The 57,671-nt window shown below is 52.4% G+C and carries 52 protein-coding genes and 1 riboswitch (1 of these 53 running past the window's edge); of the genes, 8 read left to right on the top strand and 44 right to left on the bottom strand.

From position 1 onward, the window contains the following. The 16 genes from thiE to mltG form a co-directional block, all read right to left on the bottom strand. Positions 1 to 276, bottom strand: the beginning of a protein-coding gene (gene thiE, locus BLX24_RS06920) for a thiamine phosphate synthase (RefSeq protein WP_071502393.1). The gene continues 366 nt to the left of window position 1, outside the view; only the first 276 of its 642 coding nucleotides appear in the window; it begins with the start codon at positions 274 to 276; the stop codon falls past the left edge of the window. Continuing rightward, complete coding sequence (gene thiM, locus BLX24_RS06915; RefSeq protein ID WP_071502392.1) at positions 269 to 1,069, bottom strand: hydroxyethylthiazole kinase; 801 nt, start codon at positions 1,067 to 1,069, stop codon at positions 269 to 271. The genes thiE and thiM overlap by 8 nt, the downstream gene beginning before the upstream one ends. A gap of 79 nt (positions 1,070 to 1,148) precedes the next feature. Beyond that, positions 1,149 to 1,241: riboswitch (TPP riboswitch) on the bottom strand. A 158-nt stretch (positions 1,242 to 1,399) separates the two neighbouring features. Next, a complete protein-coding gene (locus BLX24_RS06910) occupies positions 1,400 to 1,744 on the bottom strand; it encodes a single-stranded DNA-binding protein (RefSeq protein ID WP_071502391.1) in 345 nt (114 codons plus the stop codon). 109 nt (positions 1,745 to 1,853) lie between these two features. Then, the gene (cobA, locus tag BLX24_RS06905) at positions 1,854 to 2,612 is read right to left on the bottom strand and encodes a uroporphyrinogen-III C-methyltransferase (protein WP_071502390.1); all 759 of its coding nucleotides are present in this window, start codon (positions 2,610 to 2,612) and stop codon (positions 1,854 to 1,856) included. An 80-nt stretch (positions 2,613 to 2,692) separates the two neighbouring features. Next, the gene (locus BLX24_RS06900; RefSeq protein ID WP_071502389.1) at positions 2,693 to 4,834 is read right to left on the bottom strand and encodes a ferredoxin-like domain-containing protein; all 2,142 of its coding nucleotides are present in this window, start codon (positions 4,832 to 4,834) and stop codon (positions 2,693 to 2,695) included. 359 nt (positions 4,835 to 5,193) lie between these two features. Continuing rightward, complete coding sequence (gene cysN / locus BLX24_RS06895) at positions 5,194 to 6,435, bottom strand: sulfate adenylyltransferase subunit CysN (RefSeq protein WP_071502388.1); 1,242 nt, start codon at positions 6,433 to 6,435, stop codon at positions 5,194 to 5,196. 81 nt (positions 6,436 to 6,516) lie between these two features. Then, positions 6,517 to 7,419: a sulfate adenylyltransferase subunit CysD gene (gene cysD / locus BLX24_RS06890; protein ID WP_071502387.1), complete on the bottom strand. Its 903-nt coding sequence runs from the start codon at positions 7,417 to 7,419 to the stop codon at positions 6,517 to 6,519. Positions 7,420 to 7,492: 73 nt separating this feature from the next. After that, entirely contained in the window at positions 7,493 to 8,206 is a 714-nt protein-coding gene (locus BLX24_RS06885; protein WP_071502386.1) for a phosphoadenylyl-sulfate reductase, read from the bottom strand. A gap of 34 nt (positions 8,207 to 8,240) precedes the next feature. Then, complete coding sequence (locus BLX24_RS06880; protein WP_071502385.1) at positions 8,241 to 9,434, bottom strand: trans-sulfuration enzyme family protein; 1,194 nt, start codon at positions 9,432 to 9,434, stop codon at positions 8,241 to 8,243. A 48-nt stretch (positions 9,435 to 9,482) separates the two neighbouring features. Then, complete coding sequence (locus BLX24_RS06875) at positions 9,483 to 10,571, bottom strand: sulfite exporter TauE/SafE family protein (protein WP_071502384.1); 1,089 nt, start codon at positions 10,569 to 10,571, stop codon at positions 9,483 to 9,485. A gap of 152 nt (positions 10,572 to 10,723) precedes the next feature. Then, positions 10,724 to 11,755, bottom strand: coding sequence for a hypothetical protein (locus tag BLX24_RS06870; protein ID WP_143092595.1), 1,032 nt, complete (start codon positions 11,753 to 11,755; stop codon positions 10,724 to 10,726). Between the two features lie 30 nt (positions 11,756 to 11,785). Then, entirely contained in the window at positions 11,786 to 12,403 is a 618-nt protein-coding gene (locus BLX24_RS06865; RefSeq protein ID WP_071502383.1) for an L-threonylcarbamoyladenylate synthase, read from the bottom strand. Between the two features lie 61 nt (positions 12,404 to 12,464). Further along, on the bottom strand, positions 12,465 to 13,472 hold the full coding sequence (locus BLX24_RS06860; RefSeq protein WP_071502382.1) for a glycosyltransferase family 2 protein: 1,008 nt from the start codon (positions 13,470 to 13,472) through the stop codon (positions 12,465 to 12,467). A 293-nt stretch (positions 13,473 to 13,765) separates the two neighbouring features. After that, positions 13,766 to 14,722, bottom strand: coding sequence for a YihY/virulence factor BrkB family protein (locus BLX24_RS06855; RefSeq protein WP_071502381.1), 957 nt, complete (start codon positions 14,720 to 14,722; stop codon positions 13,766 to 13,768). Positions 14,723 to 14,816: 94 nt separating this feature from the next. Next, positions 14,817 to 15,236: an acyl-CoA thioesterase gene (locus BLX24_RS06850; RefSeq protein WP_071502380.1), complete on the bottom strand. Its 420-nt coding sequence runs from the start codon at positions 15,234 to 15,236 to the stop codon at positions 14,817 to 14,819. A 74-nt stretch (positions 15,237 to 15,310) separates the two neighbouring features. Beyond that, positions 15,311 to 16,363 (bottom strand): endolytic transglycosylase MltG, encoded by a 1,053-nt coding sequence (gene mltG / locus BLX24_RS06845; RefSeq protein ID WP_071502379.1) that lies wholly within the window; start codon positions 16,361 to 16,363, stop codon positions 15,311 to 15,313. A gap of 163 nt (positions 16,364 to 16,526) precedes the next feature. Between mltG and BLX24_RS06840 the strand changes: the two genes are divergently transcribed. From BLX24_RS06840 to BLX24_RS06825, 4 genes are all read left to right on the top strand, one after another. Further along, positions 16,527 to 17,699 carry an MFS transporter gene (locus BLX24_RS06840; protein WP_229201724.1) on the top strand — a complete coding sequence of 391 codons (1,173 nt, stop codon included), beginning with the start codon at positions 16,527 to 16,529 and terminating at the stop codon, positions 17,697 to 17,699. Positions 17,700 to 18,017: 318 nt separating this feature from the next. Beyond that, positions 18,018 to 21,347 (top strand): SusC/RagA family TonB-linked outer membrane protein, encoded by a 3,330-nt coding sequence (locus BLX24_RS06835; RefSeq protein ID WP_071502377.1) that lies wholly within the window; start codon positions 18,018 to 18,020, stop codon positions 21,345 to 21,347. A gap of 26 nt (positions 21,348 to 21,373) precedes the next feature. Beyond that, positions 21,374 to 22,924, top strand: a complete 1,551-nt coding sequence (locus BLX24_RS06830; RefSeq protein ID WP_071502376.1) for a SusD/RagB family nutrient-binding outer membrane lipoprotein — start codon at positions 21,374 to 21,376, stop codon at positions 22,922 to 22,924. 183 nt (positions 22,925 to 23,107) lie between these two features. Next, positions 23,108 to 23,506 (top strand): hypothetical protein, encoded by a 399-nt coding sequence (locus BLX24_RS06825; protein ID WP_071502375.1) that lies wholly within the window; start codon positions 23,108 to 23,110, stop codon positions 23,504 to 23,506. On the opposite strand, the gene BLX24_RS06820 is transcribed toward BLX24_RS06825, so the two are convergent. The 16 genes from BLX24_RS06820 to BLX24_RS06745 all read right to left on the bottom strand — a co-directional run bounded on the left by BLX24_RS06820 (position 23,495) and on the right by BLX24_RS06745 (position 40,423). After that, complete coding sequence (locus BLX24_RS06820) at positions 23,495 to 23,950, bottom strand: GNAT family N-acetyltransferase (RefSeq protein ID WP_071502374.1); 456 nt, start codon at positions 23,948 to 23,950, stop codon at positions 23,495 to 23,497. The genes BLX24_RS06825 and BLX24_RS06820 overlap by 12 nt on opposite strands. A gap of 77 nt (positions 23,951 to 24,027) precedes the next feature. Then, the gene (locus BLX24_RS06815) at positions 24,028 to 26,184 is read right to left on the bottom strand and encodes a M28 family peptidase (protein WP_071502373.1); all 2,157 of its coding nucleotides are present in this window, start codon (positions 26,182 to 26,184) and stop codon (positions 24,028 to 24,030) included. A 44-nt stretch (positions 26,185 to 26,228) separates the two neighbouring features. Beyond that, on the bottom strand, positions 26,229 to 28,841 hold the full coding sequence (gene rph, locus BLX24_RS06810) for a rifamycin-inactivating phosphotransferase (RefSeq protein WP_071502372.1): 2,613 nt from the start codon (positions 28,839 to 28,841) through the stop codon (positions 26,229 to 26,231). Positions 28,842 to 28,850: 9 nt separating this feature from the next. Then, positions 28,851 to 29,309 (bottom strand): MarR family winged helix-turn-helix transcriptional regulator, encoded by a 459-nt coding sequence (locus tag BLX24_RS06805; RefSeq protein WP_071502371.1) that lies wholly within the window; start codon positions 29,307 to 29,309, stop codon positions 28,851 to 28,853. 669 nt (positions 29,310 to 29,978) lie between these two features. Continuing rightward, positions 29,979 to 30,866, bottom strand: coding sequence for a cyclase family protein (locus BLX24_RS06800; protein WP_071502370.1), 888 nt, complete (start codon positions 30,864 to 30,866; stop codon positions 29,979 to 29,981). Positions 30,867 to 30,893: 27 nt separating this feature from the next. Then, on the bottom strand, positions 30,894 to 31,631 hold the full coding sequence (locus tag BLX24_RS06795) for an SDR family oxidoreductase (protein WP_071502369.1): 738 nt from the start codon (positions 31,629 to 31,631) through the stop codon (positions 30,894 to 30,896). After that, on the bottom strand, positions 31,628 to 31,981 hold the full coding sequence (locus BLX24_RS06790; protein WP_071502368.1) for a darcynin family protein: 354 nt from the start codon (positions 31,979 to 31,981) through the stop codon (positions 31,628 to 31,630). Before BLX24_RS06790 ends, BLX24_RS06795 begins: the two co-directional genes overlap by 4 nt. Before the next feature lie 72 nt (positions 31,982 to 32,053). Further along, positions 32,054 to 32,629: a Crp/Fnr family transcriptional regulator gene (locus tag BLX24_RS06785; RefSeq protein ID WP_071502367.1), complete on the bottom strand. Its 576-nt coding sequence runs from the start codon at positions 32,627 to 32,629 to the stop codon at positions 32,054 to 32,056. Positions 32,630 to 32,662: 33 nt separating this feature from the next. Then, on the bottom strand, positions 32,663 to 33,139 hold the full coding sequence (locus BLX24_RS06780) for a GNAT family N-acetyltransferase (protein WP_071502366.1): 477 nt from the start codon (positions 33,137 to 33,139) through the stop codon (positions 32,663 to 32,665). Positions 33,140 to 33,167: 28 nt separating this feature from the next. Then, positions 33,168 to 33,593 carry a DUF1801 domain-containing protein gene (locus BLX24_RS06775; RefSeq protein WP_071502365.1) on the bottom strand — a complete coding sequence of 142 codons (426 nt, stop codon included), beginning with the start codon at positions 33,591 to 33,593 and terminating at the stop codon, positions 33,168 to 33,170. A gap of 501 nt (positions 33,594 to 34,094) precedes the next feature. Then, positions 34,095 to 35,171, bottom strand: coding sequence for a serine hydrolase domain-containing protein (locus BLX24_RS06770; RefSeq protein ID WP_071502364.1), 1,077 nt, complete (start codon positions 35,169 to 35,171; stop codon positions 34,095 to 34,097). Positions 35,172 to 35,277: 106 nt separating this feature from the next. Beyond that, the gene (locus BLX24_RS34020) at positions 35,278 to 35,598 is read right to left on the bottom strand and encodes a DUF6958 family protein (RefSeq protein WP_374754997.1); all 321 of its coding nucleotides are present in this window, start codon (positions 35,596 to 35,598) and stop codon (positions 35,278 to 35,280) included. A gap of 12 nt (positions 35,599 to 35,610) precedes the next feature. After that, positions 35,611 to 36,966: a M60 family metallopeptidase gene (locus BLX24_RS06760; RefSeq protein WP_071502362.1), complete on the bottom strand. Its 1,356-nt coding sequence runs from the start codon at positions 36,964 to 36,966 to the stop codon at positions 35,611 to 35,613. 398 nt (positions 36,967 to 37,364) lie between these two features. Continuing rightward, positions 37,365 to 38,753 (bottom strand): ATP-dependent protease ATPase subunit HslU, encoded by a 1,389-nt coding sequence (hslU, locus tag BLX24_RS06755; RefSeq protein ID WP_071502361.1) that lies wholly within the window; start codon positions 38,751 to 38,753, stop codon positions 37,365 to 37,367. Between the two features lie 96 nt (positions 38,754 to 38,849). After that, positions 38,850 to 39,902 (bottom strand): type IX secretion system protein PorQ, encoded by a 1,053-nt coding sequence (porQ, locus tag BLX24_RS06750; RefSeq protein WP_143092594.1) that lies wholly within the window; start codon positions 39,900 to 39,902, stop codon positions 38,850 to 38,852. Positions 39,903 to 39,946: 44 nt separating this feature from the next. Continuing rightward, positions 39,947 to 40,423 (bottom strand): Lrp/AsnC ligand binding domain-containing protein, encoded by a 477-nt coding sequence (locus BLX24_RS06745; RefSeq protein WP_071502360.1) that lies wholly within the window; start codon positions 40,421 to 40,423, stop codon positions 39,947 to 39,949. 537 nt (positions 40,424 to 40,960) lie between these two features. Between BLX24_RS06745 and BLX24_RS06740 the strand changes: the two genes are divergently transcribed. Then, positions 40,961 to 41,728: a hypothetical protein gene (locus BLX24_RS06740; RefSeq protein WP_071502359.1), complete on the top strand. Its 768-nt coding sequence runs from the start codon at positions 40,961 to 40,963 to the stop codon at positions 41,726 to 41,728. 56 nt (positions 41,729 to 41,784) lie between these two features. Here the strand turns inward: BLX24_RS06740 and BLX24_RS06735 are convergent, their stop codons facing one another. From BLX24_RS06735 to BLX24_RS06725, 3 genes are all read right to left on the bottom strand, one after another. Then, positions 41,785 to 42,747 carry an alpha-E domain-containing protein gene (locus BLX24_RS06735; protein WP_071502358.1) on the bottom strand — a complete coding sequence of 321 codons (963 nt, stop codon included), beginning with the start codon at positions 42,745 to 42,747 and terminating at the stop codon, positions 41,785 to 41,787. 126 nt (positions 42,748 to 42,873) lie between these two features. Then, on the bottom strand, positions 42,874 to 43,908 hold the full coding sequence (locus BLX24_RS06730) for an SPASM domain-containing protein (protein ID WP_071502357.1): 1,035 nt from the start codon (positions 43,906 to 43,908) through the stop codon (positions 42,874 to 42,876). 274 nt (positions 43,909 to 44,182) lie between these two features. After that, on the bottom strand, positions 44,183 to 46,147 hold the full coding sequence (locus BLX24_RS06725; RefSeq protein WP_071502356.1) for a hypothetical protein: 1,965 nt from the start codon (positions 46,145 to 46,147) through the stop codon (positions 44,183 to 44,185). A 14-nt stretch (positions 46,148 to 46,161) separates the two neighbouring features. On the opposite strand from BLX24_RS06725, the gene BLX24_RS06720 reads away from it, so the two are divergent. After that, positions 46,162 to 47,331 (top strand): NAD(P)/FAD-dependent oxidoreductase, encoded by a 1,170-nt coding sequence (locus BLX24_RS06720; RefSeq protein ID WP_229201723.1) that lies wholly within the window; start codon positions 46,162 to 46,164, stop codon positions 47,329 to 47,331. A 1-nt stretch (position 47,332) separates the two neighbouring features. Here BLX24_RS06720 and BLX24_RS06715 read toward each other — a convergent pair whose 3' ends face one another. The 4 genes from BLX24_RS06715 to BLX24_RS06700 form a co-directional block, all read right to left on the bottom strand. Further along, positions 47,333 to 47,776, bottom strand: coding sequence for a hypothetical protein (locus BLX24_RS06715; RefSeq protein WP_071502355.1), 444 nt, complete (start codon positions 47,774 to 47,776; stop codon positions 47,333 to 47,335). A gap of 90 nt (positions 47,777 to 47,866) precedes the next feature. Beyond that, positions 47,867 to 48,397: a GNAT family N-acetyltransferase gene (locus BLX24_RS06710; RefSeq protein ID WP_218160683.1), complete on the bottom strand. Its 531-nt coding sequence runs from the start codon at positions 48,395 to 48,397 to the stop codon at positions 47,867 to 47,869. 69 nt (positions 48,398 to 48,466) lie between these two features. Further along, entirely contained in the window at positions 48,467 to 50,254 is a 1,788-nt protein-coding gene (gene lepA / locus BLX24_RS06705) for a translation elongation factor 4 (protein ID WP_071502354.1), read from the bottom strand. Positions 50,255 to 50,305: 51 nt separating this feature from the next. Next, on the bottom strand, positions 50,306 to 51,538 hold the full coding sequence (locus BLX24_RS06700) for a DUF819 family protein (RefSeq protein WP_071502353.1): 1,233 nt from the start codon (positions 51,536 to 51,538) through the stop codon (positions 50,306 to 50,308). A 209-nt stretch (positions 51,539 to 51,747) separates the two neighbouring features. On the opposite strand from BLX24_RS06700, the gene BLX24_RS06695 reads away from it, so the two are divergent. Beyond that, positions 51,748 to 52,914 (top strand): S8 family serine peptidase, encoded by a 1,167-nt coding sequence (locus BLX24_RS06695; protein ID WP_071502352.1) that lies wholly within the window; start codon positions 51,748 to 51,750, stop codon positions 52,912 to 52,914. Between the two features lie 3 nt (positions 52,915 to 52,917). Here the strand turns inward: BLX24_RS06695 and BLX24_RS06690 are convergent, their stop codons facing one another. From BLX24_RS06690 to BLX24_RS06675, 4 genes are all read right to left on the bottom strand, one after another. Then, positions 52,918 to 53,625 carry a hypothetical protein gene (locus BLX24_RS06690; RefSeq protein ID WP_071502351.1) on the bottom strand — a complete coding sequence of 236 codons (708 nt, stop codon included), beginning with the start codon at positions 53,623 to 53,625 and terminating at the stop codon, positions 52,918 to 52,920. Continuing rightward, a complete protein-coding gene (locus BLX24_RS06685; RefSeq protein WP_071502771.1) occupies positions 53,622 to 54,377 on the bottom strand; it encodes an LVIVD repeat-containing protein in 756 nt (251 codons plus the stop codon). Before BLX24_RS06685 ends, BLX24_RS06690 begins: the two co-directional genes overlap by 4 nt. A gap of 5 nt (positions 54,378 to 54,382) precedes the next feature. Further along, positions 54,383 to 54,922 carry an LVIVD repeat-containing protein gene (locus tag BLX24_RS06680; protein ID WP_071502350.1) on the bottom strand — a complete coding sequence of 180 codons (540 nt, stop codon included), beginning with the start codon at positions 54,920 to 54,922 and terminating at the stop codon, positions 54,383 to 54,385. 85 nt (positions 54,923 to 55,007) lie between these two features. Further along, positions 55,008 to 55,790 carry a hypothetical protein gene (locus BLX24_RS06675; protein ID WP_071502349.1) on the bottom strand — a complete coding sequence of 261 codons (783 nt, stop codon included), beginning with the start codon at positions 55,788 to 55,790 and terminating at the stop codon, positions 55,008 to 55,010. Positions 55,791 to 55,972: 182 nt separating this feature from the next. Here BLX24_RS06675 and BLX24_RS06670 point away from each other — a divergent pair, with 182 nt between their 5' ends. Then, positions 55,973 to 57,544, top strand: a complete 1,572-nt coding sequence (locus tag BLX24_RS06670; protein WP_071502348.1) for an acyl-CoA carboxylase subunit beta — start codon at positions 55,973 to 55,975, stop codon at positions 57,542 to 57,544. A gap of 73 nt (positions 57,545 to 57,617) precedes the next feature. Here the strand turns inward: BLX24_RS06670 and BLX24_RS34230 are convergent. Next, positions 57,618 to 57,671 (bottom strand): CVP-CTERM putative protein-anchoring domain-containing protein (locus tag BLX24_RS34230; RefSeq protein ID WP_510185430.1); only part of this gene is annotated, 54 nt, incomplete at its 5' end.

Raw genomic sequence — 57,671 nt, 5'->3', positions numbered from 1 at the left:
GTTGTTGCCGACATGAATACCGAAGGCTCCCACGGCTTTGGCAACCGCCAGATTGTCGTTGATAATCAGCGGGACACGATAGCGGTCGGTGATTTCTTTCAACAGGAGTGCCTGACGCAGAAAAGCGGCATCGTCCAGCGTTTTTTCACGCAGCTGAATGATGTCAACACCGCCTGAGATAGCTTCTTCAGCGACCGAAAGCAGCGATCGTCCGCGACAGTTTTGCTCCGAAATGACCAGATAGAGCAAATACGGAAATGCGGCATGGCTAGGCATGCAGGCTAATGTTTATCTGCTGTTTAAAGTCTGTTTCGGTCAGGGCATACAGCTCATCAAGTAACTGCATCTGCAGGCTGCTTGGGCCCGCTGCGGTTTGCGCCGCCCGCTCCCCTGCCAGACTGAACAAGGCCATGGCAGCGGTAACGGCCTCTGTTTTGTCGGGTATGACGGCAATAAACGCCCCGATCACGGCGGTAGACGAGCAGCCCAGGCCTGTGACCTTTGTCATGAGCGGATGCCCGTTTTTAAGAAAAATAGTTTGTTCCGGCCCGACTACGATGTCCGTCGCTCCCGAAATGCAGACTACTGCCCCGTAAATCGCCTGTAGAAAACGGGCGGCCTCAATTGCTTCGTTACTTTGGGCCGTGCTGTCGACCCCTTTTGTGATTGTTTGGTTGGCTTTGGCAAGCGCCATAATTTCGGAAGCATTGCCACGGATGACGGTAGGGTGGAGGGCCAGTAATTCCGAAAGAACTTCGTCGCGGAAAGGGGTGGCTCCGGCTCCGACAGGGTCCAGTACCCAGGGTTTGCCGAGGGCATTGGCTTGTCCGGCTGCCATTTTCATTGATTTAACAAAATACTCGTCCAGCGTTCCGATGTTGATAACCAGCGCCTGACAGATCGAGACCATGTCTTTAACTTCCGGATGGGCATGGGCCATGATGGGTGAGGCACCGGCAGCCAGTAAGGCGTTGGCGGTGTTGTTCATCACAACAAAATTGGTGATATTATGAACGAGCGGCGCGTTGTCGCGGACGGATTGGATGTGATTCCAGAGCTTGTTTACCATAACAATGACGTTAAAAACATGAAATGGCTATAGAAGCTCTTCGTAAAAGAAGATAAAGGCGGAATACGGCACCTGACGGTGTGGCGTACTTGCTTTTCCCTACGCCGGTATCAACCGGATCAGGTTCGAAGGGACTCTCTCAATTCTTTACAGAATACCCCTAAAGCCGGTACGAAGGTACAAAAAAATGTCAGCCGGCAAAGCAAGAACGCCTCTGACGGATTAATCCGACAGACGTACAGAATGAACAGAATGGCTGTACATGGCTCATCCCTCTAATCTGACGGGCTATTATCGAAAGCCTGTTCATCCTGTAATCCTGTCCGGAATCTACTCCTGATCCCCTTTTTTGTCGAGCATAATCAGCTGATCAGCAACAATTTCGGTGATGTATCGGGTGTTGCCATCCTTATCATCGTACTGACGGGACTTGATTTTACCTTCGAGGTAAACCAGACTTCCCTTTTGCAGGTATTTGCCGGACAACTCCGCCAGGTTCCGCCAGACGACAATGGAATGCCACGTGGTTTCGGCATGCGTCTGTCCGTTTTTGTCTTTGTAGCTTTCGGTAGTAGCCAGCGAAAATTTAGCGATAGCCGTGTTGTTGTCAATGTATTGCAGGACCGGGTCTTTGCCGAGATTACCGATCAGCGAAACTTTGTTTAAACCTCTCATGGGGATTGATGTATGATGCTTGTTTCAACTGAGACGGTAGTGCATAAAAAAAGTCTCGCCGGTTAAAGCGAGACCTCACAAACAAAGTAATCTATTTAGTAAGAGAGGCTTACAGGCCGGTTGCAAAGGTAGCTTGTTGTACTGCGGAAAGAATTGTCGGGTTGCCCAGGCGGGCTACTTCACCGATAACAATAATGGCCGGATTGCCTACACCGGTTTCTGCAACCACATCAACCATCGTATCTACCTGACCAATGACGACCTGTTGCTCCGGCAGGGTCCCGTTCTGCACGATGGCGACCGGCGTATCGTTTTTGCCAAGGGCTGCAAACACATCCATAATCTCCGGCAGCTTATGCATACCCATCAGAATGACTACGGTAGCCGTTGACTGAGCCGCCAGCCGGAGGTCCTGCGAAAATTTACCGTCTTTGGTTGTGCCGGTAACGACCCAGAAGCTTTCGGACAGGCCGCGGGTAGTCAGCGGAATACCGGCGCTGGCCGGCACCGCATAACTGCTCGATAACCCCGGTACAACATCAACGTCAATACCATGCCGGCGGGCAAAATCAAGCTCCTCGTAGCCACGACCGAACACAAACGAGTCGCCTCCTTTCAGACGGACAACATGACCGTATTGTTGGGCGTAATGGACAATCAGCGGATTAATCTCTTCCTGCACACAGGAATAGGCACCCCGCCGTTTACCGACATACACCTTCAGAGCATCCGGGCGGCAATAATCCAGTAAATCAGGATGTACGAGGGCGTCATACATCACCACATCGGCTTGTTTAAGCGCCTTGATGCCTTTTAACGTGATCAGCTCCGGATCGCCCGGACCCGCACCAACGAGGGTTAGCTTCATAGAAATGTGTTAGTGATTGAGCGGATGAGTGATTGAGTGATTTTTCGCTCAATCACTCAATTACCAATTCACTCAATGAATTAGCTGTCTTGTGCCTGGACCAGTTCCTGGAGGGCAGGGGAGCCTTCGAGCATAATCTGGTGATCGCGGTAAGCGTTGACAGCGGTTAAAAATTGACCGGCCTGCTGAATCAGTTGCCGGGCAAAGGCTTCAGACGGTTCGTTTTTATTGATGCTGAAGGCCAGTGCTTTAAATTCGCCTTCGGCTGTATGGAAGCCGCTAACACCGGTAAAGTGCTTATCGAAATCGCTGACAATGCCATGTTGCGTGTTCGTGGCCACGTCTTTGGTCATGAGCGCGGCTTTGGCACCGGTAATCAGCGTATTATAGGCATGGTAAACCGCATCTGAGAAGCGGCTCTCCTCCAGTGCTTCGTTGGCCCACTGTAATTTTTCAGTGGCTTCGATCAGGGTTGTGGCAACGAGGTCAATCATCACACCGGCGCACTCACCGATGCCTACTTCCGTCACAAACGGCTCGGTATGATCCCAGTCGATATAATCCTGTTCCGTAACGGTTTTAAGATCGGCCAGCGGTTTCAGCAGCTGGTAAAAATAGTTTTTGCCCTGGCGTGCGTAGTAATCACTGTAGTATTCGCCGTCGAACGCGTTGGCGTCAAAGTCCTGGAACAGGGCCCGCAACACAGCCGGACCGCGTTTTGCCGGTACTTTAATGACTTTATCGCCGATCAGTCCTTCGTTTTTGCTGTTGAAACCACCGCCCAGCAAGACCTGTAACGCTGGCAGGACGTACGCCCCGTTTTTCAGGGACGAGCCGTGGAAACCGATGTTGGCAGCTGAGTGCTGACCGCAACCGTTCATACAGCCGCTGATCTTGATTTTAATATCGTTGTTATAAATCAGGTCTTTAAACTCAACCTTCATCATATCTTCCAGGGCACGGGTGATGCCATAACTGCTCGAAATCGCAAGGTTGCAGGTATCCGTGCCCGGGCAGGTGGTGATGTCGGCTGCAGAGTCAAAGCCTGGTTCGGCAAGGCCCAGTGCATGCAGCTCATCGTAGATGGCCTGTAAGTTTTCGGGGCTTACATAGCGCAGGAGGTAGCCCTGATTGACGGTTACACGGATGTCATCAGCGGCGTATTTTTTTACGATACCGGCCAGGGCACGGGCCGTGTTCGACGACATATCGCCGAGTAACACCCGCAGCTGAACGGCGTACCAGCCTTTTTGCTTTTGCTCAAATACGTTGGTGTTGAACCACTCCAGAAATTGTACATCCGTAGACTCAGGCTGATAGCCTGAGACTTCCGGACGTTCTGCAAACAGTGGTAAATCAAAAGCGGTTGTATCCACCGGAAATACCTTTGCGTTCAACGCCGGCCGCTCTTCTTCTACCTTCGCAAGGAATCCTTCCAGACCTAAATCGTTCAGTAAATACTTCATACGGGCTTTGTGCCGCTTGGTGCGCTCGCCGTACCGGTCGAACACGCGGATGACGGCCTCCGTAAACGGAATCACCTGATCGGCTTCCAGAAACTCATAGGCGGTCTGTGCCATGAAAGGCTGAGCGCCCAGACCACCCCCAACCACAACCTTGAAGCCACGTTTGCCATCCTGCACGCGCGGAATCAAACCTATATCGTGGATGTAGGCATAGGCTGAATCTTTCTCTGACGACGAAACGGCAATCTTAAACTTACGACCCATATCCTGACAAATGGCATTGCGCAGGAAATACTCAAAAATAGCCTGAGCGTAAGGCGTAATATCAAATGGCTCCAGCGGATCTACACCGCCACGGGCTGAACCCGTAACGTTCCGGACTGTATTGCCGCACGCTTCTTTCAACGTGATATTAGCATCTTCCAGATCGGCCCATAACTGTGGTGAATCAGCCAGTTTAACGAAATGGAGCTGAATATCCTGACGGGTTGTGGCGTGCAGATTACCGGTCGCATACTTGTCGGATGCTTCGGCAATCCGGATCAGCTGATCGGCTGTAATGCGCCCGTGCGGCAATTTAATCCGGATCATCTGTACGCCCGGCTGACGCTGGCCATACACCCCGCGTGCCAGACGGAACTTACGGAATTGCTCATCAGTAAGTTCACCATTGGTAAAGACACTGATCTTCTTCTGAAGGTCCAGAATGTCGCGTTGAGCTTTAGCGCTTACGTTATCGGAAAATCGTACAGACATAAGGTATGTAGTCTATAGAGTTTATATTGTAATTTCTAAAAACAAAGGCCGGAATAGCTCCGGCGCTTTTGGGTAACATTGTCGTGGCAAAGATAGTGCCTCAGGGGGAAGTCAGAAAGAAACAGACCGGCACTTTTCGTTATAGGTTATAACTACAGGTTATAACCTATAACGGGCAATCACGTGATCGGGTTTATCTGGGGCAACCCCACGTGGTCACCCAAATCTCAATATGGGCGATTGCGTGATTCGGGCGGCCACGTGATTCGGACGACCACGGCGATTGCGTGATTCGGGCGGCCACGTGATTCGGACGACCACGGCGATTGCGTGATTCGGGCGACCACGTGGGGTCGCCCCTACATTAGCATTAACGCGCCGACGGTAACATTTGATGTTTCGTCGATCAGGATGGCGCCGCCGTTTACACGGTTTCTGGAATATGGATCGAAGCTGATCGGCTGCGCCGTTTTCAGCACGACGCGTGCGATATCGTTTAATTTCAGGCTTTCTACGCCTTCTGTTTCTTCGTAGGTATTGACATTCAGCTGGTAGGCAATATCGCGTACGACACAGCGCGAACGGAACGTGCCATGTTGCAGCGTATACTTGCTGCCGACTTTCAGTTCTTTGGTATCCATCCAGCAGAGCAATGCCTCAATGTTCTGGCTAACAACCGGCTGGCTGTCTGACTTCACAATCAGGTTACCACGGCTGATGTCAATATCATCGGCCAGGTGCAGGATCACCGACATCGGAGCAAAGGCTTCGTCTTTAACCTCTTCGAAAAACTCGATGGCTTCAACCGTTGATGTTTCGCCGGAAGGCAACACGGTTACTGAATCCCCTTTGCGGAAAATACCGCTGGTAATTTTGCCGGCATAGCCGCGATAATCGTGCAGGTCAGGTGTCTGCGGACGGATCACATACTGTACCGGGAACCGCGCGTCGGTCAGGTTTACATCGTGGTCCAACTCAACGGTTTCGAGGTAATTCAGCAGCGTCGGGCCTTCGTACCACGACATGTTTTGCGACGGATCAACCACGTTGTCGCCGTTGAGGGCGCTCATCGGGATAAACGTAACCTGCTTCGCATTCAGCTTTTTGGCCAGCTCGGCATACTGAATGCAGATATTCGAGAACACGTCTTCCGAATAGTCGACAAGGTCCATTTTGTTGACCGCAACCACAATGTGCGGAATGCCCAGCATCGACGCAATCAGCGAGTGGCGGCGTGTCTGTTCAACGACACCGTTGCGGGCGTCGACCAGTACAATGGCGAGCTGACAGTTCGAGGCACCGGTCACCATGTTGCGGGTATACTGAATATGGCCGGGCGCATCGACGATGATGAATTTGCGGGCCGGTGTCTGGAAATACCGGTAAGCCACGTCGATGGTAATGCCCTGCTCACGCTCCGAACGCAGGCCGTCGGTCAGCAGTGCCAGGTCAATTTCGCCGTCGTTTTTATGTTTGCTGGCCCGCTCCACGGCTTCGAGCTGATCGGCCAGTATTGATTTTGAGTCGTATAACAAACGGCCGATGAGGGTACTTTTCCCGTCATCCACAGAGCCGCAGGTGATAAATCGTAGTAAGTCCATGCGAGTTTAAAGATTGAGTAAATTAGCGGTTGAGTGATTGTGTGAAGATTTCGCTGACTCACGCAATCACTCAATCACTAATTAAAAATAGCCCCCCTTTTTGCGGTCTTCCATGGCGGCTTCAGATACCTGATCGTCGATGCGGGTTTCGCCGCGCTCAGAGATGCGGGTTGCCTGGATTTCGGCAATGACAGACTCCAGCGTGTCGGCCGTTGACTCAACGGCAGCGGTGCAGGAGATATCACCAACCGTCCGGAACCGTACCCGGCGCGTTACCAGTTCGTCGGCTTCTTCGCGCTGGATCACGCCACCGGCCGTAGCCAGCAGTTTGCCGTCGCGGAGCAGGCACTCACGGTCATGGGCAAAGTAAATCGATGGCAGGGCGATGTTCTCGCGTTTGATATAATTCCAGACGTCGAGCTCGGTCCAGTTGGAAATCGGGAACACGCGTACGTTTTCGCCCTTGTGGATTTTACCATTGTAGGTATCCCACAGTTCCGGACGCTGGCGTTTGGGGTCCCACGAGCCGAATTCGTCACGAACGGAGAACACGCGTTCTTTGGCGCGGGCCTTCTCTTCGTCACGGCGGGCGCCGCCGATGCAGGCATCAAACTCAAATTCTTCGATGGTATCCAGCAAGGTAAACGTCTGAAGGGCGTTGCGGCTGGCATTGCGGCCGGTCGGCTCTTTCAGCTTTTTCTCACGGATGGTATCTTCTACGTACCGGACAATGAGCTTTTCGCCCAGGCTTTCGGCGAGCCAGTCGCGGAAATCGAGGGCTTCCTGAAAGTTGTGGCCGGTATCGATATGCACTAACGGAAACGGAAATTTGCCGGGACGAAACGCCTTCCGTGCCAGATGCACCAGCGTGATGGAGTCTTTCCCCCCCGAGAACAGTAAGGCAGGCCGTTCAAACTGACCAGCCACCTCACGCATAATATGAATCGCTTCGGATTCGAGTTGATCGAGATAGTCGAGTTTCATGTTTATTGAGTGAATCAGCGATTGAGTGATTGAGTGAAGCATTCGCTAACTCACCCAATCACTCAATCACTAATTATTTAGCGTGAAGTCCACATTCTTTTTTGGAGTTGTCTTCCCACCACCAGCGGCCGGCGCGGAAGTCTTCGCCTTCGCGGATAGCGCGGGTGCAGGGTTGGCAACCGATACTGACAAACCCTTTGTCGTGCAGCGGGTTATAAGAAACATTGTTTTCCCGGATATAGGCCTTAACGTCATCGAATGACCAGTTCATCAGCGGATGAAACTTGAACAACTGATGCGCATCGTCCTGCTCCACCTGCGTCATGGTCTGCCGGTTCGGCGATTGCTCGGCGCGGATGCCGGTGATCCAGATTTTGTTACCGCTCAGCGCCCGGTTCAGGGGCTCTACCTTCCGGATAAAACAGCACTCCTTCCGGTTCTCCACCGAGTCGTAGAAGCTGAAGGGGCCTTTTTCCGTAACCAGCTTTTCGGTGGCTTCCTGGTTCGGGAAGTAGGTTTCGATCTGAATACCGTAACGGTCATTGGTTTTTTTCCAGACCGAATACGTTTCCGGAAATAACCGGCCCGTATCCAGCGTAAAAATGCGGATCGGGATGTTGTGCTTACAGATCATGTCGGTAATGACCTGATCTTCATAGCCCAGGCTGGTCGAAAAAACGACTTTGCCGGGATATAGGTCTGCCAGCGCACGCAGCGCGTCCACTTCGGTTTTACCGTCGAGGTAGCTGCTCAGGCTTTCCATTGTATAGGATGGTTCTGCAATCATGGTATTGCACCTGTGTTTATTCAGTGGTAAATAATCAGGCTTCAGCCGATTTCAGCACTTGTGCCGAGACGGTAGCCGCCTGTGAGAAGTCTTCGATAAGGTCCTCAACCGCTTCCAGACCCACCGAGATCCGGATCAGGCCCGGCGTAATGCCCAGGGCAGCTTTTTCGTCCGGTTTCAGTTTCGAATGCGTCGTTGTGTTCGGGTTAGTTACGATCGTGCGTGTGTCGCCCAGATTCGACGACAGGGACGGAATCTGAAGGGCATCATAAAACGCTTTTACGCGTTCGAAACCGCCTTCCAGTTCAATGGTAACGATAGAGCCACCGGCATGCATTTGTTTTTTAGCCAGTTCGTACTGCGGGTGCGAAGGCAGGAACGGGTATTTTACCGATTGTACCTCCGGATGTTGTTCCAAGGCTTCGGCCAGTTTCAGCGCGTTGCTGCAATGACGTTCCATCCGGAGCTCCAGCGTTTCAATACTTTTCGAGAGTGTCCAGGCATTGAACGGCGACATCGACGGACCGGTATGGCGGGCAAAGAACCGGATCTGGGCAATCAGCTCTTTGGAGCCAACCACAATACCGCCCAGCACACGCCCCTGACCATCCATGAACTTCGTGGCTGAGTGTACCGACAGGTCAGCACCGAAGTCAATCGGGTTTTGCAGAATCGGCGTGGCAAAGCAGTTGTCAACGTTGATGATAAAGCCGTATTTTTCCTTGAGGCGGGCCAGCATCGTCAGGTCAACCAGTTCGAGGCCGGGGTTCGACGGCGTTTCGAGGTAAACCATGCGGGTATTCGGCTGGATAGCGGCTTCCCACTCGGCTTCGGTCGCTGTTGCGTCAACGTAGGTATGGGTAATGCCCCACTTATTCAGAATCTGGGTAATAATCTGGTGCGCTGAGCCAAACAGGGCCCGGCAGGCCACAATGTGGTCACCTGATTTCAGCAAGGCAGCCATGCTGGCAAATACCGCCGCCATACCCGTTGCCGTAGCAATGCCTTCTTCGGCATTCTCCAGCATACAGATTTTATCCACAAACTCCGTAACGTTCGGATTCGAAAAACGGCTGTAGATGTTGCCTTCTTCGGTTTCCTCAAATAACGCTTTGCCCTGTTCAGCGGTTTCGAACGTGAAACTAGAGGTAAGGAACAGGGGCGTTGAGTGCTCCCGGTACTGTGACTTTTTGGTCTGTGTACGGATGGCTTTGGTCTGCTTTTTCATGGTACTAACAGGATACCAGCCAGCTTCTTGCGCCGACAGATATCGACTTTAAAAAAAGAACTTTAATATTTTGCGCAAACTTACAAGGATGACCACGATTCCGACTAATACCATCATGGTTTTTACCGGTAAGCGGCGCGAAAGATGGGCCGCAATCGGAGCCGCAATCATTCCGCCCAGAATCAGGCCGATAATCACGAGGCCGTAATTGTCCAGACCAGCATAGAGGGCGAAAACTACAGAACTGGCAAACGACACAAAAAATTCAGCAAGGTTCACCGAACCAATGGTATAGCGTGGATGACGGCCGGCCGCAATCAGGGTTGAGTTGACAATCGGACCCCAGCCACCACCACCAATCGCATCCACAAAACCGCCGAACCAGGCGAGCAGGCCAATCTGCTTTACAGGGCGTTTTTTGGTCCGCTTCGTCAGGGCTTTTTTCAGGATTAAGACGCCGAGAATGGCCGTGTAGATGGAAATAACCGGCGTCAGGTAGTTTGCCACGACTTCCAGTTCCGACAGCGCCGTAATAAAATAGGCCCCTAACGCCGCGCCGATGACGCCCGGAATCAGGACAACCTTAAAGAGTTTACTGTTGATGTTACCAAATTTGAGGTGCATATAGCCCGAAACACCGCTCGTAAAAATCTCGGAACTATGCACGCTGGCGGTTGCGAAAACCGGACTGATCCCAACGCTGGTCAGGAAGGTGGTGGCCGTCACGCCATAGGCCATTCCTAAAGCTCCGTCGATCATCTGGGCCACAAATCCTGCCATCACAAAATAGAAAATATCCGGTGTGATATTGATCTGTCCGGCCAGAAGCGTAATCCGTTCTACGGTAAAATAATCGAACAACAGGTGGCCGACAATCATCAGTGCGATTGCCGCAAAAAAATAAATTGCGATCTCCGTCCGGTTACGGCGACGCAGCAGATTGCTGAACGAATTGGTTTCCGGAGGAGTATCAATGGCAATCTGTGCCTCAGGAAAAACAGATTTTATCTTCTCTGCCTGGGTGGTTGCATTACTTCCCTCTAGTCTGATTATTAGTCCATTAAGATCGAATGGCAGCGGCTTTCCGGTAGTTTGTCCGTCCGCTGTTTCGGTCGATGACAACTCTTGTGGTTGCATAATGTATAAAGTATATCGACTTAATAGATTATTTTATCTTTGAAAAACGGCACAGGAGCGTGCCGTTTTTGTTGATGAGGTTTATGCTGCAAATGTACTAAGTTCCTGAAATAAACCGCTAAAAACCGGTAGAATATTCACAGATAAGCAAATTACTGATATTGGATATAAACGGGTTTCGGGGTCACTGACAGAACCTCGGCAGGGGTCATCAGCTTATGCGGCGGCCGTTTGATGTCATTGTGATAAAAGAGTTTGAAGCCCGTGTATTGTACCGGTTCCTTTTGTATGTAGGCCCGGTAGGTGTCTTTCTTCAATACCGGCGGCCCCCAGCCGTCCATATTCATCACAATCTGCACGTTCGGATTCAGCTTAATGTTTTTGTAATTAGTCACCATGCGCTGCGTAAACCGGTGAACAATCAGAATTTTGGGCGGCAGGTTGTTTTCTTTTACAACCCGGTCGAGAAACTGAACGGCAGTATTGACATCATCGGCATCGTAGGTCCCGATTTTAGAACCTGGCCTCGCTCCGGTTTTCATCGAAAATTCGGGATCAATGCCAAGATGAACGTAGGGCAGTTTCAGGAATTTTTCCATGTGTTCGAGCTCGGGTTTCAGGTCAGCAAGGCCTACCTGAATATCCAGGAAACAAATGGCATTGTGTTCGGCGGCCCAGCGGATTACTTTCAGGATGGTTTTGTCCGACATCCGCATCCGGTATTTGCCGTCTTTGCCCGGACTGCCCTGGGCCGATGTGGCGACGAGGTGCAGCGCTTTCTGAACCGGCAGTGAGTCGGCTTTTTCCCAGTTTTTGGCTTCTTCGTCTAAGCGGCGCAGCATATCGGTTTTCGGATATTCGCCGAGGATACCCATCTTTTTCGAATGCGGGTTGCCGTAATAGGCCAGAATCCGTTTAGCCGGCAGGATGTTGCCCGTAATTTTCGGCCCGATCATCGCCAGCGAATCCAGCGGCGAAAGCGGTCCGGCACTGGTCTGGGTTGTGTCGGCCGCCGCAGTGGTGGCGGCGGTAGTGTCGGCAGCGGCAGCTTCCGTTGTTTTGGCGGGTGCCGTGGCCGCCGAATCAGCAGCTGTAGCTGAATTTCCGGATTCTTTTGCTCCGCTCTGGCAGCTGGAAAATAAAAGTAATGAAACGGTTAGTGCTGATAAGCAGAGTTTTAGCATAGCGTTCGGGTGAATCCGAAACTACCGGTATCAGTCGATTTCTCCCAATCCCTGCCGGACAACTTCAAAATCATAGTCGGTTGCGTTGATGATGGTCGATGGCACATTGCCGCCGTAACCACCGTCAATCACAATATCGACCTGATGCTGAAAGCGTTCGAAAATGATTTCCGGGTCAGTCGGGTACTCGATAATTTCGTCTTCGTCTTTAATGGTTGTTGTTATGATTGGATTTCCTAGTTCCCGGACAATCCGGCGGGGTATTTCATGATCCGGCACCCGGATACCGACCGTCCGTTTATTGGTGTTCAGCAATTTTGGTACCGAATTACTGGCATTGAGAATAAACGTGAATGGTCCCGGCAGCAATCGCTTCATGAGCTTAAACGCCTGATTGTCGACCCGTGCATAATCGGCGATATGGCTAAGGTCGTAGCAAATAAACGAGAAATCGTTCTTTTGTGGCTTAATACCTTTTATACGGGCCACCCGCTCCACGGCCCGGGCATTATGAATGTCGCACCCCATCCCATAAATGGTATCGGTCGGGTAAATAATAACGGCTCCGTCGCGCAGTGCCGATACGACCTGGCTGATTTTGCGGGGCTCGGGTGTCTGAGGATGTATATGAATATATTCCGCTGGCATGATTCGGATGTTGTTTTGTTTATGGGAGCACAAACTACGAATACATGCTGAAAACGAAAAATCAAGCGGATCCGGCTGCCATTCTGATGGAGCGGTCTGCGCCCCACCAGCGCAGGTATTGGCGGTAAAGCCCGTTGACGGGCAGATGCAGGTGGCTGGCCAGCAGAATGGCCCGGGTAAGCGGATCCGGTTGTTCGATTACGCTGAGAAGATTGCCGAACTGATGGGCCAGATCATACTGCTCGGTATAGAACGATTTACGGACAAAGGTGCGGATGCGGCTGGCCAGGGCCTTAAATTCGTCGGCCGACTGGCAAAGCATATAGGCTTTGTAACAGACAGCGAGGGTAGAGGATAAGAGCTGGTTATCGGTCCGGATAATCCGGAGAGACTGGGCCGTGCTTAGCCGGCGTTTCCGGGTCAGTACGGCGTCGATGTAGGCATATTTGTAGTTGCGGGCAGAGCGCACCCAGAAGTCAAAGTCTTCGTAGGACAAGGATTCGTCGTAGCCGTTCAGTTCGTCGAGTGCACTCTTCCGGATCATCATGGTGGGGGTGCAGATGAAGTAAGAACTGAGCACATGCCGGAAAATATCGCCGGTTGGGATTGGCATGGTACTCTGCCCGAGCTCATCCACGGGATAATGGGTTTGGTGAAGCTGGCCGGATTCGTCGATATACTGCGCGTTGCTGAAAACCACCGCATGGCGCTCATCGAGTTCTTCCAGCCGCGCCACCTGCCGGGCAATGCGGTCAGGGAGCATCACATCGTCGGCCGACAGGTCGATCACATATTTACCGGTCGCGATCCGCAGCGCCTGATTAAACGCCTTGCAGAGCCCGGTATTTGTGGTGTTACGGATAAAGTGTGTGTCTGGATGCTGATTGACAAATGCCTGAATCCGGGCGGCAGTCTGGTCTGTACTGGCGTTATCGACAACGATGAGTTCGACTTTCGGGTACTGCTGCTGAACAACAGACTGTAAGGCGTCTGAGACGAAGGACTCGTGGTTATATGCCGTACAGATAACGGTTACCCACGGTTTATGCTGGTGTAAATAAGGTGCCATTGGCACTGCATTATGGTGCTGAGTGACCGAGCGCATGCTACTAATTCAAGCGTAATAGATTTTGACTAAACTTTTCAGAGGCTATAACGGCATCTGCAAGTGTCGTGTTAACACAATATTACGCTATCGCCTCAGTAGATTAACAGACTATTTAGGCAAAGGAAAAAAAAATAAGTTGGCACCTCCGGCCTTTTGGCACGATTTTTACTAATGAATAATTGATCGTTTAGTGCTTACCTAAGGCACTAAACATAAAGAGTCACATTTATGGGTTAGGGTTTGCAAACGTCACTTCACATGTCTGAGGTGGCGTTTGTTGTTTTACGCTTTATCAGCGGACGGCCCAGCAGGGTCGGATGATAGAGAGAAACGTTAATTTCAAAGCCAAGAATAACCAGCATAGCAATCAGGTTTATCCAGACCATCAGGGCAATGAGCGTGCCAATGGAACCATACAATTTATTATAAGATCCGAAATTAGCCAGGTAGTACGAGAACCCGTACGTTGTCAGCACAATCAGGACAGAGGCCGTTACAGAGCCGGGCGTAATAAGGCCCCAGCGCATGTTGCGGTCGGGACCAAACCGGTAGAGCATGGAAACAACGCCGACAAAAACGGCAAAAACCAGAAAATAACGGGTAAGATTGAGCAGAAAAACAGTCACCGGATTGTTCAGTACGGCAATGTGCAGCAGGTAATCAGTGACAATACCACCCACCAGCAGTAACAGAATGGCCAGCACAATGGCAAACGCAAACATGAAGGTGAGCCCGAGGGCAATGAGGCGTGTTTTCAGGAAGCCGCGCCGGTTGGAGGTTTCATGCGAATGGTTGAAGGCATTCATGAGGGCAAACATGCCGTTGGTCGACGCATAAATCGTCAGTAAAAAACCAAACGACAGCACCCCGCTCCGCTGCTGGTTAATGATGTCGCGGATGGTGGTTTCGACCCACTCAAATGTTCCTGTCGGAATCACACGGCGCAGCAAATCCATGATCTGCCCTTCCAGGTTATTGATCGGGATGTACGGAATAAGGGTAAATAAGAAGATAATGGCCGGAAAAACGGCCAGAAACAGGTTAAACGAAACGGCGGCCGCCCGTTCGCTGAGGTCGTTACTGCCCAGTTTATTCAGAACATCCTTTAGAAAATCGTACCAGTTTGTCTGAGACGATTTAAACGGTTTTTTTCGCTTCAGGCGTTGTTTCATACGCACCAGCGAGCTGTTGTTGCGAAGTTTTTCAAGCATAATGCCGAGCGGGTAGTGTGTCTGAATAGTAAGCGTTAACCGGTCCTAAATGTTTGAAGCAGCAGCGGATTTTAGCCGCAAATACCGGAACCGGTTAGTCTGCCGACTCAAAAAACGGCTTCAGGGCGTTGAGCATAGCGGCCGGTGCAGGGCACAGGCGACCGGTATCCATCCGCTGAAAAACCAGCGTGGTTTCGCCTTTGTTCAATAACTCATCCGCCTGATTCAGTACCTCATACTGAAAAATAATCCGGATTTTAGGTAATTCGGGAATCGTTACCCGGACGCGCAGGAGGTCATCGTAGCGGGCAGGCTTCAGGTAGCGCGATTTATTTTCGTAGACCGGCATCATCACACCGGAGGCTTCCATCTCTTTGTAGTGAAATCCGAGGCTACGAAGGGCTTCTACCCGGCCGATTTCGTAAAAACGGGCATAGTTACCGTAGTAAACATAGCCCATCTGGTCGGTATCGGCATACCGGACCCGGATATCTGTGACGTCGAATGTAAACATAGGGCGTAGGGCAGGGGGCGTAAGGCGTAGGGCAGGGGGCATAGGGCCTGACACGCTACGCCCCACGCTCTACGCTATTTCATAATGCCGCGTTCGCTGAGGGCTTTCTGATAAATACGGGCGTTTGCCATGTGTTCTTCGTGCGTTTTGGCAAACGTATGGTAACCGGAGAAATCAGCTTTAGCGACGAAATAAATGTAGTCGTGTGATTCCGGGCTCAGCACCGCGTCGATTGACGACGGTGACGGAATATTGATCGGGCCGGGCGGCAGGCCGGTGTGCCGGTACGTGTTGTAAGGTGACTCAAACGCCAGGTGGCGGTTCAGTACCCGCCGGATCGTGAAATCACGGTTAGCGAATACCACCGTCGGATCGGCTTCCAGCTTCATGCCTTTTTTCAGGCGGTTGAGGTAGGCACCGGCCACACGCGGTTTTTCGTCGTTTTTGATAGTTTCGGCCTGTACAATCGACGCCAGCACCTGCACCTGCGTTTGGGACAGGCCGAGCGCAGCAGCTTTCGCTTTACGGTCGGCATTCCAGAACTTCTTGTACTCGTCGCCCATGCGCTCCAGGAAGGTAGCCGGCCTGGTTGTCCAGAACATTTCGTAGGAGTTCGGGATAAACATGCAGACAACGGTAGTGGTGTCGAAACCGAATTTCCGGCACTCTTCCGGATCATTCAGGTACTTCGCCAGGGAGTCGGGCCCGAAGGCAAATTTGCTGCCCAAACGCTGAATCAGGTCCGACTTCAGCCGGATATTGTTGAATGTCAGTGTCATGGGGTCCTGTGCGCCACTGCGCAGCTTCACGATGGCATCGTAGTTGCCGGTACGTGGTTTGATCTCATAACGCCCTGTTTTTACATGCTCCTGGTATTTCAGGACTTTGGCCACAAAGCGGAACGACACCTCGTCGTTGATCATTTTGTGTTTTTTGAGGGAGTCAACCACGGCTTCGAATGAAGCACCTTTCGGAATCAGCAGGGCAAATGTTTTGACATTGTCATCCCCTGTTGCCTCGGCCGCATTGAGGTTGGGCGTCTTGAACATCTGCCAGAAATAAAAGGTAAACGTGGTAACAAGTATGGAAACGGTAAGGAAAATACCAATTTTCAGATTACGCGACATGACTGGGATCTTAATAAACGGCTTGTTTTGTGTTCGTTCACTAGCGGCGGCAAAGGTACGGCAAAGGGTGTTAAACTGAAATGAAAAATTTTATCTGCTCCGCTTCCGGAACTTTATCGCCTTATTTTGCCCTGATTCAGGTAGGTACAAATACATTAATCGGTTGGTTTCGTCTCAAAAAGCGGCTTCTGCGACATCGTTATACACAATTCCGTTCTGGCTGTTGTGTCTGAGTAATTTTCTGTTTTCGGCTAGTTTTCAGATGATTATCCCTGAACTGCCAGACCATCTGGCAAGTATGGGCGGGCAACAGTATGTCGGCTTAATCATTGCACTGTTTACACTGACGGCAGGCGTTTCCAGACCATTCAGCGGTAAACTGACCGATACCATCGGGCGTGTGCCGGTGATGGCGTTCGGGTCGCTGGTGTGTTTTGTCTGCGGTTTTCTCTATCCGTTTGTGCTGACCGTCTGGGGGTTTCTCATGCTCCGGCTTGTTCACGGCTTCTCGACAGGCACTAAACCAACGGCAACGGCGGCCTATGTGGCCGATGTGGTGCCGGTCGACCGCAGGGGCGAAGCCATGGGAGCACTGGGTTTGTTTACGGCAACAGGGATGTCACTTGGTCCGGCCATTGGCAGTTGGCTGGCCGATGCCTTTTCGATCAATGTGCTGTTCTGTACTTCATCGGCCTTTGCCTTATTTTCTATCGTGATTCTGCTGCGGATGCCCGAAACACTGCACACACGGGAGCCGTTCCGGTTCAGCCTGCTGAAGCTAAAGACCAACGAACTTTTCGATAAGCAAGCGATCCGGCCTTTCTGGATCCTGCTGCTGCTTTCCTTTTCGTCGGGCACAATTCTGACACTGGCACCGGCCCTGAGCAAATCGGTCGGTATCATGAATAAAGGGTTGTTTTTCACCGTATATACCATTGCGTCACTGGCCGTCCGGCTGGTTTTCTCCCGTACGTCTGACCGGCTCGGGCGCGTACCGGTACTGATTGTATCATCCCTGGTGCTGGCTATCTCGATGGCGATGCTGGTCTGGACTGATTCAACGACCTGGCTGTGGATTGCCGCCGTTTTCTTTGGTTTTTCATGGGGCATGAACTCGCCCACGATTCAGGCCTGGACCGCCGATCTGAGCGATGAAGCCACACGCGGGCGGGCAATGGCTACGATGTACATTGCCCTCGAAGCCGGTATCGGGCTGGGGGCGCTGGCATCCGGCTGGCTCTTCAATAACCTGCTATGGGGCATGGATGCCGCCTTTGCCGTGTCCGGAATCCTGGCTCTGATGGCAACCGGATGGTTGATAAAGTACAAAAGCTGAAAAAAAACTTCATTTGTATTCTTTTAGTATTCTTTCTATAGTTAGCTAATTGTTAATTAAACAATAATTGTTCATTTTTGCCCTAAAATTAGCTAACGGCCCCGCTTTGTTCTAAAAATACTATTTAAGAATTGATCTGTCCACTTATATACAGATTGTATTATTCTGTGTTTTGCTTACCACTTTGAAAGCCTGTTTCTGCTTCTCCTCCAATTTATTGCTGTAATTTTTTCCTTATGAAATTTGGTGATTAATTAAAACCTCCTTAAAATTGAATTCTTAAATTATTTTAAAAACAAACGTTATATTTTAAAATTTATGAAAAACCATTTACCCAAGTTGCTGTTGGGCTGGTTGCTGTTCTTCAGCTTTTCGGTCCTGGCTCAACGGGTTTCTGTGACAGGCAGGGTTACTGCCCCCAACGGTGAAAAACTGCCCGGTGTATCCATCATTGTACAAGGAACCACAACGGGAACCATTACGGACGCAGACGGTAAGTTTACCTTGTCTGTGCCGAACCTGAAAAGCAGCCTGACGGCGTCGTTTATCGGATACGCCACGCAGTCAGTAGCCATCAACGGTCGTTCAGTGGTTGACATTGTACTGGCCGAAGATGCCAAGGTGTTGAATGAGGTCGTGGTGACGGGGCTTGGTATCTCAAAAGAACAACGGAAACTGGGTTATGCAACGGCTCAGGTTTCCGGTGAAAACATCATCAAAACTTCTCCCACAAACTTTGCCTCAGCGCTTTACGGTCGTGCACCGGGTGTGACGATCAACAGCAACACGGGTGGTGCTACCTCTGCGGTAGGTATCCAGATCCGTGGTGTAAACTCAATCGGATACCAGCGTCAGCCACTGATCGTTGTGGATGGTGTAATCGTGCGTAACGGCGATGCCAACAACGAAGGCTACTGGGGTGGTAACCAGAAAATTAACGGTAACGGTCTCCTCGATATCAACCCTGAAAACATTCAGGACGTAAACATCCTGAAGGGTGCAGCGGCTTCGGCCCTGTACGGTTCAGATGCGAACTTTGGTGTAGTGGTTATCACGACCAAAAACGGCCAGGGCCGTGCTAACCGTGGTATCGGCGTTGACGTAAACCTGTCGGCCAACGTTGAGCAGCTGTCGACCCGTCCTGACCTGCAGACAACGTGGGGTCCGGGCTATGAGCGTTCGGTCAATAAGGCGTCTTTCGGCGCGGATGACGAAGGCTGGATCCGGACAACGGTAAACGGTCAGCAGGTGAAATATCCGAACTTCCGGTCGTACGCACAGTTCGGCCCGAAAATGGATGGCAGCCAGGTATACTGGTGGGACGGTCAGATGCGTCCTTACGTGTCACAGGAAAACAACTGGAAAGCGTTCTACCGCGATGGTAGCAGCCTGATTGCCAACGTGGCTCTGAGTAATGCAACCGACAAAGGCAACTACCGGATTTCGTATACCCGCAACGACTATAAAGGCATTCAGATCGGCGGTAAGCAGGAGAAAAACACGTTCAACCTGAACTCACAGTACAAGATCACGCCGAAACTGACGCTGGACCTGGTGATGAACTACGTCAACGAAAAGGTACTGAACCGGCCGCGCCAGATCGACCGTCTGACCAACAACTTCGGTGGTTTCTTCAGCCCGGCCGACTATATGGACGTTTATTTCGACAAATACCAGACGTCGAAAGGGTATAAGTGGGTTGATTTCAACTCAACGCTGGATGTAGAAGAGCGGTTGAAATACAACATCCGTGCGAAAGACCTGCTTGACTTCCTGTGGTTCCAGCTGGCTAACAAATACGAAGAAACATCGAACCGCTTTATGCCGGCGGCTACTCTGAAATACAACGTGGCGCCGGGGCTGAACCTGCGCGGCCGGATGGGTGTCGATTACACCAGCTTTTTCCAGGAAACGAAAGAACGCAGCACACAGCCGATTTCGGCCGGTGCAACGGGGTACTACGGTACCATTGCCAATACATCGACCTTCTCTTACGGTGACCTCTTGCTGACCTACGAGCGCAAGCTGACAGACCGTTTCAATGCAACCTTGTCACTGGGTTATCAGGGCCGCAAAGAGCGTTATACCTCAACAACGGCCGGTACACGTGATGGTCTGACCTCAGAAAACTGGTTCAGCCTGAGCGCCAGCAAAACCAACCCGCCATCAGGTGGGTCGTCAATGGGTTACCTGATTAAAGACGGTGTGTTCGGTATCCTGAACCTGGAATACAACAACTTCCTGTTCGTAGAAGGTACCCTGCGTCGTGAGCGTTCGTCGACACTGGCCCCGGGCAACAACACGTTCCTGTATCCGGGTGTCAGTACCTCACTCGAACTGAGTAACGCCCTGCAACTGCCACGTTTCATTACGTACAGCAAACTGCGCGGTGCATGGGGTATTGTCGGTAACCCGCCGGATCGCTACATCTCGAACGTTGTTTATTCGTCAGGCAGCATCGACGGTATTCCGTACCTGTACCCATCGACATCAGGCTATGGTAACCCATCGCTGAAAAACGAAATGAAGACCGAATTTGAAATCGGTCTGGAAAACAAATTCTTCGCCAACCGTTTAGGGCTGGACATCACGTATTACCGCAACCAGATCAAAGACCAGATTACCAGCCTGGGTACACCGTCGACGATCGGCGCGAGCAGCGTATTGGTAAACGTGGGTAACATGCGTAACTACGGTATCGAAATCGGTCTGACAGGTACCCCGGTTAAAGCCGCAAATGGCTTTACGTGGGAAACACGCCTGAACTACGCCGCTAACCGTGGTAAAGTAATTTCACTGGCAAACGGTCTGGAGCAGCTGACCCTGTCGAACATGGACAACGGTTCACTGTACGTATATGCGAAGCCGGGCGAAGCGGCCGGTAGTATCTGGAGCTACGATTACCAGCGCGATGCCAGTGGCAACAAGGTGGTTGGCTCAAACGGTTTCTACGTAGTTGATTACTCGAAACTGGTGAAGTTCGGTAACCTGCAGTCGAAATTCTCGGGTGGTTTCATGAACACCTTCACGTACAAAAACGTGTCGCTGAACATCCTGACTGATTTCGTTTGGGGTGGTCAGATCGTATCGCTGTCGCGTCTGTACGGAACGGGTTCCGGTTTGTTTACCAACTCCGTTTTTGGTCGTGATGCCGAGCATGGCGGCGTATCTTATTACGTAAACAGCCAGGGTCAGTTTGTGCAGGTGAGCACCGGTACAACAGCCGGTCCTAACGGACAGAAAGTATTTGATGACGGTATCATTGCGCAAGGGGTAACGGCAACCGGTGAGCCGAACAAAACAATTGTCGAAGCTGGTCAGTACTACCGCTACCACTACAACTGGGGTGGTTACCCGGGGTCAGGTTCGAACATTTCGTACCAGAATGCCGTGTTCGACAACAACTACATCAAACTGCGTGAAGTGTCGCTGGCTTACACGTTCCCGGTACGGCTGCGTTCGAAGCTGAAAATGCAGAACCTGACGGTATCCGCTTACGGCCGTAACCTGTTCTACTTCTACAAGTCGCTGCCAGGCCTTGACCCTGAAGAAGGTGTCGGAACGAGCTGGATCTCGCGCGCAACCAGCGTTGGTGGTGGTACAGCCGCATCCCGCTCAATCGGTGGTAGTGTTCGTTTCTCATTCTAATCGGTTTTTCTGAATCATTCCATAAAATGAAAAAAGTTATTGTAACCGGTTTACTTGGCTTACTGAGCGTAGGAGCTATCGTGACCGGCTGTAAACAAACAGATATTGACAGTGCATACCTGAACCCGAGCGGCGCGGTGAGTGCCGATGTCCAGCGCTTGTGGGCCGGTATGTTGTTCAACGAGCGGGTTAACCCCCGTTACTGGAACCTGTACACCTTCCTGATTCCCGAAATCGGTACGTACAGCCAGCTGAATGGTTTCACCACCACAAACGGGGTGTATGAGCAGGTAACGGCCTATAATGCCGACCGCTGGAACGTATACTACACCCAGACAATGGCCCGCTACCGGGAACTGGAAAAAGTATATAACAACCTGGGTACGGAAGACAAAGCCGGTCTGCAGTTGTTCCTGGAAACCGGCCGTATTTTCCTGTACGACCAGACGGCCCAGATGATCGACCTGTGGGGGGATATCCCGTTCTCGACCGCCGGTCAGCTGAACGCCCAGGGAACCATCTCGCTGGCTACCTACGACGAGGCGAAAACGACCTACAGCACCATCCTGACCGATCTGAAGCGTATCTCGGATTACCTCGCGACAACAACGCCGACGACGTTCTACGCCAACCAGTTTACGTCGTATGATTACGTAAACAAGGGCAATCTGCTGAAATGGCGGAAATACTGTAACTCGCTGATGCTGCGTCTGGCGATGCGGGTGTCGAATGCTGACGAAGCAGCGGCCAAAGCACTGGTTACGACGATTCTGAGCGATCCGACGAAGTATCCGCTGGTCGATGCCGCCACAGAAAGCATTACGATCCAGCCGGCTGCAACCACCAGCAACCTGGTAGCGGTAAACGACATGCGCAACGGTTTCGGGGTGAATCCGTTTGCACCGGGCTACCTGGTAAACGATGTCATGGCACCGGCCAACGATCCGCGTCTGCCGGTTTACTTTACCACAAATGCTTCGGGTAAATACGCTGGTGTGAAAAACACATGGACAGCCACCGAACTGACGGCTGCCCAGACCGCAAATGCGGTTTCCCGCTGGGATTCAACGACATTCTCGGAAAACAACCTGTTCCCGGGCATTCTGATTACGTCGGCCGAAACATGGTTCAACAAAGCGGAAGCCTATGAGCGTTGGGGACTGGGTAATGCGAAAACTGCGTACGAAAGCGGTATCCGTCAGTCGATTGCGTTCTGGTATGGCATCAACAGCGGCAGCAGCCGCAATGCCGCCAAGGACGTAGCGCCGACGGAAGCGCAGATTACAACGTTCCTCGCACAGCCATCAGTAGCTTACGGAACCGACAACCTGAAAAAGATTGCTACGCAGAAGTGGGTTGACTATACGGTGATGCAGGCGACACAGGCGTGGGCAGAATACCGCCGGACAAAACTGGTTGGTTTCACCTTCCCGACGGACAATGGCTCGAACAGTGCCAAAACGCCGCCAACCCGTTTGTTGTACCCAACCAGTGAGGCATCGCTGAACACAACGAACTATCAGGCGGTGAAAGCCAAAGACACGCAGACTACGAAGTTATTCTGGGATGTGAAATAAGAAAGTCAATACCCAGCCCATAATGGAAACAGCGCTACGGCATCATTTGTCGTAGCGTTTGTTTTTAATAGTAAACCACGGAGTGTCACAGAGTTTAAATTTGCACAGAGTTACACAGTTTTACTCTTTTAACTCCGTGTAAAAAACTCCGTGGAACTCTGTGGTTTTAATAAAAAGCTAGTTTTGGAAACAATCGAACCAAAGATCCTGCCGCTGGTCGACGCCCTGAATGCCACGGGGATCGTCCGGACATTTTCGAGTTGTGAGGGACATTATGATCCCGCCGAACAAACGATCCGCGACCGGAACCACGCGGAAGTCCGGTTTGTGCCGGCCGCCGGTTATTCGGCGCAGGATGTCGAACAATGGCTGGGCAGGGTACTGATCCGGTTCAAAAAAAAGCATGGGGTAATGCCCATGCAGGTGGTCGGCTATAAGCTGTTTACGCCCTTTGATGATGACATCGACGAAACATTTGTGCTGGAGCTAAAGCCCTTCAACCGCTTTGAGCCACCGCACACCAAACGGACCGACACCGATGAGGCGGTGCTGCGGCTGGTACAGGTGCTGTCAGCGACCTGACGGACCGGTATTTTCCATCTGATACAGGTCGTAGCCTGTTGCCCAGTAATCTTTAACTACCGCCGTCAGCACAAAGCCCAGCCGTTCGTAAAACCGGTAAGCATGCTGTGAGGTACGGACGATAATGCCTGTGCCCCCTTCCGTTTCCCTGATTTGCTGAATACGGAATTCTGTAAGCAACCGGCCGATACCCTGACCCTGCCGGGCAGGATGCACGATGTCCCACGAGAGCCGGAAAATGGTCGGGCCGTCGGGGTTATTGTAGCCGCCACAGCCAACCAGTTGCCCATCCGCTTCAACAACAAAGTAATGGGTCGCTTCGTATCTGAGGTAATTGATAAAATCTTCTTCTTCTTCCGGCGCAAAGAAATCAGGGGTGTTCAGCCGCAAAAGACTCAGCAGCGCCGGTATATCGGTGTGTGGATTAAAAGGTCTGATTTGCATATAGTTATATTGGGCGAAGGGGCAGAAAGGAATACCCTTCGTGCCCCTGCTTATCTTCCCGCCTTCGTGGTTAAACCTTATTTCTTCCCCGTTCCGATTGCCGCCGCCGGGGTGGCGCCCTGGCTAACTGCCTGTGTCAGCGTGTTAATCTGCTCCGTCAGCTTGCCGATGGCAGCCGAGTAACGCGCCTCGATAGCAGGCAGGTTGGCGGTTGATTTCAGCGAGGCTTCGTAGAGGAAGGCCGGCAACATCCAGTCGGCGTAACCGCTGTATGGGTCAGGAGCCGCATACAACGATTTATACCATTTGCCAAAGGCCATGCCGTCCGGATCGATAAAGGCTTTTTCCAGCTGGCGCAGGTCACGGTTGATGGCTTCGGCCTGCTTTTTATCGATGGTGCCAGCCGAGAGCCTTTGTTTAACGGCCGCTGCATAGGCATCCGTGCTTTGTTTCAGCGCATCGACCTGTTTCAGTACGTTGTCAATCGAATAATCGGGTTTGTAGGCTTTAATGGCCTTTTCGGCCGCTTTCAGGTGCGTGGTCAGGTCGGCCGGATAGCGGGTTACGTCGTATGGAATCAGGTCGGCATTGGCAAGGCGCGTTGTCAGCGTGCCCATCATCTGCTCCACCAGCGGCCCCATTTTATACCCTGGATTGGCAAACTTTTCGTAATAGTATAAATCATCGTAGACCGAGTGGTACAGCGTCGGGCCGTGAGTGCCGATGCTGGCCGACGGCACACCGGCGTGCATGTAGAACGCGATGTGGTCAGAGCCACCGCCCAGATTCCCGATGTTCGGCTCACTCGCGCCGGGCTTTTTGCTGCCCATCCAGTGCTGATACACCGTTTTGGCGGAGTCAGGATACTGCACCGCCTGCGAGGCTTCGACCAGCAGCGTCTTGAGCGATGGCGAGGCACTGCCACCAAACATGGCACCCGAAACCGCCGCATCGGCGTTGAAATAGGCCACGGCCTTTTTGCTCAGCTCATCGCGGAACTGCTCGACCCATTCCGTTGAGCCGATAACGCCGGCTTCTTCGGCATCCCAGTGCGCAATTTTAATGGTCCGGCGGGGGCGTTGACCATCTTTGGCCAGTTTCCCCAGCGATTCGGCCAGCGACAGCAGCATCGACGTACCGCTGTTAGGGTCGGTCGCGCCGAACGACCAGGCATCGTAATGGCAACCCATCACAACCCATTCGTCAGGAAATTCGCTGCCGGTCAGCGTGCCGACCACCTCATAAACACGGACAAAGTCCTTTTCCTGCTGCACGTTCAGCCGCACTTTCAGGGCCGGACCGCCTTCAAGCCGGTAGGCAAACGGCAGACCCCCCTGCCAGCCCGCCGGAACCCCTTTACTGCCGGTCATGCGCTTGAGGATTTCCTGCGCCGAGTTCCACGGCAAAGGCGTTACCGGAATTTTGTGCAGTGCCACGTCTTTCGGATCGCTGCGTTTAACTTTCACCGGTCCGTCGAGGGGGAGCGCCGGTTCGCCGGGTGTCAGGGCATCGCCCGTAAAGTCGACGGTCAGCAGGGAGCCGCGCTGAATGGTGCTTTCACTCGATTGCGGGCCTTCGGGGAAGGTAATGCCTTTTTTGTAGCCCGAATCTTCCGGATCGGTGTAAATGATGACCCCGGCCGCACCGGCTGCCTGCGCATGTTTGGCTTTATAGCCCCGGAAATTGCCGCCGTACCGGGCCAGTACAATCCTGCCTTTCACCGGAATACCCATTTTGGCCAGCTGCTCAAAATCTTCTTTACGGCCGTAGTTAGCATACACCACCTCGGCCGTTACGTCGCCCGAGCCCGACCACGCGTTCCAGCCCTGGGTCAGCAGCGGGTGGCCCGAGTATTTGTTGTCGGGGACGATGTACTCGCGGGTGTTCAGCGGCTCGCGGATCGGCTCGACCAGCTCGACGGCGATGGTGCCGGGACCTTTGGGCAGGTAAATGTCATGGGGGTAAATGTCGACCTGAAGGCCGGCTTTTTTCATGGTCTCGACGATGTAATCGCGGACTTTAGCGTTTTCGGGTGTACCGGCGAGGTGCGGCACCGAACACATTGTCTGCAGGTGCTTTTTAAACCGTTCGGCCGATTGCTGCGTCTGAAACACCTGCTCGAATTTCGTCTGCTTTGCCTGGTTGTCGGGGGTAAAGCCGCTGATGGTCGACTGCGCCTGCGCCGACAGGCAGGAGAGGGCTGCCAGCAGGCCGGAAAAGTAATAAACGTTCATGAATACGTCAGATTGTTGAGAGTTAACCGGTTAAGGACCGTAAGTTAACCGAAATCCAGGATTTCTACATATCCCTCCGTACCATTTACACGGATTCGCTGCCCATCTTTGATAAGCGTCGTGGCTTTTTCGATGCCGACAACGGCCGGTAAGCCGTATTCCCGGGCAATCACGGCTCCGTGGGTCATTAATCCGCCGACTTCCGTAACCAACCCTTTTATGGAGACAAACAATGGCGTCCAGCCGGGGTCGGTGAAGGACGTGACCAGAATGTCGTCGGGTCCGGGTTCGGCCTCACCCATCTCCCGGAGTACCCGCGCCCGCCCTTCCACGACTCCGGCCGACACCGGTAACCCCGCGATGGCGCCTGCCGGCAGGTTCTCCCGCTTGTAGGAACCGCGAATGATTTCACCCTCTGACGTGTAGACACGCGGCGGGGTTAGTTTTTCATACTGGATATAGTCGGCTTTTCGCTGCTGAATAAGCTGGTTGTCAGCCTGAAGGGTGCGGGTCAGGTCGCCCAGCTCATCGAACGTCAGGTAAAAAACAGCTTCTGTGTCCGTCAGTATACCCGCTTGTACGAGCCGGTCTGCTTCGGCCAGCAATGCCTGTTTGCAGATAAAATAACGGCTTACGAGATCATATTTCGGGTATTCGCGGTAGCCTATCAGGTTTCTGACGAGCTGAATCATCCGGTCGGCAGCGGCCGCTTTTTCGTCACCGTCGGGGAGTTGCCGGAGCCGATCCAGTATAGAATCCCGTTTGCGTGTTGCTTCGCGCAACCCCTCCTCAAACTTCTGCCTGGCCGCTCCGGGCACGCTGTTTTTCACATTGCTGAGTAAGAGTGGCAGGAGCATGGTCGGTTTTTCGCGCCAGCGCGGGCGGGTGATGTCGATTTCGCCGCTGCACCGCATGCCGTATTGGTCGAGAAACGCGAGGATCGCCTTCCGGGCTTTGTGGCCGCCCTGTACGTTATCTAACTGATTTAGAAACGAGTCATCAACGGCTTGTTGCAGCAGGTCAATAACGGCCGGATTGGGGCGGATGATATCGGCCACGTCCAGCAGAGCCAGCCCCATTTCCGACGTGATGTTATGCGGAACCGATTGGGTCAGGGTATCGGCGACGCCTTTTTCACCCAGCCACTCCGCGATGTGTTCGTTCAGCCAGACCGACGCGTTCATGGCGGTCATGATCACGGCGAAACTGCGCGGGTCTTTTAACGCGCCCCTAATCTGCCGGATATGATCCAGAATAAAGTCGATGAGTGCCGGACCGGTTTTTTCGCGAATCTCCTCCCGTAAGGCCTCAATAGACGCCTGACTCTGCCGGATCAGTTCACCGACAACCGAAGGGTCAAAATCCTTCAGGGTTTGGTAATCGGCCAGTGCCGGGCCTCCAGCCGGGCCGCCCGGCACTTCATCTGGCACCAGCCGGATAAAATCCTCGCGCTCCAGAATGGTGGTCAGTGCGTCTTTGATCAGCGGGTCGTTATTGCCTAGCACGTTGAGCATAAGCTGCCGTCCGGCCGGTGTGGCCAGTTCCGGTGCGACATCCACAAACAACCGCCCGCCCGCCTGGTACATAGGTCGTCCGGCGGTCAGTTGCCAGAGCGACATACCCAGCGGCCGGATGGGATCGGTCATCATTTGCTGGTGGCCGACAGAAATGTAGACGTGTGGCTGATGGTCACTGACCGCCGGAAGGGGATAAAGCGTCGTGATCGGGCGGCTTTGCACGATGTAAAACTGCTCGCCGGCCAGGCACCATTCAATGTCCTGCGGAGAACCAAAATGGGCCTCGATCCGTCGGCCGATGCGGGCCAGTTCGTGGATCTGTGGGTCCGTTAAGACCTGTCGGTTTTGCTGATCGGGCGGCAGGTCGCGCTCCTGCGTACCGCCTGCGATTGTCGCCTCCATAACCAGCGTTTTTGCCGGAACCGTTTTTTCAGTAATCACGCCGTCGCGGACTTTGTAGGTATCCGCATTGGTCCGGCCCGACACCAGTGCCTCGCCCAGTCCGAAACCGGCGTCAATGGAAACGACCTTCCGGTTTGAGGTGACAGGATCGGCCGTAAACAACATACCGGAGGCCAGTGGGAACACCATTTTCTGAATCACCACGGCGAGGTACACCGTCCGGTGATCGAATCCATGCTGATTCCGGTAGCTGATTGCGCGTTCGGTAAACAGCGATGCCCAGCATTTGCGGATATGACTCAGGATAGCTTCTTCGCCAATGATGTTGAGGTAGGTATCCTGTTGACCGGCAAATGAAGCGGTAGGCAAATCTTCTGCCGTGGCGCTCGAACGTACCGCATAGGCACCGGTTGGACCATAGGTGGTAAGGTAGCGGCCGATGGCCTCGCGGATATCAGCGGGGACCGGAATGGCTTCGATCTCATGGCGGAGTCCGGCACTAATCGAGGCGATAGCGGGCCGGTCGGTGGCCGGTACAAGTGCCAGTTGGTCCAGCATGGCCTCAACCCCCGCGTTCCCGGCAATGATGCGTTTAAACGCCTCTGTCGTGATGCAGAAACCATCGGGAACGAGAATGCCGACGATGCGGGCGAGTTCGCCCAGGTTCGCGCCTTTGCCACCGGCTACTGTCAGCGATGTCTTGTCCAGGTTTTGAAAACCAGTGATGTACTTACTCATGGTGCCGGATTAGTTATCGTTCAGTTGATCGGTTGTTTGCTGCATCAGGCCGATGGCCTGCCGGAAGTAGGTTTCGAGCACGGCGCGTTCATTGGCCGGAAAAGAGGCCAGAAGTGCTTCGTGTTGGTGCCGGAATTCGCGGTACAACGGTTCGAGCAGGGCCGTGATCACATCGGTTTCCGGGACAATGAATACTTTCCGCCGGTCGTCGGGTGCAAACTGTCGGCGCACCAGCCCTTTCTTTTCAAAGCGGTCGATCAGGCCCGTAACGGCCCCCGTCGTCAGACCGGTCAGGGTGGCAAGTTCACCGGCAGTCATTTGTCCTTTCTCAAGCAGAAAGCCCAGGTATTTGTGATCCGTCCCCGACAACCCTGCTTTACGCGCCACCGCCTCGTGCATCTGTAAGGAGGTATAGGCATATAACTGGCTCAGTTTCCTGACTTGTTTGACCGTTTCGATGTCGCTCATTTGTCTTAGTTGATAAATATCTTAGTTGCAAAGATAAATGAGCGTTGTTAAATTGCCAAATGAATAGTGGGACCGGTGAAACCGTGTCGTACCTACGGCACGAATGGGTGTTGTTGGCTACCGTTTGCTACCGACGCTTTGCTACCGACGCTGCGCTGTGATGTCCCTACGGGACAACTGGACTCATTCTTAGCGGATTTTTGCCATGGTCCGTACGGGAAACATGCCGACGCTTTTCTACCGACGCTGCGCTGTGATGTCCCTACGGGACAAATGGGGGCATGGTTACCGGATTTTTGCCATGGTCCGTACGGGAAACATGCCGACGCTTTTCTACCGACGCTGCGCTGTGATGTCCCTACAGGACAACTGGACTCATTCTTAGCGGATTTTTGCCATGGTCCGTACGGGAAACATGCCGACGCTTTTCTACCGACGCTGCGCTGTGATGTCCCTACGGGACAAATGGGGGCATGGTTACCGGATTTTTGCCATGGTCCGTACGGGAAACATGCCGACGCTTTTCTACCGACGCTGCGCTGTGATGTCCCTACAGGACAACTGGACTCATTCTTAGCGGATTTTTGCCATGGTCCGTACGGGAAACATGCCGACGCTTTTCTACCGACGCTGCGCTGTGATGTCCCTACGGGACAACTGGGGGCATGGTTACCGGATTTTGGCCATGGCCCGTACCGGAAACGTACCGACGCCTTTGAATTTGGGCGGTACGGCGCTGAACGTAAAGCCTTCATCGGGTAGCAGCTGCAGGTTACACAGGTGTTCGACAATCAGGATTTCCGCGCCTAACAGCGTGGTGTGCACCGGTCTGGTGTTGCCGGTTGTGCAGTCAATGTTGTGCGAGTCGATACCGACTAGCCGGACACCGCAGTCTCTCAGATAAAGCGCTGCCTCTTCCGTCAGATAGGGGTGGTTTTCGTAGTAGGCTTCCGTATTCCAGTGGGTATCCCAGCCGGTGTGGATCAGTACGGCCCGGTTTCTGATTTCGTAGTTCCGGACATGTGCCTCGGTGATGGCCAGCGTTTCGGTAAACGGCACCCGGATCACCACTGCTTCCAGGTCAGTAAAGCAGGCCAGTTCTATCTCCGAGAGATCTTTACCGTGGGCAAAACGGTGGAATGGACAGTCGATGTAGGTACCGGTGTTCGTAACCATCTTGATTTTGCCGATCTGAAATTCGGTGCCTTCAGCATAGATTTGCTTCGACCGTTCACGGCTGAGATAATCGCAGATGATAGGGGCGGGGAGGCCTTTGTAGGTGACGAGACCGTCTTCGATAGTGTGGCTCAGATCAATAAATACCTCACGTCCCGTTGGCTCATTGATGGGTTTACGCTTGTGCGGTTCCGTCAGAATTGACTTGTTCAGGATATGGGTCTGACCCACCATTAAAAGACGCAGATCGGCCACAATGTAGTCGGCGAGCTCCTGGTCCGAAATGTCGTCACCTGCAATATCGAGCCGGAAATCCTCGCCCTTAATACTGCCGCCGTTGGTGAAATAAATGGCAAAGTCAAATTTTACCCGTTTGTCCATGGTCGTTGCTGCTGGATGGCTGATACCTTATACGCCATTTCTCATGATCCGGCCGGCAAGGGCTGGTGAAAGCCGGTTGAGCAGTTTCAGGAGTTTGGCTTTGCCAATGTAGCATTCAAAACGATCAGCGGCAAAACTTCGCAGAAATTCATCGGCTAACTGGTCTGGCGGGAGTTTGGCTTTGCCACGCCCCGTGGTCATGGCTGTATCCACCAGGGGGGGAATGATTTCAAAAACGCTGACGCCGGTATGTTCCAGCTGATAGCGAAGCGTTTGCGTAAAACTGTGCAGGGCGGCTTTGGTGGCACAGTATACCGCTGCCGATTGTTTGGGCGCCATGAACAGGCCACTGCTCACGTTGACAACGGCAGCCGGCTTATTTTTCAGCAGCAGGGGTAGCAACAGGCCGGTAAGCCTGGCCGGAGCCGTCAGGTTAGCCGCAGTTTCATAGTCAATTTTATTGAGCAGGTCCGGTTCTCCGGTAAAGTGATAGTTGTATTGGACGGCAGCATTATTGATCAGCACCGTGAGGTCAGGGTGTTGCTGCCCGATGAAGTGAACCAGCTCATCCATAGCTTCGCTGCTGGTTAAATCACCCGTAAAGGTGATTACCTCAGGAATCAGTTCCTGGGCCTGTGCCAGCTTTGACGCGTCGCGGCCGGTGATAATCACTTTGTTGTGCAGGGCTGACAACCGTTTCGCCAGCGCCAGGCCAATACCCGACGAACCACCCGTAATCAAGACCGTATTTCCTGTCGTTTTCATCGGACACCTACGTTGAGTAGTTCATTAAAATCCTCGAAAAGAGCCTCCTGACCCACAATGATGTCAACAATGCGAAAGTACGGGATGCCATATACCGGCGTGTCGCGTAGTAATTCAATCAACAGCTGGTAGTCATGCAGAACCGTTGTCGTAACGATCATAAAGTCCGATACGGACGCGTGGAAGTATTCGCTGTCGAACAACCGGACCGTCACGGTTTGGCTGACCCGCCGGAAAATGGGCTGTAGTTCTGTTTCAACAAAACAGCTGCGTTGGCTTCTGCTTAATGTAAGCCACGCGGGAGTGGCGTTCATCAATACTAAAATTGTATAAGGTTTCTGATTTTGCATGTCAATAGGCTTTTTTGAATGTGGCAAAATTGACAAGGCCGGCAACCGGATCCATTTACATAGGTAAAGAAATCAGAGCCCCGCGCGTTTTTTCCGGATGCGGCTGAGCTGGGTAGGCGTAATGCCTAAATAAGACGCAATGTGGTATTGCGGAATGAGTTGTTCGAGGTGTTTAAAATCGCGTTGAAACTGCTCATAGCGCTTGTCGGCGTCGAGCAGAACGATGTCGATTTCGCGCCGTTCTTTCTGAACAAAAAACTGTTCGGCCAGGATACGGGCGCCCCGTTCGATATCGGGGCAGGTAGGGTAAAGCGCCTGTAAATCTGCATAACGGGCTACCTGAACGCTACAGTCTGTCAGCGCCTGCTGGTTAATCTGGTTGGGCAAGCCGGTAATGAGCGAGGCGTAGCCGCCGATAAAGCAGGGGTTAATAAAGAAGTGTTTGTTGTATTCTACAGCTTCGGCATTCCGGTAGAACGCCCGCATAATGCCTGCTTCCAGAAAGCCGATTTCGCTGGCAAGCTGCCCGTCACGGATAAAATAATCGCCTTTTTTAAGGGTTACCGGTCTGAACAAGGCCGCAAACTGTTCCCAACTTGTGGTTGATACCGGCGTAAGGCTGGTAAAGAAATGCTGTAAACTAATCATGAGCTATGGCGCACGAAATGCTTTTCTGACCCGTCAGGAAAGCCGGTAAATATACTCCTCAATGTCGGCTTGCCGTGCATTGGCAAATCCGTGGTCAGTGCCGATTTGTATGAAGCCGCATTTCGTCAGTACCCGCTGCGAGCCGATGTTATCGAAGGCTACCCGCGCATAGACCGGCCGTTGGGTGGTAATGGTCAGCAACTCGTTCAGGGCTTTCGTGGCGATGCCCTGCCCCCACACGGCCCGGTCGAGCCAATAGGTCAGTTCCGTTTTCCCGTCCATGACAAACGTAGATATACTGCCCACGATGATGTCGTCTGCAAGGACAGTCCGCATGAGTACGGTGGGGTTGTTGAGAAGCGCTGAATATTTGGTAAGATAGGCCGCTTTGTCGTCTGGTTTTTGGGGCGTAAAGGCCGCTAGATGCCTTGCTTCCGGATCGAGCTGAAACCGGAAAAAATGGTCGAGATCGGCGATTTCGGTTGGTTTGAGAATAATGGTTTGAGTCATAAAACTGAATTTAGCGAGCCTGTTTTGATTAACTCGTTTGCTGTATGCCGTCCTTAATCGCTTCCAGCAACACGTCTACATCGATCGCCTTCAGGTTTTTAAATTTGATGCAATAGCTGGTCACCGTTGCCTTTCCTAACCGGCTGCCGAACGTATTGGCCAGGTATTTCTTGTCTTTAAGCCCCATAATGTACACCGAAATGCCGGTCGTCGGAGCACTGATACCTGCCTGATAAAAGTCTTTGGTTTTGCCGTCGGCGTACACTATGCGCTGGAAACCATAGCCAATACTCGGATTTGAAACCGTTTTACCCGTTTCGTCTTTTCCGTCCAGAAACCATAGCCGGCAATCCGGCAGTTCCTGAAGAATGCGCTGGTGTAATGCCTGCAGATCACTGCGTCGGGAATCGGGCAGGCTAGTAATATAGTCGTTAATTTGTTGTTGTATGTTCATGTGATATTGATCAATGTACTGGATTTTCCGTTTCCATCATGCTGGTAATGCTTCGGTCGTATACAATATTTCGGTGTTTTTTAAGACGGTACATGTGATAACCTGCCAATAAATGTATAATAAATTAATGCTCTTTCCTTTGATAGCGGATCAAAAACTACCGCTATCAGACATATCAATGCCTGATAGCGGTAAGTACAGTCCATTTAGACAAGTACTGCCTCAATGTTGGTCCGGTAAGGGATCCTGACCTAAAGCTTCGTCCCCATTGCGGTCGAATGCCTGACAACAGTAAAGCCATACCGGTAATGTGTCTGACACCGCCGGCGCTTTCCTGCTTCAACTTAATCAGCCAGAACAGGAAAGGCGCTACCATAACAACAAGGCAAAGCAGGTCCTCAAAGCCAAAGCACCAGGCCAGGCCGAAAAAGGTAAGTGTATTGCCCCGGGGCAACAGGAGGTAGGTTGTGTAGGACTGTAACTGCTCTTTTTTTTGCGCGCTTATTTTTTTCCCAGTGCCTGAAACAGCTTACCGAGGATAAAATAGGCTCTTGCGTGCGGGTACCAATTGCCGTATGCGCCGGAGGTCATGGCAACGACCATGTTTTCTTCCGGAACAACTACCAAATGATTGCCGCCATTGCCGGAAGCCCAGAGATAACTTACTGTTCTGCGGCCAAACGTGCGCTTCGTTCTGTACCAAAGCATGCCATATCCGTCAGCCAATGGATTATAATCGCCTATCGCTGTGGAGTTTTCGCTTAACAGCCGGTTCATGTAGTCATAATCGGCCAGCTGCTTATCACCCCATTTACCTTTGTTGGCAACCAGTAACCCCAACTTGGCAAAGTCCAGCGTAGAGAGGTAAAGGTTACCGGCCGCACCGGTTTGATTGGCCGTATTGGTGTACCAGTAAAACTCTTTGATTGCCAGCGGATCAAAGAGTTTTTGCCGGGCAAAATCCCTTAGGCTCATACCGGATTTTTCTTCAATGACAGCGCCGATCAAAACGGCATTAATATCGGCATATACCCATTTTTGTCCCGGGTTACCTGATAACGGAATGCTTAACAGATAAGATACCCATTCGTCTTTTGGCATCCATTTCCCTTCACTGCCCGGGGTTTTGGGGTTATCTGAATCAGCATCTAAACCAGATACCATATTCAGCAGGTGAATGAGTTTGACCTGTTTATAATCTTCGTGCATGGACGGGTACTTCTTTTTGGAGAAGAACGAATAAACATCCTGGTCTACATGTTGTACCAGCCCCTCTCTGATGGCTACGCCCAGCAGCAACGCCGTAATGCTCTTTCCGGCAGACCGGACATCATGTATGTGGTTACGCCAGAAGGTATTGTAGTAGTTTTCTACCACAATTTTATTGTCTTTAATAACAACCAATCCCCGATAATCCCGCTGTCTGAATTTCGCGATTGTATCTGTGATCGCCTGAATGGAGTCTTTATTGAATCCGGCAGTCTCCGGACTACCAGCAGGGAGATCCGGAATTGCTTTTAGCTGTGCATAGGCAGCACACGATAAGAGCAGACAAAACAGAGTCAATGTTTTTTTCATGTCTTGGAATGGCAGAGCAATGTACGGGTCGGAGCAATCCGGCGCTGCGAGTCTTTGCCGATATGCCTGACCCGGGCTTAACGGGCGGGAAGCGGTAAACGGCTTGTCAGCGGTTCGTTGTCTTTAGTTTATATTTTTCGGGTCTTGATTTCGTGCGTTCAATAACGCTTCGTGCCTCCGGATCTAATTTGACGACTTCGCCATACCATTGAATACCGCCGTCAAAATTGTCTTTAACTCTGCTGTACAACTTCTCCATTAATTCGGTATGCGACAATTCTGATTCGCTTAAAATCGCCATGATGTGTTCTTTAATGAACTCATATTTTCCTCTGGCAATGCTCTTGTTGGTTTTGCCGGGAGTCGGGTGTAACGTCTGGAATTTTTCTTCTTTTAATGAAGTAGCATGCCAATTCGCTAAGTTAATTCAGCTAAATTTCTACTCTCTCAATAAAGTTAAGTCGCTATCCGGAGCCGGAAGATTAAGGCTTTTAATGGCTGCATATCCGTTATTGACGCCAACAAATCCCCACTTCCTGAAAAAATCAGTCAAATTTTTTCCTGAGATCAGAGATGCTTTTTTCATGAAATACTCCATTTTCTCTTCTCTTGTCTTAAGATCAGGATTCTCAATTCTGGTTTGTCTGTGTAATTCCTTAAAAAACGTATCCCCAAAAGCCAACCTCAATTGATCAAAAAGACACAGTCTTGTAAAAACATCTATTTGATTATCATCATTGAAGTTTTTTGAAGAAGCCGTACTGTTTGTAAAAACCACCATTTTGGTCCAGGAACCCGATTCAGTAAGTCGTGATGGTTTAATTCCTAAGGTCCTTTCTACAGCAAGCGAATAAATATTTACTGTAACTTCACCGACTTCCTGCCATGTCCACGCAGATTGTTGATGCATGTGCCCAAGCTCATGCCATGGGCCCCAACCCTCATCATTTCCTTCGACAATTGAATTACTAAAAGCCCTATAGTGAGTAGGGGATTTATAAGCAGTTATATAGTTCGATGCAAACATGTATGAATTTGGAATGTCTGTTTGTGTCATTAAAACCTTATGCTTCGTTATTGAATGTATGGAGGAGTTATCATTAACTAAGCCACTAATATCGTTCTCAATGCCTATAATTTTATCGACGTTTTTTAATACTGCCGGAATATTCTGGTCTTTCCATAAGATAGCACTTGATAGAGAATAAACCTGTAATGCGTAGTCAGAGATTAACGTTACATCGGGTACATTCTTGTACTTTTCTAATTGCCATTGCCAGTGTTTGGCTGTAGTTCCATTGGTAAATAACGGGGCCCTTAGTGCTCCGCCTAAAAAATCAATTTTGACCCGGTCATTCGTGTCAGGGTTTTCACTGGTGTATCTTATATAAAGCATACCCCCGGGTCCGCTTATTTCAACGGTGTTCTGCCCTGCAGTCAGTCTGATTTCATCCGGGAAGAGTTTGGCATTATATCTATAGTAAGTGCCAATGATTAATGTAGGTAAACTTTTACCTGAAAGATTTTTCACATTTATTAATAATCTGGAACCAGGGCCAGGTGGAGCATATAGACCCGTAGGTTCAAAATCAGCCCATTGAAGATTTAACCCAAGTCTTTCCCTGTCTGATTCAGCATTGATAGATTGGTGAAAAATAAATGAAGTTGGATTATCCGGAAATTCCTCATCTTTTATGCCTGAAGGAGATAGGTTATCTTTTTTATTACATCCTGTCAGGCATAATAGTATAAAGATAAAGCACAAAGGGCCTGCGACTGAATTTAGTGGCTTCATTGGTACATTTATTAAAATAAAAAAATATTACTTTTTTATTTTGGTGTGAAATCTTGTAGATCGTTTCATTGAGTGGTATTATAGGTAGCTTTATTGTATGATGATACTTTTTATTACGAGTGCTATGTAAGCATATGTGACATTTTTAATCTCCTCAATGGTGTCTTAAGGTTTTACTGGCTTACAGTTATTTCGGTATAATTCGACTAGTGTAATTGACTGTTTTTCTGGATATATCAATTAATTGTTTATGCGTTCCTGGTAAATCGTTTAGTTGATATTAAGATTTATTTACTATTAATAATATATTTAACTATTAACACTTTTTTATCTATAAAGGTAAAAAAAAGCCAATCTGATCGACTATGATCAGATTGGCAGAAAAAAAATCCGGAAATCTACAGAATAAACTGGCTCAGGTCGCGGTTCTGGACGAGGCCGCTCAGCTTTTCCTGCACCATCTCTTTTGTCACCACCAGATGGGCGTTAGGGCCAATGATGTCCGGAATGTCGAACATAAAGTCGTTGAGGAGGTGGCTCATGACCGTCTGCAAACGGCGGGCGCCGATGTTCTCAACCTCCGAATTGACTTCGTAGGCAATGCGGGCCATTTCGCGCAGCGCTTCGTCCTGAAACGTCAGGTCAACGCTCTCAGCGGCCATCATCGCTTCGTATTGCTTCGTCAGCGCGTTTTTCGGCGCTTTCAGAATCTGGTAAAAATCATCTTCCGACAGGCTTTGCAACTCGACCCGGATCGGGAAACGGCCCTGCAACTCGGGAATCAGGTCGCTGGGCTTCGAAACATGGAACGCACCGGCTGCCACAAACAGAATGTGGTCGGTATTGATCGTCCCGTATTTGGTATTTACGGTGCTGCCCTCCACAATCGGGAGCAGGTCGCGCTGCACACCCTCGCGGCTCACATCGGGCCCGCCGCCACCGGAGCGGTTGGTCGCAATCTTGTCAATCTCATCGATGAAGATGATGCCGGTATTTTCGGCCTTAAAAATAGCCTCGTCCTTCACCTCGTCCATGTCGATCAGCTTTGCGGCTTCTTCTTCCAGCAGCAGCTTCTTGGCTTCGGCGATGGTCACCTTGCGTTTGCGGTTCCGCTTCGGCATCATCCCGCCGATCATATCCTGCAGGTTCATCATCGACAGCTCGTCCATGCCGGTACCCATCACCCCGATATTCGGCGTCTGGCTTTGCTGCACGTCGATTTCGATTTTGCGCTCGTCCATTTCGCCGGAGCGGATTTTGTCGCGGAACCGTTCACGGGTTTTCTCGTTCAGCTCGGCGTCGCTGTCAGGCACGCGGGTGCTGTCGTTGGGCATAAAACCGGTGGTCACCGGCTGCTTGACGGGCGGGATCAGAATGTCGAGAATAATGTCTTCTACAAGCTGCTGGGCCCGTGCCTTCACGGTTTCCTTTTTGGCGGCTTTGACCATGTTGACAGCCTGCTCTACCAGATCGCGGACCATGCTTTCCACGTCGCGGCCCACGTACCCCACTTCCGTAAACTTCGAGGCTTCGACTTTGGTAAACGGCGCATCGGCCAGTTTGGCGAGGCGGCGGGCAATTTCGGTTTTACCAACCCCCGTGGCCCCGATCATCAGAATGTTGTTCGGCACAATCTCGCGGCGGATATCGGCAGGGGCATTCATGCGGCGCCAGCGGTTGCGCAAGGCAATGGCCACGTTGCGTTTGGCGTTATGCTGGCCAATGATGTATTGGTCTAACTCGGCAACAATCTGCCGGGGCGTAAGGTCTTTCAGGAATTCATTCATGTTGTTTTACAAATGCAACCGGCCAGACAAGCGCCCGGTCCAGTTGAGTAGTGTCGTAGCGTTAACAGTTTTTGGGGCGAAAGGGGTTCGTGCCGGTCAGTTTTTTGTCAGGATACGGTCCATGCTGATGCGCAGGCTGAGCTGGCTGCTGCCACCGGCCGCCGGAGTATACATAAAGCGTGCATAGGTCAGCTGAAACCCACGAGCCTGGGCCGACAGCCCGAACGACAGGCCGGAAAGTCCGCCAAAATCCTGCAAACGGCCTTCCTGCCGCCGCTGGTGGTTATAACCGACCAGGACATTGAGGTTCCGGCTGATGAGCAGTTCAGCCCCGACAATCAGGTGGCGGGCCAGTTTATCGGCAAGACCAACCTTGTTGACAATCGGGTTGCCATTCAGGTCGTAGGTCCGGTTCAGGGCCGGATCGTTGTAGGCAATGTCAAACCGGTGCAGGTGGTGAGCCGTGACCGTGATCCGTACGGGGGCATGGGCAGGCTTAAACGTTACCCCGGCCTGGAGGTCAAACGGGAGCCGGGCATCGGTCGGGCTGTAATTGCGCAGTACGCGGCCGATGTTTTTGGCGGTCAGCCCGAACGTGAGCTGTTTTTTCGGGTGCCGCCAGACGCCGCCGAGGTCGGCCATAACGGCAAAGGCGCTGTACAGTTCAATCGCCGAGCCGACAGCCTTGATGGTCGCCCCAAGCGAGTAGTTGCCTTCCGTACGGGCATGGGATAGGCTCAGTGCATAGTCATTGGCGGTAAACGTGCCCAGGTTGTTGCCCGACGGATCGGTCAGGTCAAACTGCCCGTAGGAGAGGTACTGGAGGCCGGCCGCCCAGCGGCCTGTCTGCCCGGCGTTGTGGCCGAAGGGGAGGCCATAGTGCAGGGTGTAGTATTTGGCCGCTGCCAGATAGGGCATAAACGACAGCCCGAGCTGGTGATCGCCCATGGAGTCGGCCAGGGCGGGGTTATTCTGGAAATACATCCCGTCGGGTTGGGTAGCCGAAGCGACCTGCCCGCCCAGGGCCGCCACACGGGCATGCGTGGGCAGGTTCAGGAACGGGAACAGTTGCTGCCCGGCGATGGGTTGAGCCTGGCCAATGGTCGACAGCCCGATCCAGATGACGATGAAGTAGAGTAAAGGCCGCAAGCGATTCGCTATTAACAGTCAGAAATTCTCTTGTCTACCGGCCGCTAGTCGTTTGAGTATTCGAAAGGAATAGGGCGCAGGATCCGTTCTTCTAACGAAATAAACGTCTCGGTTCGCTGAATGCCGCCTACTTTCTGAATTTTATCGTGCAATACTTCACGCAGGTGCTGGGTGTCGCGGCATACAATCTTGGCGAAGATGCTGTAAATGCCGGTGGTGTAATGGATATTGACCACTTCAGGAATTTTTTCCAGCTCAACGGCCACTTCTTCATAAAGCGAGCTTTTATCAAGATAGATGCCCAGAAACGCGCTGATGTCCCAGCCCAGCCGCGTATGATCAATCACCAGCTGTGAGCCGCGGACAATGCCCATTTGCTCTAATTTTTTCATCCGGACATGTACGGTACCGCCTGATACGTAGATTCGTTTACCGATCTCAGTATACGCCATATTGGCATCCTGCATCAATAAATCGAGTATTTTGAGGTCTGTGTTGTCAATTTCTAAATTTTTCTCCATTTTTCAAACCCTGTATTTGATGGATGCCAACAAAAATAACTTTTTTTTGAATGAAATATAAATTTTAAGATTTTTTTATAAAAAATTTGCAAAAAAGACCGGAAGCGTTTTAACTTTGTATCGTCAAGTTAATCAACAGGACACGCTGACGCGCTTGACAATGTTCTCTTCATATACTGTAGGATGTCGAAATTGGCAGACGTGCCCTCCTGTCTCGGGGGTGGTGATAAGGGATAAACACAGCATAATGCCGCTCGCAAGAGCGACTGGGGTTGACCACCAGATGTTGTACTGTGGCTAACTGCACCGTGGGCGGTTCGAATCCCCCTCCTACAGCCAGCTTTTTTTAGCTACCTAATTTGGTTTTTAGTTTGTTGATGAAGTGTAATTCGACACGCCGACCCAAAATTGAGGTCGGTGTTGTTTTTTGCACGAAACCTATTTAATGGGCCAAAATCCTATCTTTTCCTCATGGGTACATGTTACTTTTCTCAGTAGGGGGCTATATCTTTGTCACCGAATTACTGTACCCACTACATGAGAGTTTTCTATACTGTTCTTTTTGCGCTTATTCCTTTTTTGTCATTCAGTCAGTCTCAGTTTACCAATCGCATCAGTAAAGGCATTGATGTCGGTCTGGCGTTTAAAAATGACCATACAGCGCCTTCGTTTACTTATTATGAATTGCTGCATCTCGGCCGTCAGGAGGTATTTAGCTTAGGCTGGACGTTTCGTGCCGGTGGTGTTTACGGCAGAAATCTGGATTATACGACGGCTCCGGCCCGTCTTACCCGCGGCGAAACCGGTTTCGGGGCCTTAACGGCCGATGTCCGGCCGGCCTACATAGATACATTACATTTCGATCGTACTTCGCAGTCCCTGTTTAATGTTGGCCTGGTCGCCCAGGTGAAGCTTGGGCCTGTTGAACTGGGCGGTAGCGCCGATATTCTTGGTTTTGCGCTCGGTCGTCTGCGCAATGCCCGCATTTCGTCGTCAAAGGGGGGATATTATGTTGATACCGCCGCCGATGACGACTCGCTGATTTATTTTGCGCCGAAACATACGGCACAGAGTGCCCATCCGCGTTCGATCAACGTCCGGTTACTGGGCGATAATGATCGCGGTTCGCTGGCAACCGAAGTATATGCCCGCTTCCTGATCACCAAGCGCATTGGCGTCAAAGTGGCGTATCAGTGGCTCACGACCGAAATGAAATTGAATCAGAACCGGACGCTGGACGGCAATCTGCGCTATCGTAACCGCGTAGCCATGCCGTATATAGCGTTATCATTCCCGTTATTCTGATACTGTGTTAATAAAAAGGGCGACCACGTGGGGTCGCCCTTTTTATTAACACAGTATCAGTTCTCCACCGGTTTCAGATCAAAGTACGTTTCAAAAATTGCGGCACCAACGGCGTTGGCACGAATCTGGAAACGGTCGAGGTATTGATGCAGGCCATCCTTGAAAATATCCGCTACTTCCGTAAACTCCAGTTCGGCACGTAGTTTGCTCATCGCTTTTTCGGCAGGGTTTGTATAGCCGTTGCCTGGATTCTGTCCGCCGATTTCATACAGCGATAACTCGGCCTGACGGATGCTGTGGGCCACCGCGCGGGGGAACAGCTTATCAAGCAGCAGGAACTCCACAATGCCCTGTGGTGTCAGCGTCCGGTATTGCTGCCGGTGCATGTTGTAGGCACTCACCGATTTCAACACGGCCGACCAGATCATCAGGTCAAGCGTTGAGCCTTCATCTTCTTCCGGAAACAGCGTAAAATACTTTACATCCAGGAACCGTGACGTTTTGTCGGCCCGCTCCAGAAAGCGGCCCAGGCGGCCAAAGTGCCACGCTTCGTTACGGGTAATGGTTGAGTCGATAATGCCATAGAACAACTGGGTTCCGTCGCGGATTTCGGTCAGAAAGTCCTGCATCCGGGTCTGCGACCATTCGGCGTGGTTCGGGGCCGAATCGCGCACCATCAGGTATAGCTGATTAATGCGCTCCCACATTTCCTTGGAGATGGTCTCGCGGATGGTCCGTGCATTTTCACGGGCATAGTTCAGACACGATACAATCGAGTTGGGGTTACGCTTGTCAAACGTCATGAATTCGATGACATTCTCACGCGTCGGCTCACTATAATGCTGATAGAACAGGAAATTATCGGCGGTAGCGATCAGTAGCGGCTCCCATTGCTGACTAACGGTCGGGGGTAAATCGAGGGCCAGGTTAAAGTTTACGCTCATAAAACGGGCATAATTCTCTGCCCGTTCGATGTAACGATTCATCCAGTAAATAGAATTAGCTACGCGGCTCAGCATGTTACAATGAGTGAATTAGCGATTGAGTAAATTAGCGACAGTATTTTGCCGCATACTGTTAGTTGCAATATACTGATTTGCTTGTAATTAATTCATTCAATCACTCATTCGCCCAATCACTCATTATTAAGCCCAAACTTTTGTGCCTTCAGTGCAATTTTTACACATGTCGATTTCGGAGCGGGAGCGGATGAGGGCCTGGCGGAAGTTCTGATAGGGCGCACCTTGCCAGAGTTCGGTAAACCGCTGCTGCTGCAGGTCGCCGACGCGGTGATCGGCATCCTTGTCGAAACAACAGGGGACCACCAGCCCGTCCCAGGTGATAACGCAGGAGTGCCACATTTTCCAGCAATGGTCGTCGAGGGCGCTTTTGATGCGGTAGGTGCCGTCTTGCTGCGGGGCGTAGCGGCTATACCGGTCGAGGGTCGGAATGAGCGGGTTACCGCGTTCGTAGTCGTAAATCTGCGCTGTTTTAAACTTGATTTCGTCGACGCCCAGTTCGGTCGCCAGCCGTTTGGCATCGGCAATCTGGTGCTCGTTGGGCTGCACCACCAGAAACTGAAACAACACATGGGGCGTGCGTGATTTCAGCTCTTTTTTCCAGCGGATGATATTACGGGTGCCTTCCAGCACTTTTTCCAGTTTTCCGCCGACGCGGTATTGCTGGTAAACTTCCTGCGTCGTGCCGTCGATCGAAATAATCAGGCGGTCCAGCCCCGACTCAACGGTTTTGCGGGCATTGGCATCGGTGAGGTAGTGGGCGTTGGTGCTGGTAGCGGTATAAATTTTCTTTTTCGCGGCATACTGCACCAGTTCCAGAAACTGCGGATGCAGGTAGGGTTCGCCCTGAAAGTAAAAAATAAGATAGAGCAGCGTGTCGTGCAGCTCGTCGATGGTGCGCTTGAAGAGGTCTTCACTCAGCATACCCGTAGGCCGTGTAAACGACCGGAGCCCGCTCGGGCATTCGGGGCAGCGCAGATTGCAGGACGTAGTCGGTTCAAACGAGATCGACATGGGCAGGCCCCACGGCTGGGTCATACCGGTCTGCCGCGAGCGGTAATAGCTGGTCATCAGCTTCACTGCATTCGCTACCCGCTTCGGCGTCAGCTTACTGAAAAAATTAAGGCCGTCCTTTACCTGACCGTTGAGCAATGACTTCATCCGGCAAAGATACACGTTCCTTTTCTAAGTTCTGATGGTTGCTGGTGGTTCTGGTTTGTTGGTGATGGTTGCTGGTAGTTCCGGGTTGTTTCCGGTGGTTCTTTATTTTGTCATCCCGACAAAGGAGGGATCTCACCGCAATCAATGGCCAGAGATCCCTCCTCCGTCGGGATGACAACAAAACATCCGGAAAATATCGGACATCAAACCACCAGCAATAAATCAGAACCATCAGCAACCACCCGGAACCAGCAGAACAACTGGCAAATAAAAATCATCCCCCGAATACAACCCGGCAGCCGTCCGTTTCGAAGAGAATTTCGCCGGTGGCGAATCCGTCGATGGTGGCGGGGAGCGTACCGGTCAGACTGGCGAAGAAGCGGTACTGCGGCCGTTGCGCGTGGGTCCAGGCCAGGATGTCGCCCGAGCCCGGCGGCAGCAGCCAGACGGTTTCTTTACCCTGGATAGCCGGCCAGATGGATTCGGCAAACGCCCGGATGCGGTCGATAGCGGCAAACTGTTCGCCGTTCTGACCCCAGATGAACGGGCCGTGCGTTACCTTGTCCGTTTCCGTTTCATCGGTAACCTGAAACACGTACAGCTTAGAGTATTCTTCGTTGGCGCCACGGGTCAGATGCGGGTTCCGAACTTCAAAGCCCAGCCCGACATAACTCGGCATATCAGTCAGAAACAGAGACGTAAAATACCGGAAAACATTGCCGGTCTGGTAAAATTCATCAAAACGGGGGTCGTCCTTGTCGGCGGTCATCACCGTGAAGTTGGGCGCAAACCGGCGGGTACGCAGCAGCGCGTCATAGAGTACAAATCGCTCTGTAAATTCGGGGGCGGTAACGGCCGCCGATTGCAGGTCGCCGAGGGTCGAATCGGCTTCGATGGCCTCAAGGTGGTCACACTCATCCCCGTAGCCCATATAATCCGGTTCGACGAGGAATGTTTCGGCAAAAAAAGCGAAATGGGTGGCACCCTGTTGATGGACGTATTTTTTGATGGCCAGCAACGGATCGTAGTACGCATCGGGTGTAGCCGGAACACCGTCGGGCCGCATCTGCACATGAGCCATATCTCCCCGCATAAAGTCAAAGTTGTAGGCGCGCTGGCATTCGTAAAATTTCTGACAGACATACTGCCAGACGGGGAGGTTCGGCCGGTCGAAATCGAGCACCCAATACCGGTTATCATCCTTGCTGTGGTAGAATTTGTATCGTGTCAGCGGCCCAAACACCCGTGACATAGCCTGCGGCTCATCAAACTCATACTGGTACCATTGCTGGCCATAATCGTCGGTCACAAACGAGGCCGGGTTGATGTGCAGGCCGCGATAGGGCGGGGCCATGGTCATCGGTACGGTTTCGAGTCCCTGCTTAACCAGATGCTGAATGAGCTGTAAGCGCCGGTTAAGCCGCCCGCCGTAATCGCCCGGATAGCCGAACAGGATAGCGTGGCGCTGTGCGTCGGTCAGGTACGATTGCGGGTCAAAAAAGACATCGGCCGTAACCGGGTGCGGCTCTTTGTGGGCAAACCCCGCTGTAGTGAGCCAGTTCCAGATAGCGGCTTCAACGTCCTGATATACATCCTCTGTATGGTCGGTGAGCATAATCGGGGGCGTCGTACTGCGTCTTACCCATTCAAAAAAACGGGGATACACGAGCGCCATTTCCGAAAACCGGTCGTTGTGCGGAATCACATCCATACCGACCGTGCGGCCCATGGCGTGGAGCAGGTTGGTGACCACCTTCAACTGCTTTTCGACCGTATCGAGTCCCGGCACATATTTGGCCAGTTCAACGCTGAAAAATTCAGGATTAATCTGCCAGCTGACCATGCCATAGAGGCTGCCCACAACACCCGGTTCCCAGATCGGGAGCAGGTGGATGCTGTCATGACAGGCAGGGATGGTCAGCACATAGTTGATTACGTTCCAGAAGGAGCCAATGGTCCGGACATTGATACCGACCATATTGCTGCGTTTAAGCCACGAGCCGTCGGGTCGCCGGGCCATAGGACCCGGGATGGTTTCGGACGGATCGAGGGCCCGGCGGAGCAGATCATTGCCCAGGCGGTTGTGCAGAATCCCCAGGGTTTTAAAAACCGAAAACTGTACGGCCGATTGGGGCAGTAAGCGGGGGATAAAAGAACTTTCGCCCTGCTGATAAACATCCGTATATCGGGCGTAGTTTTGTTGCCAGTCGGCTTGCAGAAGTTCGATGGGGGTAGGCATATCGCAAATGTACTATGCAGGACGTAAATTGTGCAATGCAGGATGTAATCATCATTGGTGGAGGGCTGGCCGGACTGGTAAGTGCCATAGAATTAGCGCGTTTGGGTTACTTAGTGACACTGATTGAGCGGAAAGTGTATCCTTATCACCGGGTATGCGGGGAGTATATTTCGAATGAAGTAAAGGGCTATTTAACCCGGCTCGGCCTTGACCTGAACCGACTGGGAGCGGCCGACATCCGGCAGTTTGCCTTTACCACGCCGTCGGGGCGGGAGCTGACCGCTCCGCTCGATCTGGGTGGGTTTGGTATCAGCCGGTACCGCCTCGATGAGGCGTTGTACCAACTGGCCATACATGCCGGTGTCACGTTTGTGTTAGGGAAATCAGTAGAGGCCGTGCAGGCTGGCGGGAGCGGGCCGGATGGATTGCCGGTATCGTTTACGGTATCGTCGCAGAACGGGCAGCAGTGGCAGGGCCGCGTGGTAATCGGGGCGTTCGGTAAACGTTCCAGACTCGATAAAACCTTTAACCGGGCGTTTATGCAGCAGCCGTCGCCCTATGTAGGTGTAAAATACCATGTCCGTTTTGCCAACCCAACCGCCTATGCCCGTGACCGGATTACGCTCCACAACTTTCAGGACGGCTATTGCGGCATGTCAGCCATCGAAGACGACCGCTATTGCCTGTGTTACCTCACCACCCGCGACAATGTCCGGAAACATGGCTCGGTGGCGGCCATGGAGCAGGCGGTGTTATACCGGAATCCGCACCTGAAACAGATTTTTGAGCAGGCCGGACACCTGTACGAAAAACCGGAAGTGATCAATGAAATATCGTTTGCGCCAAAGCTGGCGGTTGAACATCATTTGTTTATGACGGGCGATTCGGCAGGGATGATTACCCCCCTGTGTGGCAACGGCATGGCCATGGCGATTCACGGGGCCAGGGTAGCCAGTCAGCTCATTGGTCAGTTGCTGGCAGGAGCGATCAGCCGTGGCGAGGCGGAGCGGTTGTATACGGCCCAATGGAAGCAGTTGTTCGCTCAGCGGCTGTGGGTCGGGCGGCAGGTACAGCACCTGTTCGGAGATGCCTGGCTGTCGGAACTGGCCCTGACATTCTTCAAAACCATTCCGCCGGCCCTGCACGGCGTCATGCGGCTGACGCACGGGCAGGAAATCAGGTAAGTTATCTCAGGTAATATTGACGCACGAGCTGCATGGCTTCCCGGCCGTCCTGTGCACAAACCGAACAAAAAGTGCCGATGCCGTTAACGGGGCCTTCATACTCCCAGGTAAATAGTTTAGGCAGCCGGTTTTTGTCGGCGGTTACGTTCAGGCTGCTCCCGTTCGGGATCAGGTAAAGCTGGCTCCCGTTCGGAAACCGCACGGTAAAGGCAGGCATTCCTTTCACGATATCCTTGCCGAGAAATGCCAGACGGACCTCTTTGCGGTCTTTTCCGTAAGCGTAGGAAATGTCGGCCCGCTGCCCGTTCCGGACCCAGAGACTAATGTGTTCGTACTGATCCGTACCGGCTTTGTTGTAATAATAATTCGCAACTTTGGTTTGCGCTACGCTCTGTATCGCCAGCAGGCAGCCGGCGGCGAACAGCCATTTTCTGATCGGGTTCATATCTGTCGGGGATATTGTGTGGTACATGCTTTGACGCAATAGACAGGGCGCCGACAGAAAATGTTTCAGAAAACGAGCAAGTACACCCCTTCACTGCGCTCTGTAAACCCGGAAGATATGGACGCGGTTACCGGCATAGTCCGTCTCTTTGTCGATGGTCATGCCGTTGCGGAGGGCCACCTGTGCGGAGGCTTCGTTAGTCAGGCTGATGATCGAAATCAGGGAGTTGGCCAGTTGCCGGTCAAAGGCAAACTGTTTACAGGCCCGGGCCGCTTCGGAGGCCAATCCGCGGTGCCAGAAGGCGGGCAGGAGCGAGTAGCCGATTTCAAGCTCCCTTTGCCCGTCGACGGTCTGCACCAGCAACCCGCAATGGCCGGTGAGTGCACCGGTCTGCCGGTCAATCAGGGCATTCATGCCGCCAAGCTGGTTGCTATAGCGGTAAAACTGTTTGTCATACCACTTCCGGCATTCGGTCTCCGGGCTTTCCAGCGTTGCGATCCAGTGCGCGTGCGTCGACGGGTCCTGAAAAAAAGGTAGCCACAGGTCAAAGTCGTCCGGCCGGACCGCGCGGAAAAGGAGCCGTTCGGTCTCGTGGCCGTCAAGGAGGTAAGGGTTGGTCATGATCATCAAAAAAAGTCCCGTCATGACGCAGCATAACGGGACCTGTTAGTATTGCATTGGCGAAAAGAATTAGTTGATCTTCAGAACCGCCATAAAGGCTTCCTGCGGGATCTCAACGTTACCTACCTGACGCATCCGTTTCTTACCCTTTTTCTGTTTTTCGAGGAGTTTACGCTTCCGGCTGATATCACCGCCGTAACACTTCGCCAGGACGTCTTTCCGCAGGGCTTTTACCGTTTCGCGGGCGATGATTTTCTGACCGATAGCGGCCTGAATCGCAATTTCAAACTGCTGACGCGGCAGTAATTCGCGCAGTTTCTCACACAGTTTCTTGCCCCATTCATACGACTTCGACCGGTGAACGATGGCCGACAAGGCATCCACTTTATCGCCGTTCAGCATAATATCGAGCTTCACCATGTCTGACTCCTGATTCCCGATAAATTCGTAATCAAGCGAGGCGTATCCGCGCGAAATGGTTTTGAGCTTGTCGAAGAAATCGAAAACAACCTCGGCCAGCGGCATTTCGAACTGAAGTTCAACGCGGTCAGCGGTCAGGTAAACCTGATTTTTGAGGATGCTGCGTTTTTCCATGCAGAGCCCCATGATCGCGCCGACATACTCGGCTTTCGAAATGATCTGAGCCTTGATAAACGGCTCTTCGATGAAGTCAATATTGTTCGGCTCCGGCATTTCGGCAGGGGCCGATACGACCAGTGTTTCGCCTTTGGTTGTCAGCACCTCAAACCGCACCGATGGTACCGTTGTGATGACCGTCATGTCGAATTCGCGTTCCAGCCGCTCCTGCACAATCTCCATGTGGAGCATGCCGAGGAAGCCGCAACGGAATCCGAACCCAAGGGCCGCCGAGGTTTCCGGTTCCCAGACCAGGGCTGCATCATTGAGCTGTAATTTCTCCATGGCTTCGCGCAGGTCTTCAAACTCACTGGTTTCTACCGGATAAATACCGGCAAATACCATGGGTTTTACCTCTTCAAAACCCTGAATCGCGTCTTTGGCCGGCGCTTCTATGTGGGTGATGGTATCACCGACTTTGACTTCGCGGGCCACTTTGATGCCTGAAATCAGGTAGCCTACATCGCCGCACTCGACAACCTCTTTCGGTTCTTTCTCCAGGCGCAGCGTACCGATTTCGTCGGCAAAATACTCCTTGCCGGTCGCCATGAACTTAACTTTATCGCCTTTGCGGATACTGCCGTTTTTCACCCGGAAGATAACCTCGATACCACGGTATGAGTTAAATACCGAGTCGAAGATCAGGGCCTGGAGTTCGCCTTGCGGGTTACCGGCCGGGGCCGGAATCCGCTCCACGATGGCGTTCAGAATGTCTTCGATACCGATACCTTCCTTGCCGCTGGCCGGAATAATGTCGTCACGCTCGCAGCCGAGCAGGTCTTCCATCTCGTCTTTAATCTCTTCAGGACGGGCACCCGGTAAGTCGATTTTATTTAGTACAGGGATGATAACCAGATTGTTATTCATCGCCAGGTACAGGTTCGAAATCGTTTGGGCTTCGGTTCCCTGCGACGCATCGACCAGCAGCAGTGCACCTTCGCAAGCCGCAATCGAGCGGGAAACTTCATACGAGAAGTCAACGTGGCCCGGCGTATCGATTAAGTTCAGGGTATATGTTTCGCCTTTGTAGACATAGTTCATCTGGATGGCGTGGCTCTTGATGGTGATGCCCCGTTCCCGCTCCAGGTCCATATCGTCCAGCAACTGAGCCTGCATATCACGGTGGGAAACCGTCTTGGTGAATTCCAGAAGGCGGTCGGCCAGCGTACTTTTGCCGTGGTCAATATGGGCGATAATGCAAAAATTTCGGATGTGTTTCACGCTGTGTTAACGTAGATTCAACAGTTATGATTTTACAAAAATAGCTCTTTTTCACGGCGATGCCAACTGCATCATGATTCCGCAGAGATAACCCATGTAGGTGCCGACCGCATAACCCATAATCGCCATCAGCACACCGACGGGCGCAAGGGCCGGATGAAAGGCCGCAGCGATGATCGGTGCCGTGGCCGGACCGCCAATACAGGCCTGGCTACCCACAGCCAGAAAAAAGAACGGCGCCCGCAGCAACCGGCTCACCAGGATCATAATCAGCACGTGAAAGGCCATCCAGACCAGCCCTACAATAATCAGCCCCGGCTGATCGGCAATGGCCAGAATGTTGGCTTTCAGGCCGATGGTGGCGATCATGATGTACAGAAACACACTGGCCAGTTTAGAGGCGCCGGCCCCTTCGTAGCGCCGGGCACGGGTAAACGAAAGGCCGATGCCGATGGCCGTTGCCAGCCCCACAATCCAGAAAAACGGCGCGTTCAGGCTAAACTGCTTCAGGGTCGGGTAGTGGGCGTCGATGTAGGGTGCAATCAGGTCGGCGGCAGCGTGAGCAAGGCCGGTAGCGCCGAAGGCAATGGCCAGCATAACAATCAGGTCAGTAAACGACGGAATCCGCTTGATGGCTTCGGCCTGGTGCTCTACTTTTTGTTTGACTTCCTCAACCGCCGACGCATCAGCCCGCAGCCAGCGGTCAATGCGCCCGGAGTTGGCGGCGCCGTAGAGCAGGGCCGCCAGCCATAGATTCGACACGAAAATATCGACCGTAACCAGCGCCGAAAAAAGCCGGTCGCTGGGCTGGAATACTTCTTTCAGCGCCGTCTGGTTAGCTCCGCCACCGATCCAGGTCCCGGCAATGGTTGCGAGCCCGCGCCAGACTTCATCGGGACCTTCGCCGCCCACCAGCTGCGGGGCAATATGGGCCAGCAGCCAGACCGCGAGTGGCCCGCCCAGCATGATGCTGATGGCCGAGGCCGCAAACATCAGCACCGACGCACGCCCCAACCGGCGGAACGCATTAAAATCAACACTGAGGGTAAACAGCACCAGGCTGGCCGGGAGGAGAAACCGTGACACAATCGGATACAGCGCCATTGTATCGCCGTTGACCACGCCGGTAGTGTTGAGCAGGGAAGGAATGAAGTAGCACAGTAAGGTCGCCGGTACATACTCGTAAAAGCGTTTCCAGAAAGGTCGCCGGCTATCGGCGCTGATAAAGACCAGGGCCAGAATAACCAGCAGGAGGCCGAGCACTACGGCGTCATTTGTAATCATCAGGTTGTCTGTTGAGCGTGTATGCGGTTGATCGGTAAGGGTGTTTACTCCGTAAAAATAGAGAAAGCAAAGGATTTACCGGCTTCGGGCGCAACACAAAAGGGAATCCCGGCGTATTAGGGAGTATAACCAAACCGGCATGGCATGAGCGTAACCTCTACGGATTTACATTTTCTAATCTGAATTAAACCGTTCGTTTACAGGAACTCATGCGACTATCTACGATACCGGCTTTTGTCAAGGCCGCGGTAATCCCCTTACTTATTATTGGCTGTCAGGCTGACCGTGAGGTGGCGCCTTCTGCCGATTGCCTTGTGTCATCGTCGTCGCTGACCGGACAGGCCATTGCCGGCGAATACATTGTTACGGTGCAGACACCGGACAGCAATTCGGCCGGCGGCCGGCAGGTGGCCGGCCTGACAAAACTGCTGACCAAATACGCCATCAACACCAGCGCCAGTTTGCTGGCCAGTAACACTACCCGGACCACTTACCTCACCACAATGACCGCCGGCCAATCGGCCCTGCTGAAACAGGACCCGTCGGTAACGCTGGTAGAACCGGACCGGATTGTATCGGTTTGCAGCTGCGTGGATCTAACGCTGGCATCGACCCTGACCTGGAATGTGGAGCAGACCGGTTATGGCCGCGGGGATAAGCAGACGGGTAAAACGGTCTGGGTCATTGATTCGGGCATCGACCTTGACCATCCTGATCTCAATGTAGACACCGACCGCAGCCGGTCATTTGTATCCGGTAGCACCACCGCCAACGATGATAACGGACATGGAACACACGTGGCCGGCATTATCGGGGCACTCAACAACAATGTCGGGGTGACGGGCGTGGCCTCCGGAGCAACGCTGGTGGCGCTGAAAGTCCTGAATCAGCTGGGCGAAGGGCGGTTGTCGGGGATCATTCAGGCGGTGAATTATGTTGCGCAGAATGGCACCGCGGGCGACGTTGTAAACCTCAGCCTGGGCAGCGAAACATCGTCTACATCGCTCGATAACGCCATTCTTTCCGCCGCTAACAGGGGTATTCTCTTTGCAATTGCGGCCGGAAACGAAAATACGTCGGTCGAGGACCAGTCGCCGGCGCGGGTCAATCATGCCAATGTGTTTACGGTGTCGGCGGTAGATGCCAACGGAAAATTTGCGTCGTTTTCCAATTATGGGGCTTCTGTTGATGTGGCAGCCTATGGCGTCCGGATTTATTCGACCTATAAAAACGGCGCGTATACAACCTTGTCGGGCACTTCAATGGCCGCCCCGCACGTAGCCGGTCTGCTCTACATCCGTGGCATTAACATACCGACCAAAGGCACTGCCACCGGCGATCCCGATGGCAGTCCTGACCCGATTGCGGGCGAATAACGGCTAAAAGGCATACCCGATTTTAAAACCGGCGGTCATATTCGGCAGGGTTGACCGGCCGCGCTCATAACTGCCGAACAGGTCACGGCTTTCGAAAAACCACCGGTCACTGTCGGTCGGTACTTCCTGTTTTTGCACATTCCGGAAGCGCAGTCCGAAGCCCAGGTACAAATCAATCAGCAGGCGTTCGTTTGGGTCACTGCCAAATTTGTTCTGAAAGCCGAATTTAATGTTGCCGCCGGAAACATATTTTGTTGTGGGGGTGTCAATCTGCTGATAGTATGCGCAGCCCCCATCCGCACAGTCCCGGCCGAGCGTATACTTTTCGCGGTTATTTACCTGTTTGTAAAAGGCGTCGACCGCCCAGTAACCACCAAACGGTGTCCGGTATTGCCCGCGGCGTTTCCAGTAGGTACGCCATTCGGCGCGGCTGCGCCAGACCTCGCGGAAACGGTAAGCCTCCCGGTTGCCATTCAGGCTGAAGTTGTGCCAGCCGTAACCCAGTTCGGCCTGTACCGAGTGGCGCTGGTCATAGATGTATTCGGCCCCGAACTGCACCGTATTGTCCGGGTCAACAATGGCCAGCGGAGCCAGCTTAATGACCCATTGGTAGCGCCGGATAGCGGTTGTGTCAGTGGGTTGGGCGTGTGCGTGAAAGGCCGGCATCAGACAAAGTCCCGATGCAATCAGCCGGTAAAAGGATCGGATCATTCGATGGGGAGTTTGCTGAGTAAGGTAATGTCTTTCGGATTGGCATAGCTGTACTGGAACAAACCGTCCGGGCCCGTTACGATCAGGACTTTCTGATTCGGAATAACATCGTAGGTTTTGATGTCCTTGAACCAGGCGATTTCCTTCGCATTCAGCGGGTCGGTAATGTCCAGGACCTTGAGCCCGTAATCGCCTTCCGACACAAACAGCAGGTTCCCGTCGACACCCAGTCCGTGCGGGTTCTGCATCGGATAGCTTTTCAGTAGTTTCGGGGCCGACGGGTTGGTGAAGTCGATTACGTCGAGCACATTCGCACCAACTATGCCTCCGTTGCGGCAGGCCGTTCCGCTACGGAGGGTAGAAAAGGCCAGATTACCCTGTGCCACCACCGGATCGCAGCTCATAATGTGCTGATAGAGCGCGAGTTTTTTAGGGGATGCCGGTTGAGTAATGTCAAAAATATAGACGCCGGTCTGTGTACCGATAAACAGGTTTTTGCCGTAGGGGAAGATCGTTTCCACGCCGAAACCCAGACGGATTTTATCGCCTTTGACCGGGTTGGCGCTGTTGGCAATATGGTATAACTGCAGGCTGGTACTATTCACCGTATAAAGCATATCGCCGGCTACCGTAAACCGCGCCATGGAGCCGCCCACGCCTGCGCCGGGAGAGATGGACCCATCGCTGGATGCCTGACAGGCTGCCAGACCCGCCAGCATGCCCGTAAAAAGAAGATTTTTTATGGCGTTCATGGTGTTTAACGAAAGCATTTCGGGTTGACTAACTCTGCTTGCTCCCAGCCGATAACAACACCTTTCGCGGGGTCGGCACACTCAAAGGTGACGTTTGTCTGTGGCGGATAGGCCGGATACGGGAACGAATTTTCAACCCGTTTGACAACACGCACGTTACGTGGGTTGGCAATGTTGAGGGCAACGAGGTCAACCGCATTGTCGGCATACAGAATACTGTCTTTCACGGCAATATCGCGGTTACCACGGATGGCAATAAACGAAATACGCACCGGTTTAGCCGGGTCGGAGTTATCCACCACATGTATTCCTTTGTCGATTTCGTTGATAAACAGGAATTTGTCCTTGATGTAGATTTTGCCGGGTGCTTTCAGTGGCTGGGGCGTAAGCGTCTGGATCTGCCGGACTTCTTCATAAGAAGCATAAACAGGCCGGTAGCCGGTTTTGGCCGAAAGCCGGTCGTCGGTATAGTCGTAATAACAACCCGTCAGGGCGAGAAGGCCCGCCATCAGCCAGACGTGTCTGTGTGGAAAAGGTTTGTGCATAAGTGACAGTCGTCTTTTTGTACCGGATGCCGGAAACGGGTAAATGGTTGGAAATAAGTAGAAAAATTAAGGCAAACGTATCGGATCATAACGCAACGCCGATTTTCAGCCCGCCCGCAATGCCCGGAAGCCAGCCTTCCAGGCCGGGAATAAACCGCGTATACCGGAGGGCTTCCGGAATCCGGCCATTGGCGGTCAGGACCGAAGGTCCTGCTGTCTGGGTAATGTTGACATAGCGGCGGCCGGCCCCGGCATATACATCAATAAAAACCCGTGACAGGAATGAGGTTTTCTGATGGCTCAGCGCCAGTTGCAGCCCAATCTTCAGGTGGCCGGCCCGGGTTGTGCGGTTTATTTTCTGCGAATAATCCAGAGAGGTAATCAAGCCGCCGGAGGCGGAACTTGTGGTTTTATTAATGCCGATATCCTTGTGCAGGTATTCGGCAGCGATATAAACCCCGTTTAGCTGTCGTTTCGGTTTGAAGATGGTTTGCAGAAACCGGAAAGGCAGGTAATAGCGCAATTCACCGCGGTAGCGCCATGAGGGTTGATGACTCCAGCCATCCTGTAGATAGTCGGCCCCCAGAAGATTCAGGTTTGGAAACGGACCGGCCCAGTTGGCGGGTCCGTAGGCTATTTCACCCTGTACGGAGACCGACGGGATGGTCCGGAGCTCAAGACCCGCCTGCCAGGCAGGATCGATGTCAAGCAGGGTGAGGGGAGCCAGTTTCAGGACGGCGTAGGTTGGCCGGAGTTTTATGGGCCCGGGCTTAACCGCTACAGAGTCAGTTGCCGGCTGTGCCGAAACACCGGAAGCATCGGTCAGGAGCACCAGCAGCCCGACGAAAAACGTATACCTGAAACGCATAAAAAGGAAAGGGCTAACTGTATGTATGACCGGATAGAAACAGGGGAATCAGAGACATCTATAGGTAATTAGCAAAAAAGTTAGCTAAAGAACGCCTGTGTTTGCCCTACAACAAAAATAAGCATAGTACGCAAATCACAAAGAACTATAACTTTGTCCATTCTCATTCTTGAACCTCTTGCATGGATACTACGACAAAACCAACACATGCCAAATTAAGTCCGACGGAGACCCTTGCGCGTAAAAACGAAGAAGCGTTGCTGGGTGGCGGGCAGAAACGGATTGATGCACAACATAAAAAAGGCAAACTGACGGCCCGTGAGCGTATTGCGCTGCTGGTTGATGAAGGCTCGTTCGAAGAGATCGGGAAGTTTGTCATGCACCGCACCAAAGACTTTGGTTTAGACAAGGAATACTACCTTGGCGATGGTGTGGTAACAGGCTACGGTACAATCGACGGTCGGTTGGTCTATGTGTTTGCGCAGGACTTTACGGTCTTCGGCGGGGCGCTGTCGGAAACGCATGCCGAGAAAATCTGCAAAATCATGGATCTCGCCATGAAAAACGGTGCCCCGGTGATTGGCCTGAACGACTCCGGCGGAGCCCGGATCCAGGAAGGCGTTCTGTCGCTGGCGGGTTATGCCGATATTTTTTACCGGAATACCCTCGCATCCGGCGTAATTCCGCAGATTTCGGCCATTATGGGGCCGTGTGCAGGCGGCGCCGTCTATAGCCCGGCCATTACTGATTTTATCTTCATGGTCGAAAATACCTCCTATATGTTCGTAACCGGCCCTAACGTGGTGAAAACGGTGACGCATGAAGAGGTAACGTCGGAAGAACTGGGCGGGGCCAGTACGCACAGCACTAAATCGGGCGTGACGCACTTTGCCTGCGAAAACGAACTGGCCTGTATTCAGCACATTAAAAAACTGCTGAGCTACGTGCCGCAGAACTGCGAGGACGAAGCGCCGGTGCTGCCCTATGAACCACAGGATGAAAGCCGGCCGGTACTGGACAGCATTATCCCTGACAACCCGAACCAGCCGTACGACATGCGCGACGTGATTGATGCGCTGGTGGATGCCGACAGCTTTTTTGAGGTACATAAAAACTTTGCCGAAAACATCGTGGTTGGTTTTGCCCGTATTGCCGGCCGGAGTGTCGGGGTAATCGGCAATCAGCCTGCGGTGCTGGCGGGTGTACTCGATATCAATGCCAGTACGAAAGCCGCCCGCTTTGTGCGGTTCTGCGATTCATTTAATGTGCCGTTGCTGGTGCTTGAAGACGTGCCCGGCTTCCTGCCCGGGACCGATCAGGAGTGGAACGGCATCATTACCAACGGGGCTAAACTCCTCTATGCGTTCTGTGAGGCGACGGTACCACGGGTAACGGTCATTACGCGCAAGGCCTATGGCGGTGCATACGATGTGATGAACTCAAAACACATCGGGGCCGATATGAATTATGCCTGGCCGGGCGCCGAAATTGCCGTAATGGGTGCGGGCGGGGCTGCTGAAATTATCTTTAAGCGGGAAATTGCGGAAGCCGAAGACCCGCAGGCTAAACTACAGGAGAAGGTACAGGAGTATACCGAAAAGTTTGCCAATCCGTACCGCGCCGCCCACCGCGGCTACATTGATGAGGTGATTTACCCGAATGAAACGCGGCAGAAACTCATCAAGGCCTTTAAGATGCTGGAAAATAAAGTGGCGACCTTGCCGCGTAAAAAACACGGGAATATTCCGCTGTAAATAAGGGCAAAGGCTATAAACGGAGAAAGCCCGCTCAACCGAGCGGGCTTTCTCCGTTTATAGCCAGATCAGGTTATGGTCTGACGACTTTTTTGATCGTAATCGGTACGCAGGTAGCCGGCGGACA

The sequence above is a fragment of the Arsenicibacter rosenii genome (assembly GCF_001870735.1).
GTDB lineage: Bacteria > Bacteroidota > Bacteroidia > Cytophagales > Spirosomataceae > Arsenicibacter > Arsenicibacter rosenii.
Note: the sequence above shows the minus strand (reverse complement) of the source record. Positions and strands in the feature narration are given on the sequence as shown.

Coding starts and splice junctions, on each gene's coding strand:
- BLX24_RS06910 (WP_071502391.1), bottom strand. CDS start 1,744: ATGAGAGGTTTAAACAAAGTTTCGCTGATCGGTAATCTCGGCAAAGAC.
- BLX24_RS06885 (WP_071502386.1), bottom strand. CDS start 8,206: ATGATTGCAGAACCATCCTATACAATGGAAAGCCTGAGCAGCTACCTC.
- BLX24_RS06775 (WP_071502365.1), bottom strand. CDS start 33,593: ATGAACATACAACAACAAATTAACGACTATATTACTAGCCTGCCCGAT.
- BLX24_RS06805 (WP_071502371.1), bottom strand. CDS start 29,309: ATGAGCGACATCGAAACGGTCAAACAAGTCAGGAAACTGAGCCAGTTA.
- BLX24_RS06695 (WP_071502352.1), top strand. CDS start 51,748: ATGCGACTATCTACGATACCGGCTTTTGTCAAGGCCGCGGTAATCCCC.
- thiM (WP_071502392.1), bottom strand. CDS start 1,069: ATGGTAAACAAGCTCTGGAATCACATCCAATCCGTCCGCGACAACGCG.
- BLX24_RS06670 (WP_071502348.1), top strand. CDS start 55,973: ATGGATACTACGACAAAACCAACACATGCCAAATTAAGTCCGACGGAG.
- BLX24_RS06820 (WP_071502374.1), bottom strand. CDS start 23,950: ATGCAAATCAGACCTTTTAATCCACACACCGATATACCGGCGCTGCTG.
- BLX24_RS06725 (WP_071502356.1), bottom strand. CDS start 46,147: ATGCCTACCCCCATCGAACTTCTGCAAGCCGACTGGCAACAAAACTAC.
- BLX24_RS06860 (WP_071502382.1), bottom strand. CDS start 13,472: ATGGCACCTTATTTACACCAGCATAAACCGTGGGTAACCGTTATCTGT.
- BLX24_RS06730 (WP_071502357.1), bottom strand. CDS start 43,908: ATGAAGTCATTGCTCAACGGTCAGGTAAAGGACGGCCTTAATTTTTTC.
- mltG (WP_071502379.1), bottom strand. CDS start 16,363: ATGTCGCGTAATCTGAAAATTGGTATTTTCCTTACCGTTTCCATACTT.
- BLX24_RS06815 (WP_071502373.1), bottom strand. CDS start 26,184: ATGAACGTTTATTACTTTTCCGGCCTGCTGGCAGCCCTCTCCTGCCTG.
- BLX24_RS06865 (WP_071502383.1), bottom strand. CDS start 12,403: ATGCCAGCGGAATATATTCATATACATCCTCAGACACCCGAGCCCCGC.
- BLX24_RS06835 (WP_071502377.1), top strand. CDS start 18,018: ATGAAAAACCATTTACCCAAGTTGCTGTTGGGCTGGTTGCTGTTCTTC.
- BLX24_RS06790 (WP_071502368.1), bottom strand. CDS start 31,981: ATGCAAAATCAGAAACCTTATACAATTTTAGTATTGATGAACGCCACT.
- BLX24_RS06675 (WP_071502349.1), bottom strand. CDS start 55,790: ATGCGTTTCAGGTATACGTTTTTCGTCGGGCTGCTGGTGCTCCTGACC.
- BLX24_RS06880 (WP_071502385.1), bottom strand. CDS start 9,434: ATGAAAAAGCAGACCAAAGCCATCCGTACACAGACCAAAAAGTCACAG.
- cobA (WP_071502390.1), bottom strand. CDS start 2,612: ATGAAGCTAACCCTCGTTGGTGCGGGTCCGGGCGATCCGGAGCTGATC.
- BLX24_RS06795 (WP_071502369.1), bottom strand. CDS start 31,631: ATGAAAACGACAGGAAATACGGTCTTGATTACGGGTGGTTCGTCGGGT.
- BLX24_RS06700 (WP_071502353.1), bottom strand. CDS start 51,538: ATGATTACAAATGACGCCGTAGTGCTCGGCCTCCTGCTGGTTATTCTG.
- BLX24_RS06800 (WP_071502370.1), bottom strand. CDS start 30,866: ATGGACAAACGGGTAAAATTTGACTTTGCCATTTATTTCACCAACGGC.
- BLX24_RS06780 (WP_071502366.1), bottom strand. CDS start 33,139: ATGACTCAAACCATTATTCTCAAACCAACCGAAATCGCCGATCTCGAC.
- BLX24_RS06850 (WP_071502380.1), bottom strand. CDS start 15,236: ATGTTTACATTCGACGTCACAGATATCCGGGTCCGGTATGCCGATACC.
- BLX24_RS06855 (WP_071502381.1), bottom strand. CDS start 14,722: ATGCTTGAAAAACTTCGCAACAACAGCTCGCTGGTGCGTATGAAACAA.
- BLX24_RS06690 (WP_071502351.1), bottom strand. CDS start 53,625: ATGATCCGATCCTTTTACCGGCTGATTGCATCGGGACTTTGTCTGATG.
- BLX24_RS06685 (WP_071502771.1), bottom strand. CDS start 54,377: ATGAACGCCATAAAAAATCTTCTTTTTACGGGCATGCTGGCGGGTCTG.
- BLX24_RS06830 (WP_071502376.1), top strand. CDS start 21,374: ATGAAAAAAGTTATTGTAACCGGTTTACTTGGCTTACTGAGCGTAGGA.
- BLX24_RS06710 (WP_218160683.1), bottom strand. CDS start 48,397: ATGACCAACCCTTACCTCCTTGACGGCCACGAGACCGAACGGCTCCTT.
- BLX24_RS06770 (WP_071502364.1), bottom strand. CDS start 35,171: ATGAAAAAAACATTGACTCTGTTTTGTCTGCTCTTATCGTGTGCTGCC.
- BLX24_RS06715 (WP_071502355.1), bottom strand. CDS start 47,776: ATGAACCCGATCAGAAAATGGCTGTTCGCCGCCGGCTGCCTGCTGGCG.
- BLX24_RS06680 (WP_071502350.1), bottom strand. CDS start 54,922: ATGCACAAACCTTTTCCACACAGACACGTCTGGCTGATGGCGGGCCTT.
- BLX24_RS06785 (WP_071502367.1), bottom strand. CDS start 32,629: ATGATTAGTTTACAGCATTTCTTTACCAGCCTTACGCCGGTATCAACC.
- BLX24_RS06760 (WP_071502362.1), bottom strand. CDS start 36,966: ATGAAGCCACTAAATTCAGTCGCAGGCCCTTTGTGCTTTATCTTTATA.
- hslU (WP_071502361.1), bottom strand. CDS start 38,753: ATGAATGAATTCCTGAAAGACCTTACGCCCCGGCAGATTGTTGCCGAG.
- rph (WP_071502372.1), bottom strand. CDS start 28,841: ATGAGTAAGTACATCACTGGTTTTCAAAACCTGGACAAGACATCGCTG.
- cysD (WP_071502387.1), bottom strand. CDS start 7,419: ATGAAACTCGACTATCTCGATCAACTCGAATCCGAAGCGATTCATATT.
- BLX24_RS06740 (WP_071502359.1), top strand. CDS start 40,961: ATGAGAGTTTTCTATACTGTTCTTTTTGCGCTTATTCCTTTTTTGTCA.
- BLX24_RS06900 (WP_071502389.1), bottom strand. CDS start 4,834: ATGTCTGTACGATTTTCCGATAACGTAAGCGCTAAAGCTCAACGCGAC.
- BLX24_RS06735 (WP_071502358.1), bottom strand. CDS start 42,747: ATGCTGAGCCGCGTAGCTAATTCTATTTACTGGATGAATCGTTACATC.
- BLX24_RS06720 (WP_229201723.1), top strand. CDS start 46,162: ATGCAGGACGTAAATTGTGCAATGCAGGATGTAATCATCATTGGTGGA.
- BLX24_RS06745 (WP_071502360.1), bottom strand. CDS start 40,423: ATGGAGAAAAATTTAGAAATTGACAACACAGACCTCAAAATACTCGAT.
- cysN (WP_071502388.1), bottom strand. CDS start 6,435: ATGGACTTACTACGATTTATCACCTGCGGCTCTGTGGATGACGGGAAA.
- BLX24_RS06875 (WP_071502384.1), bottom strand. CDS start 10,571: ATGCAACCACAAGAGTTGTCATCGACCGAAACAGCGGACGGACAAACT.
- BLX24_RS06870 (WP_143092595.1), bottom strand. CDS start 11,755: ATGCTAAAACTCTGCTTATCAGCACTAACCGTTTCATTACTTTTATTT.